This is a genomic window from Phytomonospora sp. NPDC050363 (genome assembly GCF_040655735.1).
Lineage (GTDB): Bacteria > Actinomycetota > Actinomycetes > Mycobacteriales > Micromonosporaceae > Phytomonospora.
Genome location: NZ_JBFAKK010000001.1, coordinates 115344 through 172247 on the forward strand (window position 1 = coordinate 115344; position 56904 = coordinate 172247).

The 56904-nt window shown below is 71.1% G+C and carries 52 protein-coding genes (2 of these 52 running past the window's edge); 29 read left to right on the plus strand and 23 right to left on the minus strand.

Translation table 11 applies throughout. From position 1 onward, the window contains the following. The 3 genes from AB0I28_RS00465 to AB0I28_RS00475 all read right to left on the minus strand — a co-directional run. Nucleotides 1–414, minus strand: the beginning of a protein-coding gene (locus AB0I28_RS00465; protein WP_357488510.1) for an ABC transporter permease. 453 nt of this gene lie to the left of the window's left edge; only the first 414 of its 867 coding nucleotides appear in the window; its start codon is at nt 412–414; its stop codon lies off the left edge, out of view. 76 nt (nt 415–490) lie between these two features. Next, complete coding sequence (locus tag AB0I28_RS00470) at nt 491–1591, minus strand: ABC transporter permease (protein ID WP_357488511.1); 1101 nt, start codon at nt 1589–1591, stop codon at nt 491–493. Nucleotides 1592–2066: 475 nt separating this feature from the next. After that, a complete protein-coding gene (locus AB0I28_RS00475) occupies nt 2067–2672 on the minus strand; it encodes a TetR family transcriptional regulator (protein WP_357488512.1) in 606 nt (201 codons plus the stop codon). 119 nt (nt 2673–2791) lie between these two features. On the opposite strand from AB0I28_RS00475, the gene AB0I28_RS00480 reads away from it, so the two are divergent. From AB0I28_RS00480 to AB0I28_RS00490, 3 genes are all read left to right on the plus strand, one after another. Next, complete coding sequence (locus AB0I28_RS00480) at nt 2792–2938, plus strand: hypothetical protein (protein WP_357488513.1); 147 nt, start codon at nt 2792–2794, stop codon at nt 2936–2938. 197 nt (nt 2939–3135) lie between these two features. Further along, the gene (locus AB0I28_RS00485) at nt 3136–3720 is read left to right on the plus strand and encodes a hypothetical protein (protein WP_357488514.1); all 585 of its coding nucleotides are present in this window, start codon (nt 3136–3138) and stop codon (nt 3718–3720) included. A 10-nt stretch (nt 3721–3730) separates the two neighbouring features. Next, nucleotides 3731–4699, plus strand: coding sequence for a hypothetical protein (locus tag AB0I28_RS00490; protein ID WP_357488515.1), 969 nt, complete (start codon nt 3731–3733; stop codon nt 4697–4699). Here AB0I28_RS00490 and AB0I28_RS00495 read toward each other — a convergent pair. Continuing rightward, nucleotides 4677–5501 carry an intradiol ring-cleavage dioxygenase gene (locus AB0I28_RS00495; protein ID WP_357488516.1) on the minus strand — a complete coding sequence of 275 codons (825 nt, stop codon included), beginning with the start codon at nt 5499–5501 and terminating at the stop codon, nt 4677–4679. The genes AB0I28_RS00490 and AB0I28_RS00495 overlap by 23 nt on opposite strands. Nucleotides 5502–5662: 161 nt before the next feature. On the opposite strand from AB0I28_RS00495, the gene AB0I28_RS00500 reads away from it, so the two are divergent. The 5 genes from AB0I28_RS00500 to AB0I28_RS00520 all read left to right on the plus strand — a co-directional run bounded on the left by AB0I28_RS00500 (nt 5663) and on the right by AB0I28_RS00520 (nt 12520). Then, on the plus strand, nt 5663–6028 hold the full coding sequence (locus AB0I28_RS00500; RefSeq protein WP_357488517.1) for an Imm51 family immunity protein: 366 nt from the start codon (nt 5663–5665) through the stop codon (nt 6026–6028). 123 nt (nt 6029–6151) lie between these two features. Further along, complete coding sequence (locus tag AB0I28_RS00505; RefSeq protein ID WP_357488518.1) at nt 6152–7498, plus strand: hypothetical protein; 1347 nt, start codon at nt 6152–6154, stop codon at nt 7496–7498. An 8-nt stretch (nt 7499–7506) separates the two neighbouring features. Next, nucleotides 7507–7719: a hypothetical protein gene (locus AB0I28_RS00510; RefSeq protein WP_357488519.1), complete on the plus strand. Its 213-nt coding sequence runs from the start codon at nt 7507–7509 to the stop codon at nt 7717–7719. 56 nt (nt 7720–7775) lie between these two features. Continuing rightward, entirely contained in the window at nt 7776–7991 is a 216-nt protein-coding gene (locus AB0I28_RS00515; RefSeq protein ID WP_357488520.1) for a dodecin, read from the plus strand. A gap of 293 nt (nt 7992–8284) precedes the next feature. Next, nucleotides 8285–12520, plus strand: coding sequence for a discoidin domain-containing protein (locus AB0I28_RS00520; RefSeq protein ID WP_357488521.1), 4236 nt, complete (start codon nt 8285–8287; stop codon nt 12518–12520). A gap of 46 nt (nt 12521–12566) precedes the next feature. Here AB0I28_RS00520 and AB0I28_RS00525 read toward each other — a convergent pair whose 3' ends face one another. From AB0I28_RS00525 to AB0I28_RS00535, 3 genes are read right to left on the minus strand one after another with little or no spacing between them, the layout of a single operon-like run. Next, nucleotides 12567–13580, minus strand: coding sequence for a GNAT family N-acetyltransferase (locus AB0I28_RS00525; RefSeq protein ID WP_357488522.1), 1014 nt, complete (start codon nt 13578–13580; stop codon nt 12567–12569). Next, entirely contained in the window at nt 13577–14059 is a 483-nt protein-coding gene (locus AB0I28_RS00530; RefSeq protein WP_357488523.1) for a GNAT family N-acetyltransferase, read from the minus strand. The genes AB0I28_RS00525 and AB0I28_RS00530 overlap by 4 nt, the downstream gene beginning before the upstream one ends. Before the next feature lie 53 nt (nt 14060–14112). Further along, a complete protein-coding gene (locus AB0I28_RS00535) occupies nt 14113–14631 on the minus strand; it encodes a MarR family winged helix-turn-helix transcriptional regulator (protein WP_357488524.1) in 519 nt (172 codons plus the stop codon). 58 nt (nt 14632–14689) lie between these two features. Here AB0I28_RS00535 and AB0I28_RS00540 point away from each other — a divergent pair, with 58 nt between their 5' ends. Both AB0I28_RS00540 and AB0I28_RS00545 read left to right on the plus strand, forming a co-directional pair. After that, complete coding sequence (locus AB0I28_RS00540; protein ID WP_357488525.1) at nt 14690–15541, plus strand: hypothetical protein; 852 nt, start codon at nt 14690–14692, stop codon at nt 15539–15541. Between the two features lie 64 nt (nt 15542–15605). Next, complete coding sequence (locus AB0I28_RS00545; protein WP_357488526.1) at nt 15606–16256, plus strand: class I SAM-dependent methyltransferase; 651 nt, start codon at nt 15606–15608, stop codon at nt 16254–16256. Between the two features lie 6 nt (nt 16257–16262). On the opposite strand, the gene AB0I28_RS00550 is transcribed toward AB0I28_RS00545, so the two are convergent. After that, nucleotides 16263–16982: a transporter substrate-binding domain-containing protein gene (locus AB0I28_RS00550; protein WP_357488527.1), complete on the minus strand. Its 720-nt coding sequence runs from the start codon at nt 16980–16982 to the stop codon at nt 16263–16265. Nucleotides 16983–17080: 98 nt separating this feature from the next. Between AB0I28_RS00550 and AB0I28_RS00555 the strand changes: the two genes are divergently transcribed. From AB0I28_RS00555 to AB0I28_RS00575, 5 genes are all read left to right on the plus strand, one after another. Continuing rightward, nucleotides 17081–17371, plus strand: coding sequence for a DUF427 domain-containing protein (locus AB0I28_RS00555; protein ID WP_357488528.1), 291 nt, complete (start codon nt 17081–17083; stop codon nt 17369–17371). Nucleotides 17372–17569: 198 nt separating this feature from the next. Continuing rightward, nucleotides 17570–18238 (plus strand): DUF3500 domain-containing protein, encoded by a 669-nt coding sequence (locus AB0I28_RS00560; protein ID WP_357488529.1) that lies wholly within the window; start codon nt 17570–17572, stop codon nt 18236–18238. A gap of 126 nt (nt 18239–18364) precedes the next feature. Continuing rightward, on the plus strand, nt 18365–19537 hold the full coding sequence (locus tag AB0I28_RS00565; RefSeq protein ID WP_357488530.1) for a DUF418 domain-containing protein: 1173 nt from the start codon (nt 18365–18367) through the stop codon (nt 19535–19537). A gap of 13 nt (nt 19538–19550) precedes the next feature. Then, entirely contained in the window at nt 19551–20786 is a 1236-nt protein-coding gene (locus AB0I28_RS00570) for a sensor histidine kinase (RefSeq protein WP_357488531.1), read from the plus strand. Then, nucleotides 20783–21439, plus strand: a complete 657-nt coding sequence (locus tag AB0I28_RS00575; RefSeq protein WP_357488532.1) for a response regulator transcription factor — start codon at nt 20783–20785, stop codon at nt 21437–21439. The genes AB0I28_RS00570 and AB0I28_RS00575 overlap by 4 nt, the downstream gene beginning before the upstream one ends. Here AB0I28_RS00575 and AB0I28_RS00580 read toward each other — a convergent pair. From AB0I28_RS00580 to AB0I28_RS00595, 4 genes are all read right to left on the minus strand, one after another. Then, the gene (locus tag AB0I28_RS00580) at nt 21427–22533 is read right to left on the minus strand and encodes a hypothetical protein (RefSeq protein ID WP_357488533.1); all 1107 of its coding nucleotides are present in this window, start codon (nt 22531–22533) and stop codon (nt 21427–21429) included. The genes AB0I28_RS00575 and AB0I28_RS00580 overlap by 13 nt on opposite strands. Continuing rightward, on the minus strand, nt 22530–23036 hold the full coding sequence (locus tag AB0I28_RS00585; protein ID WP_357488534.1) for a SigE family RNA polymerase sigma factor: 507 nt from the start codon (nt 23034–23036) through the stop codon (nt 22530–22532). The genes AB0I28_RS00580 and AB0I28_RS00585 overlap by 4 nt, the downstream gene beginning before the upstream one ends. Before the next feature lie 84 nt (nt 23037–23120). Continuing rightward, nucleotides 23121–24134, minus strand: a complete 1014-nt coding sequence (locus AB0I28_RS00590) for a glycerophosphodiester phosphodiesterase family protein (RefSeq protein WP_357488535.1) — start codon at nt 24132–24134, stop codon at nt 23121–23123. Between the two features lie 60 nt (nt 24135–24194). After that, a complete protein-coding gene (locus AB0I28_RS00595) occupies nt 24195–25169 on the minus strand; it encodes an ankyrin repeat domain-containing protein (protein ID WP_357488536.1) in 975 nt (324 codons plus the stop codon). Nucleotides 25170–25293: 124 nt separating this feature from the next. Here AB0I28_RS00595 and AB0I28_RS00600 point away from each other — a divergent pair, with 124 nt between their 5' ends. Next, entirely contained in the window at nt 25294–26421 is a 1128-nt protein-coding gene (locus tag AB0I28_RS00600) for a hypothetical protein (RefSeq protein ID WP_357488537.1), read from the plus strand. 194 nt (nt 26422–26615) lie between these two features. Further along, complete coding sequence (locus AB0I28_RS00605; protein ID WP_357488538.1) at nt 26616–27491, plus strand: zinc-ribbon domain containing protein; 876 nt, start codon at nt 26616–26618, stop codon at nt 27489–27491. 13 nt (nt 27492–27504) lie between these two features. On the opposite strand, the gene AB0I28_RS00610 is transcribed toward AB0I28_RS00605, so the two are convergent. From AB0I28_RS00610 to AB0I28_RS00620, 3 genes are all read right to left on the minus strand, one after another. Further along, nucleotides 27505–29493: a hypothetical protein gene (locus tag AB0I28_RS00610; RefSeq protein WP_357488539.1), complete on the minus strand. Its 1989-nt coding sequence runs from the start codon at nt 29491–29493 to the stop codon at nt 27505–27507. Continuing rightward, the gene (locus AB0I28_RS00615; protein ID WP_357488540.1) at nt 29490–30653 is read right to left on the minus strand and encodes a 5'-methylthioadenosine/S-adenosylhomocysteine nucleosidase; all 1164 of its coding nucleotides are present in this window, start codon (nt 30651–30653) and stop codon (nt 29490–29492) included. Before AB0I28_RS00615 ends, AB0I28_RS00610 begins: the two co-directional genes overlap by 4 nt. Before the next feature lie 317 nt (nt 30654–30970). Next, nucleotides 30971–31168: a hypothetical protein gene (locus tag AB0I28_RS00620; RefSeq protein WP_357488541.1), complete on the minus strand. Its 198-nt coding sequence runs from the start codon at nt 31166–31168 to the stop codon at nt 30971–30973. A gap of 768 nt (nt 31169–31936) precedes the next feature. Between AB0I28_RS00620 and AB0I28_RS00625 the strand changes: the two genes are divergently transcribed. Together AB0I28_RS00625 and AB0I28_RS00630 are read left to right on the plus strand one after the other, a co-directional pair. Beyond that, a complete protein-coding gene (locus AB0I28_RS00625) occupies nt 31937–32173 on the plus strand; it encodes a DUF397 domain-containing protein (RefSeq protein WP_357488542.1) in 237 nt (78 codons plus the stop codon). Nucleotides 32174–32315: 142 nt separating this feature from the next. Continuing rightward, complete coding sequence (locus tag AB0I28_RS00630; protein WP_357488543.1) at nt 32316–33200, plus strand: helix-turn-helix transcriptional regulator; 885 nt, start codon at nt 32316–32318, stop codon at nt 33198–33200. Nucleotides 33201–33281: 81 nt separating this feature from the next. On the opposite strand, the gene AB0I28_RS00635 is transcribed toward AB0I28_RS00630, so the two are convergent. Next, nucleotides 33282–34130: an SAM-dependent methyltransferase gene (locus AB0I28_RS00635; protein WP_357488544.1), complete on the minus strand. Its 849-nt coding sequence runs from the start codon at nt 34128–34130 to the stop codon at nt 33282–33284. A gap of 301 nt (nt 34131–34431) precedes the next feature. Between AB0I28_RS00635 and AB0I28_RS00640 the strand changes: the two genes are divergently transcribed. After that, nucleotides 34432–34848: a hypothetical protein gene (locus tag AB0I28_RS00640; RefSeq protein WP_357488545.1), complete on the plus strand. Its 417-nt coding sequence runs from the start codon at nt 34432–34434 to the stop codon at nt 34846–34848. Between the two features lie 55 nt (nt 34849–34903). Here the strand turns inward: AB0I28_RS00640 and AB0I28_RS00645 are convergent, their stop codons facing one another. The 3 genes from AB0I28_RS00645 to AB0I28_RS00655 form a co-directional block, all read right to left on the minus strand. Then, on the minus strand, nt 34904–35287 hold the full coding sequence (locus AB0I28_RS00645; protein WP_357488546.1) for a CPCC family cysteine-rich protein: 384 nt from the start codon (nt 35285–35287) through the stop codon (nt 34904–34906). Between the two features lie 87 nt (nt 35288–35374). After that, on the minus strand, nt 35375–36046 hold the full coding sequence (locus AB0I28_RS00650) for a response regulator transcription factor (RefSeq protein ID WP_357488547.1): 672 nt from the start codon (nt 36044–36046) through the stop codon (nt 35375–35377). Next, the gene (locus AB0I28_RS00655; RefSeq protein WP_357488548.1) at nt 36043–37416 is read right to left on the minus strand and encodes a histidine kinase; all 1374 of its coding nucleotides are present in this window, start codon (nt 37414–37416) and stop codon (nt 36043–36045) included. The genes AB0I28_RS00650 and AB0I28_RS00655 overlap by 4 nt, the downstream gene beginning before the upstream one ends. A gap of 202 nt (nt 37417–37618) precedes the next feature. Here AB0I28_RS00655 and AB0I28_RS00660 point away from each other — a divergent pair, with 202 nt between their 5' ends. The 3 genes from AB0I28_RS00660 to ileS all read left to right on the plus strand — a co-directional run bounded on the left by AB0I28_RS00660 (nt 37619) and on the right by ileS (nt 44098). Next, nucleotides 37619–38305, plus strand: coding sequence for an ABC transporter ATP-binding protein (locus AB0I28_RS00660; RefSeq protein ID WP_357488549.1), 687 nt, complete (start codon nt 37619–37621; stop codon nt 38303–38305). Then, nucleotides 38302–40641, plus strand: a complete 2340-nt coding sequence (locus AB0I28_RS00665) for an FtsX-like permease family protein (protein WP_357488550.1) — start codon at nt 38302–38304, stop codon at nt 40639–40641. The genes AB0I28_RS00660 and AB0I28_RS00665 overlap by 4 nt, the downstream gene beginning before the upstream one ends. A 334-nt stretch (nt 40642–40975) precedes the next feature. Beyond that, nucleotides 40976–44098 carry an isoleucine--tRNA ligase gene (ileS, locus tag AB0I28_RS00670; protein WP_357488551.1) on the plus strand — a complete coding sequence of 1041 codons (3123 nt, stop codon included), beginning with the start codon at nt 40976–40978 and terminating at the stop codon, nt 44096–44098. 42 nt (nt 44099–44140) lie between these two features. On the opposite strand, the gene AB0I28_RS00675 is transcribed toward ileS, so the two are convergent. From AB0I28_RS00675 to AB0I28_RS00690, 4 genes are all read right to left on the minus strand, one after another. Beyond that, nucleotides 44141–44845: a lytic polysaccharide monooxygenase gene (locus tag AB0I28_RS00675; protein WP_357488552.1), complete on the minus strand. Its 705-nt coding sequence runs from the start codon at nt 44843–44845 to the stop codon at nt 44141–44143. A 176-nt stretch (nt 44846–45021) separates the two neighbouring features. Further along, a complete protein-coding gene (locus AB0I28_RS00680) occupies nt 45022–46467 on the minus strand; it encodes a hypothetical protein (RefSeq protein WP_357488553.1) in 1446 nt (481 codons plus the stop codon). Nucleotides 46468–46707: 240 nt separating this feature from the next. Continuing rightward, nucleotides 46708–47856 carry an ROK family transcriptional regulator gene (locus AB0I28_RS00685; protein ID WP_357488554.1) on the minus strand — a complete coding sequence of 383 codons (1149 nt, stop codon included), beginning with the start codon at nt 47854–47856 and terminating at the stop codon, nt 46708–46710. Between the two features lie 40 nt (nt 47857–47896). Then, nucleotides 47897–48964: a glycoside hydrolase family 5 protein gene (locus tag AB0I28_RS00690; RefSeq protein ID WP_357488555.1), complete on the minus strand. Its 1068-nt coding sequence runs from the start codon at nt 48962–48964 to the stop codon at nt 47897–47899. 154 nt (nt 48965–49118) lie between these two features. Between AB0I28_RS00690 and AB0I28_RS00695 the strand changes: the two genes are divergently transcribed. The 6 genes from AB0I28_RS00695 to AB0I28_RS00720 form a co-directional block, all read left to right on the plus strand. After that, on the plus strand, nt 49119–50930 hold the full coding sequence (locus AB0I28_RS00695; protein ID WP_357488556.1) for a DUF2264 domain-containing protein: 1812 nt from the start codon (nt 49119–49121) through the stop codon (nt 50928–50930). A 232-nt stretch (nt 50931–51162) separates the two neighbouring features. Then, complete coding sequence (locus tag AB0I28_RS00700; RefSeq protein WP_357488557.1) at nt 51163–52437, plus strand: extracellular solute-binding protein; 1275 nt, start codon at nt 51163–51165, stop codon at nt 52435–52437. A 5-nt stretch (nt 52438–52442) separates the two neighbouring features. Then, nucleotides 52443–53402: a sugar ABC transporter permease gene (locus AB0I28_RS00705; RefSeq protein ID WP_357488558.1), complete on the plus strand. Its 960-nt coding sequence runs from the start codon at nt 52443–52445 to the stop codon at nt 53400–53402. 4 nt (nt 53403–53406) lie between these two features. Then, nucleotides 53407–54318 carry a carbohydrate ABC transporter permease gene (locus AB0I28_RS00710; RefSeq protein ID WP_357488559.1) on the plus strand — a complete coding sequence of 304 codons (912 nt, stop codon included), beginning with the start codon at nt 53407–53409 and terminating at the stop codon, nt 54316–54318. Between the two features lie 25 nt (nt 54319–54343). After that, nucleotides 54344–55579, plus strand: a complete 1236-nt coding sequence (locus AB0I28_RS00715; protein WP_357488560.1) for an ROK family protein — start codon at nt 54344–54346, stop codon at nt 55577–55579. A 26-nt stretch (nt 55580–55605) separates the two neighbouring features. Then, a protein-coding gene (locus AB0I28_RS00720) for a glycoside hydrolase family 2 TIM barrel-domain containing protein (protein ID WP_357488561.1) crosses the window boundary here: on the plus strand, nt 55606–56904 show its start. 1566 nt of this gene lie beyond the right edge of the window; the window shows 1299 of its 2865 coding nt (coding positions 1–1299); its start codon is at nt 55606–55608; its stop codon lies beyond the right edge, outside the window.

Below are 56904 nucleotides of genomic sequence, written 5' to 3' on the forward strand. Positions count from 1 at the left end.
GGAGGCGACGATGATCAGGATGGTGATGAACGGGATGGTCATCGTGATGTCGGTGAGCTGGAGGACGAGGTCGTCGAAGCGGCCGCGGAGGTAGCCGGCCAGTGCGCCGAGGACGACGGCGATGACGACGGTGACCACGGCCGCGAGCGCGCCGACCCACAGCGGTTCGGCGCCGCCGAGGACGAGTTTGGTGAAGGTGTCCTTGCCCTCGAAGTTGGTGCCGAGCCAGTGGGTGCCCGACATGGGCTGCCAGATGTTGTCGGCGTCGGTGGGGTTGTGGTGGTCGACGGTGAGGCGGCCGACGAACACGAAGGCGAGGATCGCCGCGACGATGCACATGCCGGTGAAGCCGCTGGGGCTGCGGGTGATGCCCTGCCACATCACCGAGAGGGTGCCGCCGGTTCCCTTGCTCATGCCCTGTCTCCCCGTGCGATTCGGTCGCCCGGTTTCGAGCCGGTCGTCGGTGCCGCTCCGTACCGCTCTTCCCGCATCACGCGGCGGCCTCCACATCGGACACGCGGACGCGCGGGTCGAGCCGTCCGTAGACGAGGTCGGCGATCCAGTTGGTCAGCACGACCACGGAGGTGCCGATGACCAGGACTCCCTGGAGGACGAAGTAGTCGCGGTTGTTGACCGACTCCAGTGACAGCAGGCCGAGGCCTTCGTAGGCGAGGACCTGTTCGACGAGGATGGCGCCGCCGATGACGGTCGCCAGGGCGATGGCGACCTGGGGGACGAGTGGCAGGACGGCGTTGCGGCCGACGTAGGTGAGCGCGATCCGTTTGTCGGTGAGGCCTCTGGCGCGGGCGACGGTGACGTAGTCGTCGCCGAGGACCTCGGTCGTGGCTGCCTTCATGACCAGCATCCAGGTGCCGACGGTGGCCAGTGTGTACGTCGTGATGGGCAGGATCCCGTGGTAGAGCGCGTCGCCGATGAACTCGGCGTTGAAGCCGGGCTGAACGCCCTGGCTGTACCGGCCGCGCATGTCGAGGAAGTCGATGACGCCGAAGACGGTGCTGCCGAGGGTGACCAGGGCGATGGCGATGAGGTAGTTGGGGATGGCGCCCATGATCGAGGCGACCAGGCTCAGGGCGTGGTCGACGCGGCTGTTGCGGCGGTAGGCCATGAGCATGCCGAGCAGGAGTCCGAGGGTGATGGCGATGGTGACGCCGGCGCCGACCGAGAACAGGGTCCAGGGCAGCACCTTCATGATCACTTCGCTGACCGGGACGCCGACCTGGGTGACGCTGGTGCCCATGTCGCCGGTGACCAGGCCGGAGAAGTACTCCCACCACTGCTCCCAGATGGGGGCGTCGGGGTCGAAGGCCAGCGACTGGATGGCCAGGGCGCGGGCCTCCACCGGGGACACTCCGCGCTGGCTGATCTGGCCGGCCAGGACGTCGACGGGGTCGCCGGGCATGGCCCGCATGAGGAAGAAGCCCGCGTTGGTCACGATGAACACGACCAGGACCGCGCGGCGCAAGCGCCGGAAGGCGTAGGCGCGCCAGACGCGGGCGAGGAGGGAGCCGGCTCGGCGCGGCCGGGACGGTGGGCTGGCCTTGACTATCAGGCCTGGGGCTAGAGCGGACAAGCGCGGACTCCTCGGGCACCAGGTGTGACGGAGATCCTCTTTTGAGTCTCTTTACAGAGGGAAGGTATCGGTGCGGGACTGGGTCAATCCAGGTTCGGAATCAAATCGTTACCTTTCTTGAATAAAAGAGTGTCCCAACGCCGGGAAGGTCGCTTTCGTACTGTCCGGTGACTCTCCGTCCGATCGCGACGGTCCGATGTGGACGCTCTGGGATCGGCTCGGCGCGGGTGATCCGGCCGCAACTCGCCGGCCGCAGGGCTCGGCGTGCTGATCCTGGCCGCGCGGCCGGTGTTCACCGCGATCACCCGGCTCGGCGTCGCCTACTTGGTCCACCTCGGCGTCCAGGCGCTGCGTTCGGCCCGGCGCGGCGCCCGTCCGGCGCCCGGCCCGGTGGCGCGACCTATGCGCGGGACGGCGATGGCGGGCCGGTGGCAGGGCTCCTGCCCGACATCACCGACCCGAAGGCGCTGGTGTTCTACGTCGCCGTGCTGCCGCCGTTGACGACCCCGCCGACGACCGCCGCCACGACCTTGGTGACCGCTTCGGGTCCGGGCGGCGGCGCCGTGCGGTCGGCGAACAGCAGGTGCCCCGCCCCGATCAGTGTGGGCGCGAGGACGGTGACGTCGGCATCGGCGCGGACGCGGCCGAGTTCGCGTTCGGCGGTCAGGTAGGCCGTGAGCGTTGCCGTCGCCTCGTTCAGGAGCGGGATGCCGGTGGGGGTCGCCTCGCGCAGTCGGGCGCGGAGTTCGTCGCGCGAGGTCACCAGCCCCACCATGGCCACCGCCACGGAGCCGAACAGCTCGGTGAGCGCGCCGGTGATGTTGCCGACGACCGAACCGGTGCCGGCGTTCTCGCGAAGGGTCGCACCACGCGCCTCGGTCCGGGCGATTCGGTCGCGCACGAGTTCGGCGAGGAACTCGTCGAAATCGGCGAAGTGCCGGTGGAGCACCCCTTTGGCGCACCCTGCCTCGGTGGTGACCGCCCTGCTGGTCAGGCCATTGGGGCCGCTGGTGAGCAGGACTCGCTCGGCGGCCTCGAACAGCTGCTCGCGAGCGTCGCGCATGGCCACTCCGGTGGGCAAGTCCGTCTCCTTCGGCCTCGTGCCACCCGTCGGCGCTCGACGAGTGGTCGATCGCTCATTTCAAGTGGGCGCATGCCCATAATATCCTCCGGGCCGGACCGTGCGAATGGCTCGACCAGATGCCCACCCACGGCACCCTCACCCGGCGCGTCCGGGCCGCTCGCCGAGCTCCTGGAAGGCATGGGGCCGCCATCGACGCGATGGGCGGCTCCCTCGCCGTGCACATGACGGTGGCCGTCACGGCGGTGCGCACCGGCCGGGCGTGATCACTCCGACCGTCGGCACAGGGCGGTACCCGCCCGACCGGCCGGCCCCGTCCACGTGCCGCCGCGAGGACAGCGCCCGCACGTCGCGCGGTCCTCGCAGGAGACCGCCCGGATCGTCAACCCCGCCTGGGGGAGCGGCGACTCACCATGGGTAGCCTGAGCACCACTTCTCTCGAGTTCGGTGGGGTTTTCCAACAGTGCGTTTCCTTCTCGCGGCGGCGGTGGCCGCGGCAGTGATCTTCAGCCAGCCTGCGGCGGCTTTCGCCCAGGACGCCCAGCCCCTCGACATCGCCATCGGGGACGGCGCCACCGAGACCATCGCCGGTGAGCGGGTCGAGTACGAACTGATCCTGCGCAACACCCAGGCCGAGCCTGTCGCTCCGCGCGTCGAGGTCGTCTTCCCCGACGGCCTCAGCGTGTCCAGTGTGGACGGAGGCGGCGAGCTCGCCGAGGATCGTGTGGTGTGGCGGCCGACGGTCGCACCGGGCGCCGAGTGGACCGTCGCGCTGCACGGAAAAGTCGCCGTCGACGTCCCCTTCGACAAGCGGATCGCGGTCACGGCCTGCGGATACTTCGACGAGGGAACCGTCGCCGCGATGTGCGCCACCGACATGAACACCGCCGTCGTCGCCCCCGTCGGCCGGGTCTGGGTCGCGTGGTTCGTCGTGCTCGGCCTGATCGCCATCGCCGTCGCCGCCGAGATCCTGCGGGTCAGGGCCGATCGTCGCGAGTCGGCGCGGCCGGTGGCCGACGAGTCCCCATTGGACACTGCCGCCCGTTAGCCTGCTGTTCATGGCCACCCGCTTACGGCGCCTGTTCTCTCTCGCGGTCGCACTCGTCGCGGCCGTCTGGTGGGGCGTGTGCCTCACCGTCGTCACGCCCGGCACCATCGCCGACCAAGAATGGGCGGGCAACAACGGCTACTGGGCTCGCGACGTCCGCCTGACGATGATCCTGCTCGTGGCGTCGGCGTTCGTGTGGGCGGTCGCCGGCGACGAGTTCCTCAGTGCCATGGGCGCGCTGGGAGCGTTGGTGTGGACGGCCGCCGACATCCTCCTCACCCGCGTCGGCGTCGACGGGCCCGTGGCCGCCGTGGCGGTGTCGGCGGTGGCCGTCGCGTGCGTCCTGGCCGCCTGGTGGGCGGCCGCCCGCAGAACCGTGCGCGCACGGCGCGGTGTCCTGCTCGTCGCCGGTTCCATCGCCGCGATCACGGCGGGGCTGATCGGCGGCCTCCAGTCGCCGACCGACGTCGAGGCCGCGCTGCGGGTCTCCGGTCTGCTCGCCGGCGTGCTCGGTTCGGCCGTCGCCCTCGGCTGCTCCACCCTGCTCGCTTCCGGTTCCCGCAGCACGCTCATCGCGGTGGGCGCCGCCGCGCTCGCGCTCACCGTGCTCATCCGGATCGCGTCGCCCGACCGGTCGGCGCTCGGCCTCGGCATGCTCCTCGCCGCGTTGTCGCTGACCGTGCTGACGGTCCGGGCGAGTGAGAGGAGCGGACCCCAAGCGTGGATCGCCTCGGCTCTCGCCTGTTTCCCGGTCGTCTTCTGCGCGGGGATGTTCGTCATCGCCGCGGGGTTCGGTCTCGCCCCGATCGGCGTCCTGCTGACCCGGTTGGAGGGGCACCCGCCGGTCAACACCGCCGACACCGACGTGCTCTACACGTCGGCCGCGATCGTCGGCGGCGTCCTCGCCGGGTCGCTCCTGCGGTGGGGAGTGTCCGCGCTCACCTCCGCATCCGCCCTCAGACCCCCACGTCGAGACTGACCCCGATCCCGGCCGGCACCCCGCCGGTCACGGTCGCCAGTTGGCTGTCGTGGCCGTCGGAGAACACCATGTCCCGGTCGAGGGAGACCCGTGCGAGGTTGCCGACACTGCGCTCGTACCCGGAGGTGGCGTACACCGTCTCGCATATCCCCCGCGGGATCGCCAGCTGCGAGGTGACGAGCTTCGTCCCCGCCCTCGTCGCCTCCGCCAGACTCTCGTAGACCTCGAAGTGCATGTGCGGCCAGCGCCCGGAGTAGCAGGCCGGGAAGATCGTGGTGAACACGACCGTGCCGCCGGCGTCGGTCTCCTGGACACCGCGCAGGTAGTTCTCGTTCTCGGCGCCCTGCGAGTACATCGAGTAGTTCCCGTCGCGGTCGCACTGCCACAGGTAGACCGCGGCCCCCTTGAGCGGCTCGGCCGTCCCGGCGTCGAGGACGTTGAGCGTCACGGTCGTGGCGATCCCCTCAGCGACGCCGGTGGCGGTACCGAAACTCGGCCGAATGTCGCCGCGGACGATCCCGCTCTCGGTCAGCGCGTTCGGCCCGTTCGAACCGTCCCCCGGGTACGGGCCGGCGGTCTCCTCGGGGATCTCGGCGACGTCGGCCCTCGCGGGCTCGCTCGCGCCGGTGCTCGCCGGAGCGCTCGGAGCCGCCGAGCCCCCCGCCGACGAGGGCGCGCAGGCCGCCACCAGGGCGAGTCCGGCCCCGCCGATCATGCCGAGGACCAGGCGCCGGTCGGCCAGGGTGCGGATGTCGACGTCGAGCCCCCGGTCGTGGTCCTCGATCTCGTGCTCGCGGGTCATGTCAGCCTCCAGGTACGCCGTCGGTGAGCGGCCCCGGCGGTCTCACCAGGTCCGATGAGCCGAGGCTAGGAGTCCTTGCTCAAGATCGGCTCGGAGTCGGGTCGGAACCGGCTGGACGTCATCGGCCGCCGCTGTCACACCCGGCCGTTAGTCTCGGTCGCATGCTTTCGGAGAGTGACTTCAGCGGCTTCACCGCCGCCAAGTTCGTCGGCGGGTCCACCGCCTCCTCGGTGATCTTCAGTCCCGGCGGGCCGGTCGACGCGCACCTGTCCGGCGTCTTCGGGGCGCGCGGACTCGAAGGCGGCGGCTACGACTGGCAGGGCGCGGTGCACGCCCTCGTGCTGGAACGCGATCCCGCCCTCGCCGAGCGCTTCCGCTTCGACTCCGAGGCCGGCATGTTCTGCGCCTACGGAGAGGACGTCGCCGCCCTGCACGCCGTCGCCGCCGTTCTTGAGGAACTCCTCGGCGACGCCGACCTGCTCGACCGCGCCCTCGCGGCCGCCGCCGAGGCCGACCTGCTCGACTGACGCGCGCAGACCGTGAATTCAGATGGCGGTCTCGCCCCGCGAGAACGCCCCCGCCGCGTCACACTTGAGCGGCGAGGCAAGGGCATCGGCACGGTTGGCCGCTCGGACGGGGTGATCGCGAACGTGGACCGGAGCGAGCGGGAGACCGCCTTCAGGCTCTTCTACCTGGCCGAGATGCCCGCCCTCGTGGCCTTCGTGTGCCGCCTCGACCTCGGCCGCTTCCCCGACGGGCTCTTCCACGCCCAGCGGGCCATGCTCGATCTCTACCACGACTGGGAGTCGGCCACCGGCGCCCGGGCGCGTCTGCGACACGCCGTCTACCGATCCTGGCCCTGGGACGGCGTCAAGTCCTCCGAGCAGGCCCTGTGGATGCTCGCGGAGAACACCGGCGGCGCATCGGCCGCCGAAGACCTCTGGGAAGCCGTGGAGACCCTCGGCGAGGCCCCTGCCGGGCTCGACGAGCTGGCCTCCTCGGTCCCCTGGGACGCCGGCGTCGAGCACTGGTCAACCGGTGACCAGCCCGCCTGGCAGCTCCTGTCCCAGCTCTCGCTCACCGAGAAGGCCGTCCTGGCACTGCCCATCGACGGGTTCACACCCACTGAGATCGCCGCCGTCCTCGACGACGACATGGACTGGACCGCGCGGGAGATCCGCGACAAGCAGCGCTCACTCGCCCGGCGGCTGGAGTCCCTGCTGCGCGACGGGGACCGCGAGGCGCCCGCCACGCCCGCCGACTTCGACCGGCTCCTCCTGGCCGAGCACCGCTCGCTCATGGCCCGCCTGGCCGGGACCCTCGATCTCGCTGCGGCTCTCGACGCCATGCTCGCCCCCGAGGCGCCGGACGGGCCGGAGCGGCGGGGAAGGCCGCTCGTGGCCGAGCTCGCCGAACTGCTCGCGGCCCTCCCGCCGATCGTGGTCCTCTCCCGCCGCCGCGAGCTGACGGATCTGCTCGGCCTCCTCGGACGCGTGCGCGAGATCTTCGCCGGCAGTGTCCCCGCGTCGGGCACCAGGCCCGTCACCGATGAGGGCGCCCTGCGCGCCACCGAGGTGGACGGGCGGCTCGGCGCGGTCAACGGCCTCCCGTGGAACCTGACCTGTCTGGAAGGCGATCACGCCCACCAGATCAAGTCGGAGCTGACCGAGGCCCGCATGTCCCTCTACCGGACCGCGACGAGCTACGACCTCCCGGTCGGCGCCGCACCGCCCGAGGCGGAGTGGGACGTGGTCCGCGCTCATCTGTCCAATGTGTACGGCGAGCTCGGCGACGACTCCCCGATGGTCCTGCTGGACGCGGCGGTCAACGACTTCTGCGGCGCCGACCTGAGCTCCGCCGACCTCGACGAGCACATTGTGCGAGGGCTCAAGGGCGTGCGGTGGTCGGGTGCCACCCGCTGGCCCGAAGGATGGGTCGGACGCTTGGCGGACCTGTCCACCATGGACGAGTCGGGCCGCCTCGAAGTGCGCCACTGAGCCTGCGTGTGAGCGTTGGAAACCACGAACTCGTGGTCGTCTGCGGCATGGGCGGCAACCGTCGGAGCGCCTGCCGCCTCACCTTCGCCGGACCCGGACTCGACGGCGTCGTGATCCACCGCGCTCGGCTCGCCGGTCCGCTCGCACCGGCCGGACGGATCTCGTGGCAGGGTCCCGGCCGGCGGTACCCGCCGGACGGATCCCCGGTTTCGGCGCCCTGAACCGCGCCGGCGTGCCAGTCTGGGAGAAGATCCGCTCGTCGAACGAGGTGATAGCCATGACCAACACCTACCGCGTGACCGAGATCGTCGGCTCGTCGACGGAGTCGGTCGACGACGCGATCCGCAGCGCCATCAGCCGCGCGTCGCAGACCCTGCGCAACCTCGACTGGTTCGAGGCGACGGAGGTCCGCGGCCACATCGAGAACGGCGAGGTGGCGCACTTCCAGGTGACCGTCAAGGTCGGATTCCGCCTTGAGGAGTCCGAGGACTGAAACGCCCGGCGGCAATGCCGCCCCAGTGATCCGCGCTCGGCACGGTCCCGTCTCCCCGGCGGGGCCGCCTTCGGCGTGCCCTTCACCGCCCCTGTGTCCACCAGCGACATCAGCGCGTAGCAGTTCGTTGACGCGACCGAAGTGCGTCTGTAACATCTGGCCAACGACATGCAATTTTCGAACAAGTCAGAGTCTGAATCCAGATGGTGTCGTGCAACTTTCGCATCATCGGAGTTTCTGGTGCTTCCTTCCGCCCCACGGGCCCATGCCGGTCCCCACAAGACAGGAATGCCATGAGATCCAAGCGCAACCGGCGGCTGCTGGCAGTCGCCGTCATAGCGAGCCTGCTGCTCCCCGTCGCACCGTTAGCGGCCGAGGCCGCCGGCGGCCCCAACGTCGCCTCCGGAAAGCCCGTCTCGGTCAGCAGCACCAACGCCCCTCACAGCGCGGGCAACCTCGTCGACGGAGACCAGGGCACCCTCTGGGAGAGCGCGCGGGGCGCCTTCCCCGCGTGGGCGACCGTCGACCTCGGCTCGGTGACGAGCATCGACCAGATCGTTCTGAGGCTCCCGGCCGGCTGGGGCACCCGCACCCAGACCCTCTCGGTGCAGGGCAGCCCGGACGGCACGGCCTACTCGACCATCCTCGCCTCCGCCGAGCACACCTTCAGCCCGTCGGCGACGATCGCCTTCCCGCCGTTCACGACCCGCTACATTCGCGTCGACGTCACCGCCAACTCCGTCTCGCCGGCCGCGCAGATCGCGGAGGTCGAGGTCAGGCGGACCTCGACGGCGAGCGCCAACCTCGCCCTCGGCAAGACCGTGACGGCCAAGAGCCACGCCGACGTCTATGTCGCCGGAAACGCCAACGACGGTCAGCAGGCCAGCTATTGGGAGAGTGCCAACAACGCGTTCCCGCAGTGGCTCCAGGTCGATCTCGGCTCCGCCGTGGCGGTCAACCAGCTCGTCTTGAAGATCCCCTCGGGCTGGGGAGCGCGCACGCAGACCCTCGCCGTGCGGGGAAGCACCAACGGGACGACCTTCACCGACATCGTCGCCTCCGCCGGCCACGTCTTCGGGCCGGCGGCCACGATCAACTTCAACGCGGCGACGGTCCGCCACGTGCGGCTGGAGATCACCGCCAACACCGGCTGGCCGGCCGGGCAGATCGCCGAGTTCGAGGTCTACGGCCCGGGTACCGGCGACACGCAGGCGCCCACGGCGCCGTCCAGCCTCGCCTACACGCAGCCGGGGAGCGGGCAGATCCGGCTGACCTGGAACGCCTCCAGCGACAACGTCGGTGTGACCGGCTACGACGTCTACGCCAACGGCACGCTGCGGACCACCGTCAACGGATCCACGCTGACCTACACCGACACGCAGCCCGCCACCGCGACGGTCGCGTACTACATTCAGGCCAAGGACGCCGCCGGGAACATCTCACCGAGCAGCAACACGGTGACCCGCAACGGAAGCGGCGGCGACACGCAGGCGCCCACGGCGCCGTCCAGCCTCGCCTACACGCAGCCGGGGAGCGGGCAGATCCGGCTGACCTGGAACGCCTCCAGCGACAACGTCGGCGTGACCGGCTATGACGTCTACGCCAACGGAAGCGTGCGGGGCAGTGTCAACGGTTCCACGCTGACCTACACCGACACGCAGCCCGCCACCGCGACGGTGGCGTACTACGTGCGGGCCAGGGACGCCGCGGGCAACGCCTCGACGAACAGCAACACGGTGACCCGTAACGGATCGGGCGGTACGGCCACCAACCTCGCGGTCGGCAGGCCGGTCACCGAGAGCGGTCACGCCCACACCTTCGTGGCGGCCAACGCCGTCGACGACAACACCGCGACCTACTGGGAGAGCGACGCCCTCCCCGGACAGCTCACCGTGCAGCTCGGCGCCAACGCGGTCCTCGACCGCGTCGTCGTCAAGCTCAGCCCGGACTCCGCCTGGGGCAGCCGGACGCAGAACATCACCGTCCTCGGCCGCGACCAGGGCTCCACGGCCTACACCACTCTCGTCGGCGCGGCGAACTACACGTTCAACCCCGCGACGGCCAACACCGTCACGATCCCGCTCACGGCGACCACCGCCGACCTGCGGCTGTCCATCTCCTCCAACACCGGTGCGCCCGGCGGCCAGGTCGCCGAACTCCAGGTCTTCGGTGTTCCCGCGCCGAACCCCGACCTGACCGTCACGGGCATCTCGGCCTCGCCGGCCTCCCCGGTGGAGAGCGACTCCATCACCCTCAGCGCCACCGTCGCCAACATCGGCGACCGGTCCTCGGGCGCCACCAACGTCAACTTCTACCTCGGCACGCAGCTCGCCGGCACCGCGAACGTCGCGGGACTCGCCGCCGGAGCCCAGACGACCGTCTCGGCCAGCATCGGCACCAAGACGGCCGGGAGTTACCAGCTGACGGCGAAGGTCGACGAGGCCGACACCGTCGTGGAGAAGAACCAGACCAACAACAACTACACCCGGCCTGCCGCACTGGTCGTCGCCCCCGTGCAGAGCTCCGACCTCGTCGCCTCGGTGGCCTGGTCGCCCGGCAACCCCACGGCCGGCAACGCGGTGGCCTTCACCGTGACCGTCCGCAACCAGGGCACGGTCAACTCGGCCGGTGGAGCGCACGGCATCACCCTCACCGTCCGCAACGAATCCGGCGCGACCGTGCGCACCCTGACCGGTTCGGTCAGCGGGGTCATCAACGCCGGCGCGAGCGCGAGCCCGGTGAACCTCGGTACCTGGACGGCCGCCAACGGCCGGTACACGATCCGGGTCGTGATCGCCGCCGACGCCAACGAGCTGCCCGTCAAGCAGGGCAACAACACTTCCGACACCTCGCTGTTCGTCGGGCGCGGCGCGAACCTGCCCTACGACATGTACGAGTCGGAGGACGGCGTCACCGGCGGCGGCGCGACCACGGTCGGCCCCAACCGGACGATCGGCGACCTCGCCGGCGAGGCCAGCGGCCGCAAGGCCGTCACCCTCAACGGCACCGGCTCCTACGTGCAGTGGACGACCAAGGCGCCGACCAACACCCTGGTCACGCGCTTCTCGATCCCCGACTCCGCAGGGGGAACGGGAACGACCAGCAACCTGAGCATCTACGTCAACGGCGTGTTCCACAAGAACATCTCCCTGACGTCGAAGTACGCCTGGCTCTACGGGGCCGAGGCCTCGCCGGGCAACTCTCCGGGCATGGGCGCTCCCCGTCACCTCTACGACGAGGCGAACATCCTGCTCGACTCGACGGTGCCGCAGGGCTCGACGATCCGCCTCCAGCGCGACAACGGGCAGAGCGTGGCCACCATCGACTTCGTCAACCTCGAACTGGTCGCACCGCGCGCCAACCCCGACCCGGCCCGGTACAAGGTCCCGGCCGGTTTCACCCACCAGGACGTCCAGAACGCCCTCGACGCCGCCCGCCAGGACACCGGTTCCCTCGGCGTCTACCTGCCGGCCGGCGTCTACAGCACCGCCACGAAGTTCACCGTGTACGGCCGGGCGATCAACGTCATCGGGGCCGGCTCCTGGTACACGCGCTTCGAGACGCCGCAGGGGCAGGAGAACACCAACGCCGGATTCGACGTGCCGACCTCGGCGAACGGTTCGAGGTTCGAGGATCTGGCCTTCTTCGGCAACTACACCTCGCGCATCGACGGCCCCGGAAAGGTGTGGGGCGAGATGATGAACAGCGAGGATCTCACCATCAACCGCGTCTGGGTCGAGCACACGATCGTCGGCTACTGGGGAGTGCACAACGACAACATCACCATCACCAACTCGCGTTTCCGGAACACCTTCGCCGACGGGATCAACTTCACCAACGACACGACGAACTCGCTGATATCCAACAACGAGGGCCGCGGCAACGGAGACGACGCCTTCGCGCTGTTCTCCGCGACCGACTCCGGCGGCTCGGTCGGCAACCACGGCAACGTCTTCGAGAACCTCTCGGCGACGGTGACCTGGCGCGCGGCGGGTCTGGCGGTGTACGGCGGTTACGACAACGTCTTCCGCAACCTCTACATCGCCGACATGCTGACCTACTCGGGCATCACCATCAGCTCACTGAACTTCGGCTATCCCTTCGTCGGCTTCGGAACGACTCCGACGCGTTTCGAGAACATCTCGCTGATCCGCGCCGGCGGGCACTTCTGGGGCAACCAGACCTTCGGCGCCATCTGGTGCTTCTCGGCGTCGAAGGAGTTCCGCGGCATCCGGATATCCGATGTGGACATCATCGACCCGACCTATTCGGGGATCATGTTCCAGACGAAGTACCCCGAGAAGATCCCGGTCACCGACACCTTGTTCACCAACGTCCGCATCTCGGGCGCGCACAAGAGCGGTGATGCCTTCGACGCCAAGTCCGGCTTCGGCATCTGGGTCAACGAGATGCCCGAGGAGGGCCAGGGGCCGGCGATCGGTTCGGCGACCTTCACCGGACTGGTGTTCTCCGACAACTTCCAGAACATCAAGAACACCACGACCACGTTCACGCTGAACATCAACTGATCCCGCCCGCCGGGTCCCTCCACCGGAGGGACCCGGCGCGCGGCCGTCAGGCGTCGGTGCGCTGCATCTCGTGCATCAACTCGACGGCACGGAACCCGAACGAGGCGTTCACGTGCCGCATCGGCGCGTTCGACCCCGCCGTCCAGGTATGGACACGGGAGCGTCCCGGATGGCCGGCCTGCAGGATCTCAAGGTTGCGGGCCTTCATGGCCGCGCCGAGCCGGTGCCCGCGATGCGCGTCGATGACCAGGGTGTCGTCCTGATAGACCTCGTCGGGGTTGTGCTCGGGCGCGTACATCAGGCTGTAGCCGGCGAAGGCGCCGTCGGCGGCCCTCGCCGCAGTGGTGATCGAGACCATTCCGGAGGCCGCCAGCCGCGACTCGCTCAGCCGCAGGCGCTCGACGTCCCACACGATCGGTTCGTGGTCGAGGGTGCCGGTGGGGACCTCGTCGCTCATGGTCGTGCGCATCAGGGCGAAGGCCTCGACGTGCTCGTCGGGGCAGGCTCTGGTCCAGCCCACGAAGGAGTAGCCGGAGTGGGAGCCGGCCGAGCGCTCCTTGATGGCGGCGAGTGCGTCGTCGGCGACCGGCAGCTCCAGGATCAGCCGGTCCTCCTGGTGCTCGGTGGTGAAGCCGAGCCGCCGCGCGAACAGCGATCCGGCGAAGCGCTCGGGGCCCTGGTCCTGCGGAATGTTGACCTCGGCGGAGTGGACCGTGCGGCCCTCCGCGGTGGCCAGGCGGTGCCCGAACTCGAAGAGAGCGGTGCCGACGCCCCGGCGCCGGTACTCGGGCGGGACGTTGACGTCCCACTCGGCGAGCCGGAGGTTCTCCTTGAGCGGCAGGGCGAGGTCGAGGGTGCCCAGGACGGTCCCGTCGGCGCCGTACGCGGCGTAGGCGGTGCGCCTCCTCGACGGGTTCGGGGTGCGCAGCGAGGTCGCGAACTCCTCGTAGGCCTGGATCAGGGGGTGGACCCGGTCGGCGGCCGCACCGGCCCGCATGGCCGTGTACCAGGCGCGCAGGGCGATCTCGTCGTGCGGATCGACTACGCGGACGTCGCTCAACCTCGCTCCTCGGCGGCGGTGCCGCGGGTGAGGCGGAAGTGCGCCATCTCCAGTCCCGGGACGGGGGAGGACGTTCCGGTGGGCGTGAAGCCCGCGCGGGTGTAGAGGGTGACGGCGGGAACGTTCGCCGCGCCCGTGGAGACCAGCACGTCGCCGTCGGTCTGCGTGGTGAGCAGGTGGTCGAGCAGTTCCCGGGCCAGGCCCTTGCGGAACCATCCCGGGTCGACGCAGAGCCGGTCGATGTCGACCTCGCCGGCATCGGTGCGCGCCCAGGCGATGAAGGCGACCGGCAGGCCGTCGGCATCGCTCGTCGCGATCCAGCGCAGCGGCTCGGCGCGCATCTCGGTCAGGGACTCCGACAGGGCGGGAATGCCGTCGAAGCCGATGATCGCGGCTTCCACCGCGTAGGAGCGCCGACCCACTTCGTGGACGGCTCGGGCGACGCGCTCGTCGCCGAGTTCGATCTCGCTGGGACGCATCGGGACACGCTAGCCCGTCACGGCGCCGAGGGCGAGCGAGTTCCGGTGCGCCCTCAGCTCTCCCGCCCGCCCCCACAGGCGGGCTCGGACTCCACGGCCGACACGAGCTTGCGCAACAGGTCGGCGAGGATCAGCCGCTCCTGCGGCGGCAGCGCCGACAGCAGCCTCAACTCGTCGTGCTCCTCGGCGCCGATGTGCTGCTCGAAGGCCCGGTGCCCGGCCTCGGTGAGCACCACACCGACCCGCCGCCGATCCCGGGTGTCGTGCGTCCGCACGATCAGCCCGGCCTCCTCCAGCGGCGCGAGCCGCGCCGAGAGGGCGCCCCTGGTGAGACCGACCAGGTCGGCGAGCTGTGAGGGACTGGTCGTGTACGGGGCGCCCAGACCGCGCAGCCGCAGCAGGATCTTGAACTGCCAGCGCAGCAGCCCGCCCTCCGCCAGCACCGCGCTGCGCGTCTGCGCGGTGTGCCGCGCGAGGATGGCAAGCCGCATGAAGATCGCCTCCTTGACCGGATCCATCCCCTCGATCTCGCGCGCCCACAAGGCGACGTGCCGGTCGACCGAGTCGGTCATCGCCGCCTCCGAAGTAGTTTTCTTGTGGATGGTTTTTGCCCTGACTACCTTCCCCAGCATGACCGAGACAGCCCTGAGAGCCCATACCGCCGTCGCCGTCGACGACCTGATCACCGCCGCCGCCGAACTTGCCAGGTCCGGCCGCTCCGAGACCGCGCTCGCCCTGCTCGACGCCGCCTCCACCGAGGCGCCCGAGCACCGGGCACGCCTCGCGCTGGCCGCGGCCGAGGCCGCGCTCGACGCGGGCTGGTTCAAGGGCTTCGACGCCGCCACCACCCGGCTCGGCGAGGCCGCCGCCGTCGCCGGCGACCTCACCGCCGACGCCCGCTGGGACCTCGACTTCCTGCGACTGCGGCACGACTACGCCCGAACGGTCCTCGGCGACGGCGGGTTCCGCCCCGGACCCGATGGCAAGGATCCCGAGGAGATGACCGGCCTGCGCGCCAGGGCCGGTGAACTGCGCGACCTCGCTCCCGACCTCCGCCGGCGCGGATGGGTTCACCACTACCTGGGCCTGATCTCCGACAACGTCTTCGGCGAGGCTGCGGCCGCCCCGGCGGACTACGAGGCGGCCCTCGCGGCGGGCGAGGAAAGCGCCGACGACCTCCTGACCAGGGAGGCCCTCCGCCACCTCGGCGACCACGCCCACACCCGGGGCGATCACGCCCTCGCCCTCGAACTGTGGCGCCGCGCGACCTTCCTCGGCGCCCGCGCCGGAAACGTCCCCGGCACCCTCTCGCAGCAGATGCTGCTCGCCGTGTCCGCGCGAGACACCGGCGACGAGGCGGGTGCGCGGGCGCTGGCCCGCGAGGTCGCGCGCTGGGCCGAAGCGCTGGGCGCGCGGCGCCTCGCCGACATGGCGAACGGGTTCCTCGGCGGGCAGGACCCGACGGCCGAACCCGAGTCCTGAGACGAGGTGCGGCGGGCCGGTGCGAGCGGCACCGGCCCGCCGCCGTCGCCTACTGTCCACGGTCATGTCCGAACCGTCGTTCCTCACCGCCACCCGCGCGTCGTACGACGCCACCGCATACGAGTACGTCGACATGATCGGCGACAGCCTCGACAGCATGCCCTTGGCCCGTGCCCTGTTCGGCGCCTTCGCCGAACTGGTGCGCACCGGGGGAGGGGGCATGGTCGCCGACGTCGGCTGCGGACCGGGTCACGTTACGGCTCTGCTGCACGGACTGGGCCTCGACGTGCTCGGTGTCGACCTGTCCCCGGAGATGATCGCCCTCGCCCGGCGCCTGCACCCGGGGCCGCGCTACGAGGTCGGCTCGATGCTCGCCCTCGACCTGCCCGACGCCTCACTGGGCGGCCTGCTCGCCTATTACTCGATCATCCACATTCCCCGGGAGCTGCGGGCCGAGGTCTTCGCCGAGTTCCGTCGTGTGCTCGCGCCGGGCGGGCAGCTCATGCTCGGTTTCCAGGTGGGGGACGACACGAACCACCGTGACGAGGTCTTCGGCAAGCCGGTGAACCTCGACTGGCACCGGCAGCGTCCCGAGGAGATCGCCGTTCTGTTGCGGGAGGCGGGATTCGAGGAACGGGCGACCGTCGTCAGCCCGCCGGAGGCCGTCGGCAAGCCGCCGCACTGCCATCTTCTGGCCTACCGGCCCGGTGCCTGACCCGTGTCAGGCCGTGGCCACCAGGCTTTCGGACTGCCCGGCCCGGCGAAGGGACTCGGCGACGAAACCGCCAGCCCGTAGCTCCTCGACGAGATCGCGCAGGAACGCCGTCGTCTCCGGGCGGCGCGTCCTGGTCGTCCCGACGGCCTGGCGGATCTCCATGAAGCGCTCGTCGATGAGCCGGAGCCCGGGACGCGCGGCGACGTAGGCGGCCATCGGCTGCCGGATGCCTGCGGCGACCTCCAGCCCGAGGTCCTCGAACACGTCGACGCCCTCCTCGTCCCGCACGATGCTCGCGTTCCGGAGGGTGCGGGTCAAGAAAAGGTCGTACGCCGAGCCCTCCTTGACGCCGACGCGCACGCCGGGACGGTCGACGTCCGCGGGAGTGGTCAGGCCGGAGTCGCGCGAGACGGCGTAGACGCCCTCGATGACCACATAGGGCGCGGTGAAGGCGACCTCGGCCTCCCGCGCGGGTTCGACGGCGAGGAAACAGATGTCGGCCAGTCCGGCGGCCATCGCCTCATAGGACTTGCGGGCGGCGTCGAAGCACAGTGTCTCCAGCGGCACCGCCAGCCGCGCGGCGATCTCGCCCGCGATGTCGACGGTGATCCCGCTCGGGTCCTGCGGGGTGCCGCCGGCCAGAACCGGGTTGCCCAGGTTGATCGAGGCGCGCAGGACTCCTGTCGGGGCAAGGTCGGCGGCGATGGCGGGAGTGGCTGTGATCATGGCGGTGAGGCTAGCCGAACCCGCATTCCCGTCGAGTCGGCGTCGGCCGCGTCGCCTCCGGCATAGGGTCGATGCGATACCCACGAAAGGCAGGACCGATGACCGTACGCGCGACCTGGAACGACGCCGTCCTCGCCGAGTCCGACGACACCGTCGTCGTGGAAGGCAACCATTACTTCCCGGCGAACGCGATCAAGCGGGAGCTGTTCAGCGAGACCTCCACGCACACCGAGTGCCCGTGGAAGGGAACCGCCTCGTACTACACGATCACGGTCGACGGCGAGGAGAACACCGACGCCGCCTGGTTCTACCCCGAACCCAAGGCCGAGGCAGGCAATATCAAGAACCACGTCGCCTTCTGGAAGGGCGTCGAGGTCACCGAGGGCTGACGGTCCGACGGTGCGTCCCGCGGTGAAAGACCCGCGGGCGCACCGTCCGTTCGGCGCGTGTTCACCGCCCGCCCGGTCCATGACCAAAGCCGCATCCACCAACGAAGCGGACCCGGCCCGGGCCGATCCGGGCCGGCTCCCAGCGATCGTTCATCCGGCACGCATCCGGGCTTAAGCCTGGTGGGTCACCGTATGGGCATGAAGGGCTATGTCGCACCCGCGCCGGACGACCACGTTACCGAGGCACTGACTGCCACGAGGGCGCTCCTGCGGACCGGCGTCGGCGCCGTCCAGCGCATGTCGCGCCGACGGCTCCGGCTGGCCGGCCCGGCCGTCGGCGGCGCCCTCACCGAAGGCTTCTACGGCTTCCACGCCACCGGCGTCTCGACCGCCGGCATCGTCGCGAGCGGCCGGGAACTGCTCTCCTCGCTCGAACCCGAGATGCGGGCGCGGACCCTGTCGGACGTACCGTGCGAGGCCTGGCCGCGCTGGAGCCGGGCGAGCGCGCACCACCGCACCGGGCTCGCCGTCCCCGACATCGGCCCGGCCGCCAGGCGCTCGGCCCTGGAGCTGATCGACACCGCCATGTCGCCCGCGGTCCTGGGCGAGACCTCCGAGATCGACCGCCTGTACCGACTGGCCACCTGGAGCCTCGACGACACCGGCCTCGACTACGGCCGGGTCATGGTCGTCGGCGCCCCTTCCCCGTCGAGTCCCTGGGGCTGGCAGGTACGCGGGCGGCAGCTGACGGTGAGCTGCTTCGTCCACGGAGACCAGCTGATCCTCATCCCCGTGTCCGCCCGTCTCGCCGCCTCGCACGAGGGCGGCCTCGCCACCACCGGGACGCTCAGCCGGCTCGCGGCCTGATCCGCATCAACCGGACGGTGGACGCGGGTCCACCGCCGGCGCCGTCTGCGGATCGACCGGCCGGTCGATGGAACCGCCGCACCGCGCCCAGAGGATGGGGGAAACCCCGATCCCCAGGAGCGCCACATGCCGCCGTCCACAAGCGACACCCTGCCCAGACCCATCGCCGACGCCGAACGCTCACTGGCGCCCGACCTCGGCCGGGGCCTGATGCTCGCGCTTGTTGCGCTGGCCAACTCGGTCATCTATCTCTACGACCGCCCCTACGGGCCCCGCCAGCACATCGTCGAGCACGACACGCTCGACCGCGTGGTCGCCTTCCTCAACACCGTGCTCGTCGAGATCCGCGGCTACCCCCTGTTCGCGGCCCTGTTCGCCTACGGCATCGTGCGCGCCCACATCCGCCACCGCTCACGCGGACTCGACGACCTCGCCGCCCGCCGGCTCCTGCGCCGGCGCGGCCGCTGGCTCATCGTCTTCGGCGCAGCCCACGCCGTGCTCCTCTTCTCCGGCGACGTCCTCGGCCTTTACGGGCTCCTCGGCATGGTCCTGCTGGCGATGCTCAAGGTCGGCGACCGCGCCCTCCTGATCACCGGTGCCGCCTGGCTCGCCGTGTGCGGACTGGTGCAGGGACTCGTCTACAGCGACTCCGGACCCAACACCGAACGGACCTTCTTCTGGTCCTTCGCCGTCGACGACGTCCCCCTCGCCATAGCACTGCGCGCCGTCGAGTGGATCTTCACACCCCTCGGCCTCGCGGGCGTGTTCAGCGCGGCCCTCGCCGGCATGTGGGCAGCCCGCCGCGACATCCTCGGCGCCCCGCGGGAGCACCGCGGACTCCTGCGCCGGGTCGCGTTCACCGGCATCACGGTCTCGACCGCCGGCGGCGTGCCCATGGGCCTGATGGTGGCCGGCGTGTGGACCGAGACGGGCTTCCTCACCGACTACCTCGCCTCCGCGCTGCACGTCATCACCGGCGTCGCCGGCGGCCTGGGCTACGCCGCCCTCATCGGCCTCGCCGCCATCCGCCTCGGAACCCGGCGCGGACCCGTCGCCACCGCGCTCGCCGCGTGCGGGCAGCGCTCGCTCACCTGCTACCTGCTCCAGTCGGTCGCCTTCGCGGCCCTGTTCGCCCCCTACACACTCGGTCTCGGCGCACGACTCGGCTCGGCGGCGACGGCGGGCGTGGCCATCGCGGTGTGGCTCCTGACCGTCGCCATCGCCGAGGCGATGCGCCGCACCGGCCATCGCGGTCCAGCCGAGACCCTGCTCCGCCGACTCAGCTACCCGAAGCCCTGAGAGACTTCCGACCGTGACGGTGACCGTTGAGCAGACCGGCCGGCGCGAGCACGCCTGGAACCGGGCCTGGGCCCTCATCGCCCTGGCCCTGCTCATCCCGACCGCGATCATCGGCCTGTTCCAGGCCGCCGGCCAGGCAGAACGCGGCACCGTCCTCGCGCTCGCGGCGGGCCTGGCGGCCTGGCACGGCTGGTGGATCCTGCGGCACCCGCAATGGTGGGAGCGGGCCGTGATGCCGATGCTCGCCTACTTCACCGGCGTGGTGGGCTTTCTGTGGATCCTGGTCGGCCACGACCCGATCTTCCTCATCGCCGTCCTCGGCTACTTCCCCATGGCATTCGTGGCCCTTCCCGGTGCCTGGTCGTACCCGGGCGTGGCCGCCCTCGCCCTGCTCACGGCCCACAGCGATCCCGCGAGCCTCCTTCGCGGCGAACTACCGGCCCAGGGCTGGACCACCGTCGCGGTCACCGCCCTGGCCGGTGGCGGCGTGGGCGCCATGATCCGCGCCGTCGAACGCGAGGCGATCCGCCGCCGCGAGGCCAACACCGCCCTCACCGCGGCCAACGCCGAGCTCGTCGCCCTCGCCGCCGAGAACGCCGAGCTCCAGGCCCGGCTCGTCGCGCAGGCCCGGCGTGCGGGCGTCGCCGCCGAGCGGGCCCGGATCGCCCGCGACATCCACGACACGGTGGCTCAGGGCCTCATCGGGATCGTCACCCAACTGGAGACCGCCGAGGCGCAGTCCGCCGCCGGCGACCCCGCGCGCCACCGGCTGGCGACGGCCCGGGACCTCGCCCGCGACAGCCTCGGCGAGGTGCGCCGCTGCGTCGAGGCCCTGCGGCCCGGCCCGCTCGACGGCGCCGACCTCACCGAGGCGATCGAGCGCGAAGTCGAGCTGTGGCGCCACCGGCACGACATCCCCGCGACCCTCACCGTCACCGGCACGCCCCGCCCGCTGCCGCCCGAGGTCGAGGAGGCGATCCTGCGCGCCTGCCAGGAAGCCCTGGCCAACGTCGCCCGCCATGCCCGGGCCGGTCTCGCCGGCGTCACACTGTCGTACATGGAGGACATGGTGGTCGCCGACGTCCGGGATGACGGGGACGGCTTCGATCCCGGCGGCACCGGCGGCTTCGGACTCGTGGCAATGCGCCAGCGGGTCGACGCCCTCGGCGGGAACGTCCACGTCGAATCCGCCCTGGGCACGGGCACCGCCGTCAGCGTCGACATCCCGCTGAAAGGCCCGGCCTCATGACTCCGCTGCGACTGCTCATCGTCGACGACCATCCCGTGGTCCGCGACGGCCTGCGCGGAATGCTCGCCACCCAGCCCGACTTCGACGTGATCGGCGAAGCCGGCTCGGGACGTGAGGCGCTCACCCTGCTGGCCGGCACGCGGGCCGACGTCGTCCTCACCGACCTGCGGATGCCCGAACCGTCCGGCGCCGCCTTCATCCGCGAACTCGCCGAGCACCATTCCCACCTGCGGATCCTCGTGCTGACCACCTACGACAGCGACGACGACGTGCTCCCCGCCATCGAGGCCGGAGCCGTCGGGTACCTGCTGAAGGACACCCCGCGCGAAGCCCTCTTCACGGCCGTCCGAGCCGCCGCGCGAGGGGAGAGCACCCTGTCACCGGCGGTCGCGACGAGGCTCCTGCACCGGCTGCGGACCCCGGCGGCGCCCTCCGTCCTCAGCGCCCGCGAGCTGGAGGTGCTGCGCCTGGTCGCCGGGGGCGGCTCGAACAAGGCCACCGCCGCGGCGCTGTTCATCAGCGAGGCGACCGTCAAGACCCACCTGCTGCACATCTACGCCAAACTCGGCGTCGGCGACCGGGCCGCGGCGGTATCGGCCGGCTACGCGCGCGGCCTGCTCACGATCCCGCCGGAGGCGCCTCAGGGCCCGTAATAGGTCAAGATGATCCCGCCGGGCAGATCCGCGCGGGCGACGGGCTCGGTGCCCTGGCCGTCGACGGTGCAGCGGACCAGCTCGTCACCGCCTAGCTCGACGACCACCGCCTCGGGAGCGACCCAGGTGACCGGATCGTCGTCGGCGCCGCAGCCCGCGCGCACGACCCAGGGCCGCGCCTGCGGAACATCGTCGACGCCGAGGAAGCCGCTGCCGCCCAGCGCGAGCCAGCGGCCGTCGGGCGACATCGGCCCGAACCCCCGCTCGTAGCTCCAGCAGGCGAGGCTCCCGGTCACATCGGGATCGGCGATCGGACTGCGCAGCGTCTGGCAGTCCTCGCCGGCCTCCCCGTCGGTGCCCACGCGCGTGGTCAGCAAAAGGTTCTCGGCGGTCACACCGAGCACCCTCCCCGGCTCGTCGACCCACGGCGACGAAGGCGTGCCCTCGGCGAACGGACTCCAGTTCGTCCAGACGTTGTGACCGGAGTCCGTGGCGGTCACGATCACGTCCTCGCCCGCCCAGACCAGCGGGCGCTCGCCGTCCTCGGTGACCTCGCGCGGGGTCTCCCACTCGATGCCGGCGGGGGTGAGCGTCACGACCTCGATGGTCTTCTGGTCCGGGGCGAGCCAGGCGATGTGCGACCCGTCGCGGGAGATCGCGTACTCCATCACCTCGCCCTCGGCGACGACGACGCTGGCGCCTCCGCTGTAGAGGACGCGGGAGTCGTTGTCGCCGTTGAGGAACCAGCCGGCCGGGATCTTCGCTCCCCGGCTCCAGTACCCGCCGGTGTCCGGCATCGGGTAGACGCGGCCGTCGGCGGTGTGGAGCGCGTCGCCGCCGAGCACGTCGGCGCCCAGGGAGGCGAAAGTGCCGGGTTCGGGAGGGGGAGCCTCGGCCACGGGCGCGGGGGAGGCCGTCTGGTGCAGGCCGACGTAGGTCACCGGCGCCAGCACGGCGAGCGCGGCGATGACCGGTACGACGGTCATGCGGAAGGCGCGGCGACGGCGGTCGGCGCCGCGGATGGCGGTGTCGGCGTCGAGGTAGAAGTGCGCCTCGGAGGCGGTGTCGGCGAGATCGTCTCGCAGTTCTCTCACAGCACCGGCTCCATCAGGTGGTCTGGGGTGGGCAGGGTTCTCCGCAGGCGTGCCAGGCCGTTCGAGGTGTGCCGCTTGACCGTTCCGGGGGTCACGCCGAGGGTAACCGCGATGTCCTTCTCGGACATGTCCTCGAAGTAGCGCAGGACGATGACGGCGCGCTGCTTCGGTGGCAGACCGGCCAGCGCCGCGCGTACGGCGAGGCGGTCGGTGACCGGCCCGGCGGTGTCCTCGACCGTCGCGGTGGGCGGCGGGGAGGCGACCGGGTATTCGTGGCGGCCGCGCCGTCGCCACCAGGACACGTGGTGGTTGACCATGATCTTGCGGACGTAGCCTTCGGGGTTGCCGTCCTTGATCCGGTGCCAATGCCGGGCGGCCTTGGTCAGCGCCTCCTGGGCGAGATCCTGCGCACCGGCGTGTTCGCCGCACAGCAGGAAGGCGGTACGCGAGAGGGCCGCTCCACGGGCGGCGACGAACTCGCGGAAGCCTTCGTACCGGTCCATCGGCGCACCTCCTCCACCTCTAAACCCGCCAGAGGCGTGTGAGGTTGACCGAATCGCCGGAAAAATCGCTGCGTCGTAGCGGCGTCACCCCGCGTCGACGAGCGGGGCGACGGTGTCGACGCGGTTGGTCCAGACCAGACCGGTGAAGCCCTCGGGGACGCGGTCGAGGTCGGCGGCGGTGTCGAAGCCCTCGGAGAAGCCACCGGAGCCCGCGACGAGCGCGATCGTGGTGCCCACCGAGCCCATCCGCTCGGCGAAACGCTCGGTCCAGCCCCACAGCCAGGGGGCATGGCCTTCGGGGATGTGCAGCTGGGTGTTGGCGCAGGTGTCGGGGACCACGCCGGTCCAGCTCATGGCCTCGTAGGCGAGCAGGCAGTCGGTGATGGTCTCCTTCGACATGACGCGCAGGTCGGGAAGCAGGCCGCGGATCGCCGCGATGGGGGCGTCGCCGCCGTAGACGGCGAGTTCGGCGCGGCGATCGGCGGCGAGCGTCGCGAGGTGGGCGGCGAGCGCCTGCCCTTCGGCCGCGTCGTCGCTCTTGATGTTGACCAGCAGGGACCTGCCGGGGAAGGTGTCGAGGACCTCCGTGAGCGTGGGCATGAGGCCGATTCCCTTGCCGCGGAAGGGGAAGGTGGCTCCGCCGTCGGCGGTGTAGCCGTGGCCGACGTCGAGGAGCCGCAGCTCGTCCATGGTGTGGTCGCGGGTGGTGCCGGTGCCGTCGGTCCGGCAGTCGAGTTCCCAGTCGTGGAAGACGGCGAACTGGCCGTCGGCGGTCCAGTGCACGTCGAACTCGACCTGGTCGGCGCCGGCGTCGAAGGCGGCGCGGATCCCGGCGACGGTGTTCTCCAGGTAACCGTGCACGGGCGGGTCGATCAGCTGCGCCGTGCAGTCCTGCGGGCCGACCGCCGACTCGTCGAAGGTCTGCGCCATCCCTCGATGGGCGAGTACGCCGGGGTCCTCGGTGGGCTCGCCGGCGAACAGGTTGGTGTTGTTGGCGAACATGAAGGCGGCCAGGACGACGACGATCAGCGCGGGGACGCGGTAGCGCCTCTTCCTCCAGCGCGGGCGGTGTCCGGCGGTCGCTGCGGGCTGCGGCATCGGGGCAGTCTGCCACGCCGACCGGGAGTCGCGATCATCCGTCCGTTGTGGCCCTGGTGCTCAGTCCGCGATGCTCCAGTAGTCTCGCGGCGGCATCCGCAGCCACAGGTCCGGCGCGACGAGCGCGCGGTCGTCGACGGGCCTGAGCCCGGCGTACGCGCAGGAGTACGCCAGGGCCTCCCCGGAGTAGAGGAAGGTCCGCAGGATCTCCTCGGCGGAGTCCTCGGCGTCCGACCAGCCTCCGCCGGGGTGGCCGTCCCATTCCACGACGGCACCGTTGTGGAATGAGCTGCCCTGGTTCCCGCTCTTGGGATTGGCGTAGAGGGAGTAGCAGACGGTGCCGGCCGACAGCAGCCGTGAGACGACCGGCATCGAGGCGCCGTAGGCCCAGCTCTGGCCCACCACGCAGCCGCCCGGTACGTCGGTGGCACCGACGACGAGCAGGGCGTCCTCGCCGTCGGAGGACCAGGCCTCCTCGACCATCCGCTCGGGATCGGCGGGCTCGAAGACCGTCGCGCCGAGTCGGCGCACCGCCTCGGCGGCGTCGATCCCCTTGACGCAGGCGACGCTGTATCCGTCGTAGTCGATGTCGTCGAAGGCCGCGATGACGATCCGCGAGGCGGCGGCCTCGTCGGCCTCCTGCGGTGACAGCCCCGGCGTCCCGGACGGCGGTGCGAACAGGCCGGGCGTGTCCCCGGCCAGGTTGAGGCGACCGGGGGACCAGCCCGCCATCATCGGGCGCCACGGGTCGGCGCCCGCCTCGGCGAGGAAGCGCGCGTTATCGGCCTTTCGCGCCTGCACGGCGATCCAGAGTGCCGTGCGGCCGTCGTACACCGCGTCGATGTCGGCGACGCGGGGAGCCAGCTCGGCGAGGACCTCGGGCGTCCCCCACTCGGCGGCCTGGTGCAACGGGCGGCCCCGGCCCGCGACGAGGACGTCGGGGTCCGCGCCCGCGGACAGGAGGGACCGCACCAGGGCGGGTTCGGACCAGCCCGTGCCAGCGATCGACGACCAGCCGTGTTCCTCGGAGTCCATGCCACTCCTCTGTCCGGCGTGAGACGCACAGCGTAGGGGAGCGGTGGGACATCGCCTCTGTCCACTGTGCACCGCAGCGTCCAATTCCTTCGACTCCGCCGGCGAAGGGGACCACAATCCGGGCATGACAGTTCCCCTTCCCGTCCTGTGGCTCACCGGGCCCGCGGGCGTCGGCAAGACCACGGCCGCCTGGCGGATCCACACCGAACTGGGGCGAGAGGGGGTCCCCGCCGCCTTCGTCGACATCGATCAGCTCGGTATGTGCTATCCCGCGAGGGACGAAGATCCCGACCGGCACCTTCTCAAGGCCGCCAACCTCGCCGCCGTTCTCCGCGGCCACCGCGCGGCGGGCGCGCGCTGCGTCGTCGTGTCGGGGGTCGTCGACTCGGCCGAGGGCGTCGACGAAGGCCTCCTGCCCGGTGCCGCCTTGACGATGTACCGGCTCCGGGCCGGCACCGAGGCTCTCGTCGAGCGGTTCACCGGCCGCGAGGGTGCCGCCGAGGAGGTCGTGGCGCAGGTGCTGCGCGAGGCCGCCGCACTCGACGCCTCGGGCATCGGGTACCACGTCCTCGACACCACCGGGCTGTCCGCCGACGAGGTCGTCCGCCGGGTCCGCGACGACATCGGCGACTGGCCGGGCGAACTCGGCGCGGCCGGGCCCGTGCCGCCGGCGCCCACTGCCGGCGCAGACGGGCCGATCCTGTGGGTGAGCGGCGTGACGGGCGTCGGGAAGTCGACCGTCGGCTTCGGCCTCTATCTCAAGGCGCTGGCGTGTGGGCCGGCGGCCTATGTGGACGTCGACCAGCTCGGCCTGTCCGGCACCGTCGCCGACGACGAGGACGCGCACCGGCTGAAGGCCGCCAACCTCGCCGCGGTGTGGCGCAACCATCGCGCGGCCGGCGCGCGATCCCTCACCGTCGTCGGGCAGATGGGCGACGAGAGCACCCGCGGGGTCTACCGGGAAGCCTTGCCGGAGGCCGATCTCACCGTCTGCCGCCTGCACGCCGACCGCACCCGCCTCACCGAACGGATCCTCGCGCGCGGCCGCGGCGAAGGCTGGCCGCAGCCGGGCGATCCCCTGGTCGGCAGGGAACCCGCTTACCTGCGCGAACTCGCGTCACGGGCCTCGGCCGAGGCCGAGGCGCTGGAACGCGCCGGCTTCGGCGACCTGAGCGCCGACACCTCCGGGCGCACCGCCGCCGAGGTCGCCGAGATCGTCGCGTCGGAGGCGGGCTGGCCGAGGTCCGAGTGAGCCCGGGCCCGCGCGGCCGGCTGGTGCCGCCAGTCGACGGCGTAGGACGGATCGCGGCCGTCGGCGACCCGGGCGTGGCGCGGCAGTTTGCGGATCACCGCCGTTGCCGATGTACGGAGGCGAGGGTTTCCTGGTCGTCCACCCGCTGTGCGGTCATGATCCGAGCTTCGCACTGGGGCCGTACCCTGCTCGGCATGGGCGAGGAGCGTTTCGAGCGCGGCTGGCGGGGGCGGCTGAGCGGACGGCACGTGCTGCTCGGCGCGGGACGGGTGGACGCCGTGGACTGGTTCTTCCGCGCCGACGGCGAGTCCTGGGGATGTCAGGTGGCCGGCCGCGACGCCGTTCGCGGAGTCGGCGGAACAGGGGCCGCGAGTTCTTTCGCCGAGGCGTGGCCGCTCATCGACGAGGCGTTGCGCGTCTTCCTCGCCGGTGAGATGCCGGTCCTCGGGCCACCGAACAAGGCGCCGCTGACGCGCCACCCCTACCCCGGCGAACCCGGCCCCACCCTGCCAAAGGGCGCGGTGCGCGCCGACCCCTCCCGCCAGAACAGCGGCATGTGGCCGCAACATCAATACTATGTGGACAGTCACCACACGTGTGTCCAGTGCGGCATCCCCTTTGTGCTGTCGGCGAAGGAGCAGCGCCACTGGTACGAGGACCTGGGGCTGTCCTTCGACATCCGCCCCGTCCGCTGCACCCGCTGCCGCCGTGAACAGCGAGCCGTCAAGCGCCTCCACGCCGCCGTCGGCACCACCCGCGCGGCCGTGCGCGAACGCGGCGCCGACGCCGTCGCCCACCTCGAACTGGCCGCCGCCGTCGTCCGCCTCCATGCAGACCAGGCCGAAGGCGACCTGGCCGAGGCCGTCGCCGAAGCCCGCAAGGCCATCGCCCTCAACCCCTCCCTCCACGTCGCCCACTACTGGAAGGGCCGAGCCCACGAACTCGCCGGCCGGCCCACCCGCGCCGCCGAGGACTACCGCGCCTTCGTGAGCGCGGTCAGCGGCCGCCCGGGATGGGGACGCAAGCTGATCGAGGACGCCTACCGGCGTCTCAAGGCCCTGGGGGAGTGAGCGCAGGCGAAGGTCAGCCGGGGAGGCTGCGGACGGAGTCGCGCAGGACGGTGAGCCGGTTGTCCCGGCGCCGGCTCTCGTGCACGATCCACCGCTTCCCCTCGGCGGCGATCCCCTCCAGAACGTGCAGAGTGTTGTCGACGCCGGTGGCGTCGCGCGTGGCGGCGGAGGCCTCGGGGGAGTCTCCGTCGGTGCCAGCGCTCGCTTCGGTGACGTGCACGCCGAGGGAGTTGCCGTCGACGAGGGTGAGCTCGAAGGTCCGCTCGTCGCCGGTCTCGGCGACCTGCACTGACGAGACCGCGTCGAAGCGGTAGTTCGTGCGCCGTCGACCGACGAACGCGCCTGCCGCGAAGTCGAGTTCGGTGGACACCTGACGAACGCCATCGGTGGTGAGCAGGAAGAGGAGCAGCCGATATCGGGAGTAGCGCCACGGTCCATTTCGGACCCGGGCGCGTTGGTAGTGCCCGGCCGGGGCTTCGAGCATGGCGTGGGCGATCACGTCGCTGGGGGCAAGCCGGTAGTGCCGGAGCGCGTCGTCAATCAGCAGCCGCCGGTCGCAGTCGAGCCAGGCGGCCATCTCCGCGTCCGTCGGCGTGTCGGCGAGTTTCGCCCGCCAGCGGTCGAAAGCGGCCCGGCGGTCGGCGAATTCCCCTTGAGCCTCCTCGCTTTCAGTGGCGGAACGGCGGCGTTCGACCGTGATGGTGAGCCATCCCGCCGCCGCTGCCCACGCGCCGCCCACGGCGAGGACCATAGCGGAGGCCCCTCCGAGAGGCGCGGCCGTCAAGGCGCCGAAGACCGCCCACAGGCCAGCGGCCGCCAGCGTGGTGACCGCGAGAAGGAACGTGGCCTTCACCGTCGGCGGAGTGGAGTACCGGCGGCGGTAGTCGAACAGCGTCCTGGCCGTCCAGCGCCGCTGCACATCGGTGATCAGGTAGCGGACGAGCCAGGCGATCGGCTTGGGGCCGGTCCGGGCTTCCCTGTACAGCTCGGTGACCTCCTCCCGCAGCGCGCGGCCGAACCCGGCGGTGTCGGCCAGCCACTCCTCGCGAGTGGCGCCGCGAGGCACGTATTTGGCGAAGTAGTGCCCGAACATCTTGTCGACGCCGTTGGTGAAGCCGCCAGCCGGACCACGCGGCCGGGGTACGGCAGGAGGGAGATACCGCATGTCCTTTAGCCTCAGCATCTCGTTGCGGAAGCACCACTCGCCACCGCTGTTCGCGCAAACGCAGGCAGCGAGCACCGCCGCCACGTAGGCACCGATCGCGGAGATCCGCGGCTGAAGCAGGAGCAGATACCCCAGATATCCGATGGCGGCGGCGAGACCCGCGGTACCGAAGTAAGCCCGCAGCCAATCCTTCGCCGCGATCGCCGGCGGCCGCACGCTCTTGAGGTGCGGCCCGCGAGGATTGGGCTGGAAGAACTTCCAGACCCGGTCGGCCCGCTTCCGCGCCATCCGGCCCGATCTCGCCTGCTCGGCGGCCCGTACCCACAGCATGTCCTGGAGTGGCCCGGCCAGGAACAGACTGAGATGCCGCAGGATCCTGTTCCGTTGGAGCCTCCCGAGGCCGTCGAACTCCTTGACGACGAGTTCGAGTTCGCCGTCGGGTGCGTCCAGCGAGTCGAGCACGCGTCCGAGGAGCCGCAGTCCGTCTGTCCACTCGTCGGGCTCCTGTACAAAGAACCAGGAAGCCGAGTCGCGCAGGCGTGCGATGTCGGCGTCGGAGAACTCACGCCGGGTTCTGCCGCTCAGATGTGCCAGAAACCAGTGGAAGCCCGCCTCACCGCTGCGGTGGCCGTCCATGACGGCGTCGACGATGAGCTCCTTGGCCTTGGTCGGCATTCCCCCTCCCAGGTACCTGACCCCGGCTCGGAACCGCTCCGCCGGTGAGGCGCCGGGGGAGACCTGGTAGACGGTCACGTCGCCGTGCACGGCCTCGGCCTGCACGGCGACGTTCGCCGAGTCCCGGGCGATGTTGGCGGAGGCGGGTTCGGTGATGGTCATGACATGCCTTGTGCCGTGACGATGGCGGCGGTGACCAGGGCGGCCGGCTCGGCGAGGTCGGCGATCAGGCCGCGGAGGCGTTTGAGGGCGAGGAGCAGGCCGCGCCCGGCGGCACCGGCCGCCGGGTCCAAGGCCGCGTCGACCTTGGCCAGCTCCTCCTCGGCGGCCGCGCAGGTGTCCTCGTCCAGCGTTCCTGCCCGCCGCGCCTCTGCGAGGGCTATGCGGAGGCCCGCGACCTGCCCGGGGAGTCCGACTGGGCGCTCGGCCTCGCGCTCGGGGGCGATCCGCACGCCGCCGTTGATCTGCCCCGCCTGCACGCCGACGCGAGCGTTGTCCCTGGCGATGTTCTGCCTGCTTCCGACCATCGCGGTCTCCTTCGCCTCTATGTTCACCTTGCTGATGCGTGTGGTGCGGGCGTCGGCCAGTTCCCGCGCCAGCGCGATGGCGAACGCCGCCGCGTTGGCGGCGGCCTTCGGCTGCCACCGCTTTCCGTCCGTCCTCGTCTTGGTGCCGTCGGCCCGGTCGCTGGCTCCCCGCACGACGACCATGGGAAGCGACTTGTTCAAGTGGGCGGCCTGCGCGATTCCGGCGGCCTCCATCTCGACGGCGAGGGCGTCGTTGTAGTGCTCGCGCAGCCAACGGGCCTCGGATGATGTCGCCGAGTCGAGGACGATCTCGCCGGCCGCGATCGGTCCGAAGTGGACCACGGGAGACTTTCCGCGAGCGGTCAGGCTGTCGCTCCAGGCGCCGACGCGGGCGACGCGGCGGGCGAGCTGATCGGCGCCGTGGGCGGTCTCCCAGGACCGGGGGCGCGACTTGAGACCGTCGTCCTGGCTCGTTCCGCCGTGGTAGCCGTAGACATGGGTGGCCACGACCACGTCCCCGAGCGCGACGGACGATCGCAGCGCTCCGGCCACTCCGGTGAAGATCATGGCCGTCGGCCTGAAGGTCTCCGCGGCTCGCTCGGCCAGGACGGCGGCGTGGTGGTTTCCTTTGCCGACAAGGGCGAGAGCCACCCGCGTCCGGCTGCCGCGGACTCTTCCGACCTCGAAGATCGTATCGGCGTCGTGCGTTCGGTCCGTGAGTTCTTCTAAATGCTCGCGAACGGCGAGGTATTCAAGATCCAGCGCCGTCAGGATCACGATGAGTTCGTCCTTCATGACACGCAGCCTAGCTTAATGTCAATCTGACAGGAAGTCTGCGGCAAAAAACATGGCCGATCGCCCCGTGTGCGGCCCTCTTGGCTCCCCCCGTCGCAACCCGCACCTTGCCGCCGTCCACGAACGGGTGACCCCCGTTCGCTGAAGCCCACCGTCACGAACCACGCCATCACCACCCGGTCCGGGCACTCGTCGCCGCCCACGGCACGAAAAAGGCCCCGCCGAAGGCGAGGCCACCACTTTCCTCTCACTCCACCATGGACGCGCGGCGCGTCCCGCCCGCTACCGTCCCGCCACGCGAACCGAGCCCGCCACCATCAGGCCGGAATCGTCGCCTCGCCGCGCCGGACCGCGTAGGGATCCACGCCGATCTGCCGGAGGCCGGTGTCGGCGTCCCGGCGCGCGGAGCAGGGCCATTCCTCGCGGCAGCCTTCGCGGCAGACGCGATAGGGGGAGATCACCTGCTCGTGAGCGTCCCACGCGGCCCACATGGCTCTGATGTCCTCGTTGCTCACGATGCCACCCTTTCGGCCCGGCGTCGCGCCTTGTCGCGAAGTGTCTGAGCCGCCATTTGATATGGCCCGCAAGGGAATGCGCGGCCGCAGTCGGCACAAATTCCGGTGCCCACGGGCTCCCCGTGCTCTTCGGAGTAGGCCGTCCTCTCGCTGTGCGCGTCATGGATGGCCTGCCAGGAGATCTCCAGAGCGGCCATGTCACGCCTCTTTCCGGTACGCGGGAACGACACCGTCGCCGGCGTTCGCCTCGAACTCCTGGAAAAGATGACCACCCCGGGAGAGTGGGGCGGCACCCCCTGTCCGCGACTCCACCGTCGCGGACCGACTCGAGTCCCACCAGACTCGCCGCCCCACTCCAATGGGGACACCACCCCGACGCATCCCGACTCCCCACTCTCGACAGTCGATCTGGAGGGACGGCCCCCGTGCGGTCCGGGGGAGGGTCAGCGAACGAAGACCGTCCCTATGCCTGGCCACATCAGGCCCCGAAAGGCCTGGCGCGTACGCGATCGGGAACGTCCGGATGCCCCGCCGCGCTGTCTCCACCTACGGTGCCGGTGCATGTGTACGTTATCACATTCATTGTCGGATGCATTGGCTCGTCGCATCTGCACGTGCATTTGGTCGTGCAAACGGGAGTGCATGCGCGTAGGGTGTCTTGGCGAGGCCGCCCGACGGCCGGCGACGGTAACCGATCTACCCCGCCGGACATGGAGACGGCCGCCGGAAATCTCGTCCTCAATGGACGGGTGGGAAGGGAGATCCCCCATGAACGAGTCACGCAACGGAATCCCCGCGGGAGAACTGCCCGGCACGGTCGTCTGGCAGAAGAGCCGCCGCTCCAACTCGCAGGGCAACTGCGTCGAGCTGGCCGCGCTACCCGACGGAGCCGTCGCGGTCCGCAACTCCCGTGACCCCGAGGGTCCCGCGCTCGTTTACACGCGTGACGAGATCGTCGCCTTCATCGGCGGTGCGCGCGACGGCGACTTCGATAACCTGATCTAGTAGCCAGGCGCGCAACCGGAGCGGCCGAACACCGTCGCATTTCTCACCAACCGGGTCGCTCCGGTTACGCTGTTACCAAGCCTGGGGGTGCGTCCCCACGCGCAGTGCCAAGTCGTAGCGAAGGTTCGGAGGTGGAGGACGGATGACGGCGCCTTCATCCGGCTCCGGAGCCACCAGCGGTCCCACCGCACTGCGGATGCTGCTGGGCGGACACCTGCGCAGACTCCGTGAAGCCGAAGGGATCTCGCGCGCCGACGCCGGCTGGGAGATCCGCTCGTCGGAATCGAAGATCAGCCGCCTCGAACTCGGCCGGGTGAGCTTCAAGGAACGCGACGTCGACGACCTGCTGACCCTCTACGGGGTCGACGACGCCGAAGAGCGCGCCCGCCTGCTCGCGCTCGCCAGGGAGGCCAACGCTCCCGGCTGGTGGCACCGCTTCGGCGACGTGCTGCCCAGTTGGTTCCAGTCCTACATGGGACTGGAGGCCACCGCCTCGCTGATCCGCGCCTACGAGGTCCAGTTCATTCCCGGTCTGCTCCAGACCAGGTCCTACGCCGAGGCCGTGGTGAAGCTCGGCCACGACGTCGGCGGCCAGCGCGAGGTGGAGCGCCGGGTCGACCTGCGCATGGACCGGCACAACATCCTGCGGCGCCCGAACGCCCCTCGACTGTGGACGGTGCTCGACGAGTCGGCGCTGCGGCGGCCGATCGGCGGCAAGGAGGTCATGCGGGAGCAGCTTGAGGCGCTCATCAAGTACAGCGAGCACCCGAACGTGATCCTGCAGATCATCCGCTTCGACTCCGGCGGGCACGCCGCCGAGGGCGGAGCCTTCACGATGCTCCGCTTCGCCGACCCCGAACTGCCCGACGTCGTCTACCTCGAACAGCTCACCAGCGCGCTGTACCTGGACAAGCGCGAGGACGTCGACCAGTACGCCGCGGCGATGGAGCGCCTGTGCGTGCAGGCCGACACGCCCGCGGCGACGCCGCGCATCCTCGACGAGATCATCGACGAGCTGTACTCCTGACCACTGTGGACACCGTCCACGCCCGTGGAGACGAAGACCGGCGCGCGACCTTCGGGTCGCGCGCCGGTGTCGTGTCGTGGGTCAGGCGTCCTTGCGCGCGATGCCCGCCATCAGGATCCGCTGGTACGGCTCGAGATCCTCGGCCGCGGGCACGGGGCCCTCGGGGTCCTCGGGGAACCAGCGCGCCAGGAAGTCGATGCCCGGGGGGAGGATCTCCATGCCCAGGAAGTGTTCCTTGATCCGTTCCGGCGTACGGATCCATCCGTTGTTCAGGCTGTCGAGCCCGGCCTGCTCCATGGCCTTCTGCAGGGGTTCGCCGGTGTCGACGAAGTCGGTGATGAAGAGGTAGCTGCCCGGGACCATGGCGTCCATGAGCGTGCGCACCCACTCGTCGGGGCGCTCGTCGTCGTGGAAGTGCATGTGCAGGCCGACGACCATCAGCGCGATGGGACGATCGAAGTCCAGTACCCGCCGGACTTCGGCGTCGGCGAGGATGCTCTCGGGCTCGCGGAGGTCCGCGGTGATCACGCTCGTCGAGTCGTTGGTGGCCAGCAGGGCGCGGCCGTGCGCGAGGACGATGGGGTCGTTGTCGACGTAGACGACCTTGGCGCTCGGATTGATGTCCTGCGCGGCCTCGTGGGTGTTCTTCGCGGTGGGCAGGCCGCTGCCGACGTCGAGGAACTGGTCGATCCCGGCTTTGCGGACGAGGTAGCTGACGCCTTTGACGAGCGCGTCTCGGTTGTCCCGGGCGCAGCGGCCGGCGTCGGGAACGTACTTGAGGTAGATATCGGCGCCCGCGCGGTCCGCCTCGAAGTTGTCCTTGCCACCGAGTAGGGCGTCGTACACGCGCGCGATGGTCGGCTTCGAGATGTCGAAGGCCGGCTTGGACTCGGGACCTGCGCTGGAGGTCGCCCCATCGGTTGTGGTCATGGCGAGTCCTTTGCGTCTTGGGAGCGGTTGACTGTGCTTATCGTACGACTCCTCATGTCCGGGGAAGCAACCCTATCTACGGGGTTGTCCGTAGGGTCGGAGTTGATCTAGATGATGCCCGGGAATCCGACCTGGTCACCACCGAGATCGCGGTGCGTGCGCGCGGCCCGACGAAGGGTGTGCGCGGCATCCTTGGGGGACAGGGAATCCAGCATCGTCCACAATGGAAGAACTTCGTCCCGGCAACCGCCTGGCAACCCGGGCTCGACGACGGCGACGCCCTCCTGGTGTCCGATGTGGAATGGTCGCGCTGCGTCGTGATGGCGGCTTCGACCACGTCGTGATCGGTTCGGGCTTCTGCGCCCTCGCGTTCGCCGAGCGGTTGCTGACGGCCCGGCCGCACGCGCGGATCCGCATCCTCGAACGAGGCCAATCCCTTCTCCCCGACCACTTCCAGAACCTGCCGCGCCCCGATGCGGGGACGCCCGGCGGGCTCGCCGAGATCTTCCTCTGGAGGCCGGACCGGGCGCCGGGGGCGGTGATCGGCCGGCAGAGCGGGACCCCTGCCCGTCCTCGGCGGCCGGTCGGTCATGTGGAGCGCCTGGTGCCCGCGCCCGATCGTCGAGGAGATGCGCGACTGTGTCACAGCCCGTCCGGCGGCGAAGCTCCGACGCCTATGGCGTCGACGTGTCTTCAGTGCCATCGAGGAGGGCGGTGATTTCGGTGTGCGGTCGCACCCTCGCAGCACCTTCGGATACTCGGCGCCCCGCAGGTCAGACGCTTTCCCACCAACCCTGGCCGTCCGGGTACCGCCACCAGTAGAAGACCGTCGCGTCCGGCTGCGATGGCGCCAGTCTGACCCCATCCGGCTCGAACCGGTCCCGAACGAGATCAATCGGCCGCCACGCCGGCTCCAGGGGCTCATCCGCGCGCGGCGGACGCACCTTGACCACGAAGTGCTCTTCCATCGCCCCGAACCTCGCGACGTTCTTCTGGGACTCGATCAATGGCGGCATGTTGGCGCCACCGGGATAGCCGGGCCAACGCAGCTGAACTCCATCGTCCTCCCAGAAACACACCTCGCAGATGGCGTGCGAGCCCGGAGGCGAGTCCATCGTCAGGTGGCCACAGCACACACACGGGAACTTCACCGGCATGCCAACGATCTTCCCGCAAGCTCCCACCAGTGCCTAGCGCGACCGCCTCGCCGCCGACTACCCGAACGCCGCCCCCGCCGGTCCGCGTCATTCCCTCGCGCCGCCGGACCCGGCGAACCCGGTCTCGTAGGCCATCACCACGGCCTGCACCCGGTCGCGCAACCCGAGCTTGCCCAGGATGCGCGCCACGTGGGTCTTCACCGTCGCCTCCGACAGGTGCAGCGCGGCGGCCAGTTCGGCGTTGCTCATGCCCTTGGCCAGCAGCCGCAGCACCTCCAGCTCGCGAGGAGTGAGCGTGGACAGGTCCCGGTGGACCGCCGAGGCCTCGGCGTCGCGGCGCGCGAAGCGCTCCACCAGCCGGCGTGTGATCGTCGGCGCGAGCAGCGCGTCCCCCGCGCGGACCAGGCGTACGGCCGCCACCAGCTGCTCCGGTGTGACGTCCTTGAGGAGGAACCCGCTGGCTCCCGCCGCGAGCGCCGCGTACACGTAGTGGTCGAGGTCGAAGGTGGTCAGCATGATCACGCGCGGCTCGTGGCCGCCGCCGAGGATCCGGCGGGTCGCCTCCAGCCCGTCCATCTCGGGCATCCGGATGTCCATCAGGACCACGTCGGGCAGGGTGCGGCGGACGGCCTCGACGGCCTGGGCGCCGTCGGCGGCCTCGGCGACGACGTCGATCCCGTCGGCCGACAGGATCATCTTGAACCCGGTGCGGACGAGGGCCTGGTCGTCGGCGACGACGACCCTCAGGGTTTCGGTCACAGCGACTCCAGTGGAATGCGTGCGGCGACCCGGTAGCCGCCGCTCGGGAGGGGCCCGGTCTCGAGCGTCCCACCGTAGAGGGTGAGCCGTTCGCGCAGCCCGATAAGGCCGCGGCCGTTGCCGGTGGCGGCAGCCTCCGACGGAGTCCCGCCGGTGTCGGTGATCTCCACGGCGATCTCGGCCGGGCGGTAGGAGACGGAGACCCGGATCGGGGCGCCGCCGGAGTGCTTGACGGAGTTGGTGAGCGCCTCCTGCACGACGCGGTAGGCCGCCAGGTCGACGCCGGAGGGCAGTTCCCGGGCCTCGCCGTCGACGGTGACCGAGACGCTCACGCCGGTGTCGCGGACGCCGTCGACGAGTTCACCGAGGCGTCCCAGCCCCGGCTGCGGGCTCAGCTCGCCGTCGGGGTCGGAGTCGGTGGTCAGCAGCCCCATGACGTGCCGCAGCTCGGTCATCGCCGCGCGTCCGCCCGCCTCGACGGCGAGGAGCGCCTCACGGGCCTGGTCGGGGGAGGCGTCCATGACCTTGCGGGCCGCACCGGCCTGGATCACCATCATGCTGACGTTGTGCGTGACCACGTCGTGGAGTTCACGGGCGATGCGCGAGCGCTCGTGTTCGGTGGCACGGCGGACCGCCTCACCGCGTTCTCGTTCGAGGGCGACCACCCGGGCGTTGCCGTCCTGGGTGCGCTGCTTCCAGGTGCGCAGGCCGTTGGCGGCGACGGTGATCGGGACCAGGACGAGGATCGGGACGTACTCCGACGGCACGGTCGGCAGCGTGGAGCCGGTGAGCGATCCGGCGGCCAGGAACATCACCGGCATGCTCAGGATCGTCGCGAGCCGGTAAGGGCTGTAGGCGGCGGCGCTGTACGCGGCGATCACGCATGCGTAGAAGGTCAGGCGGGGCGCCGTCTCGGGGGTCAGCGCGGCCGCGACGATGACGACCCACAGCACCGCGAGCGGGTAGCGCCGGCGCAGCACGAGCGGGAGCGAGGCGAGCAGCGTGAGGACCGCCGCGACGAAGATGCCGAAGTCGCCGGCCGGGGCGGGATCGAAGTGCGGCGGCCAGCTCGCGAACGGGTCGCCGGGCTCGGGCGGTTCGAACGGTTCGGGCGGCAGCGGTCCCTCGGGCCCATCGGGGCCGGAGGGCTCATAGGGGGCCTGCCCGGCCGGTTCGTACGGGTCGATCGGTCCGTGTCGCCCGTCGATGTTGCCTTCGAGCGCGTAGATCATCACCATGACCAGCACGACTGCCGCGAGCAGCGTGTCGAAGGCCCAGTTGAGCACGGACGGGCGTGGCAGCGGGCCCGAGGTGCGGCCCAGGGGGCGCGCCCACCTCGGCCAGCGCTCCACGGGCGGAAGCCTTTTCACCTGGATCATCCTCACCGACGGGCGGCCCGGACGCATCGGCCGGGTGGGCGACCGGCCGCGCGCCCGGCGACTACACCGAAAGGATGACGCCCGGCCGTTTCACTCCCGCGAGCTAGGGAAGATGCCTCGCCGTGCCGACGCGCGGAGCACGCGCACGGCCATAACTTCACCGGGTCAGCACGGAGACGACGAAGGAGAACCCATGACCAGCCCGGTGATCGAACTGCGCGACGTCGGCCGCGCCTACGACGAAGGGCCCCCGGCCCTTCAGGCGGCATCGGTGACCGTGCGGGCGGGCGAGGCGGTGGCGATCCTCGGCCCCTCGGGCAGCGGGAAGTCGACGCTGCTGAACCTGATCGCCGGCCTCGACCGCCCCGACTCGGGAACCGTCACGGTCAACGGCGTCCGCGTCGACCGGCTCGGTGAGGCCGGCGCCGCGCGCTACCGGCGCGAGTCGATCGGGATGGTGTTCCAGTTCTTCAACCTCCTCGACGACCTCACCGTCGCCGACAACGTCATGCTCCCGGCCCAGCTCGCCGGGATGCCGCGAGCGGCTGCCCGCCGCCGCGCCGGCGACCTGCTCGAGACGCTCGGCATCGCCCGCCACGCCCGTGCCTACCCCGGGCGCCTGTCCGGTGGGCAGCGCCAGCGCGTCGCGGTCGCGCGGGCCCTGATGAACCGCCCGCCGCTGCTCCTCGCCGACGAGCCCACCGGCGCCCTCGACCAGGCCGCCGGCGAGGACGTGGCACGCCTGCTGCGCGACCTCAACGACGAGGGCCAGACCGTCGTCGTGGTCACCCACGACCTCCGGCTCGCCGAGTCGTGCACCTCGCGGACGATCGAGCTCGTCGACGGGCGCGTCGTCGCCGACGTGGCGGCCGCCCGATGAGCGCCGTCGGACGCGTGATGCGCGTGGGAGTCTCCCGGCGCCGCACGCAGACGATCGTGATCGGTCTCGCCACGCTCATGGCCGTGACCGCCTCCGTCCTCGGCGGCGGACTCATCGTGGTCTCCGGCGCGCCCTTCGACGACGCCTTCACCGCCCAGAACGGCGCCCACCTCGCCGCCGCCTTCGACCCCGCCGTCGTCGCACCCGACGACCTGGCCGCCTCCGCGCGAGCCGAGGGCGTCACCGCGACCGCCGGGCCGTTTCCCGTGGTCACCGTCGTGTCCGAGGAGAACGGCAGGCCCAACCCGCCCCTCACCTTCGCCGGTCGCGACGACCCCGACTCGGCCGTCGACGCCGTCACCCTCATCGAGGGCGAATGGCCCGACGCGCCCGGCGAACTCGCGCTCGCCGCCGGTGACGTATTCCTCCCGCTGGGCGAGCGCCTCGACTTCCCCGCCCTGCCCGGAAGCCCGACGCTCACCGTCGTCGGCCACGCCCGCTCGTCGACCGACACCGCCGAGGGCTGGGTCACCGAGGACCAGGCGAACACGCTGAAAGGCACCGGAGCTCCCGACGGCCAGCAGATGTTCTACCGCTTCGCCTCCGCGGGCACCGCGACCGCCATGGAGACCGCCACCGCGTCCGTCGCGGCGACCCTGCCCGCCGACGCGATGACCGGTTCCCGCTCATGGCTCGACGTGCGGCGGCTCGTCGAGCGCGAGACGGCCGTCTACGTCCCCTTCCTCATGGCCTTCGGCGTCCTCGGCCTGGTCATGTCCGTGCTGATCGTCGGCAACGTCGTCGCCGGCGCGGTCGGCTCGGGGACCCGGCGCATCGGAGTCCTCAAGGCCATCGGATTCACCCCGGCGCAGGTCGTGCGAGCCCACGTCGGCCAGGCCCTCATTCCCGCGGCCGCCGGAACCGTCCTCGGCGTGCTCACCGGCCACCTCCTCGCCGTCCCGATCCTCGCCGAGACCAGCGACGCCTACGGAGCCGGCGCACTCACCGTCCCCCTCTGGATCGACGCCGTGGTCGTGGCGGGCGTGCTCGGCCTCGTCGCCGCGACGGCCCTGGCCGCCGCGTGGCGGGCCGGACGACTCCGCACCGTCGACGCGCTCGCCGTCGGGCGCACGCCGTCTGCCGAACGGGGTCGCGCCGCCGCCCGGATCGCCGGCGGGCTGCCGTTGCCGCGGGCGCTCACACTCGGCCTGGCCCGGCCCTTCGCCCGCCCGGTGCGCACCCTCGCGATGGTCGCCGCGATCGTCTTCGGCGCCACCGCCGTCTCCTTCGCCGTCGGCCTGTCGTCCTCGCTCGACGTCATCCTCAGCGCCCGCGACCACGACGTCGCCGACGTGACCGTTCGGCCGGAGCCTCCGTCGACGGGGCCCGGCGGCCGGCCCGACGGCCCGCCGCCCGACCTGCCCGACGACACCTCGGCGATCACCGCCGCGATCGACGCCCAACCGGGTACGAAGGCCTTTTACGTCGTCCGGGAGGCTCCCGCGGTGGTCGCCGGGACCACCGAGGACACCGAGCTGATCGCCTTCGCCGGTGACGCGAGCTGGGGCGGGTACACGATGATCGACGGCGACTGGATCGGCGGACCCGGCGAGGCCGTCGTGCCCACCGGCTTCCTGCGGACCACAGGTGCCGAGATCGGCGACATGATCACCGTCACCGTTGAGGGCGGGCGGACGACGCTGCGCATCGTCGGCGAGATCTTCGACCTCAAGAACGACGGCATGAAGGTCTACACGGACGGCGCAGGGCTCACACTGCCCATGAAGAACGCGAGCGTCGCCGTCGCCGTCGAGCCCGGCACCGACCTGGCCGCCTACACCGCGGAGCTCGGCCGGGCGCTGAAGCCGCTCGGTGCCGGCGCCGAGGAGTTCCAGGAGGGCGGCAGCGAGATGATCACCATCCTCAACTCGCTCACCGCCGCCCTCACCCTCCTGCTCGTCGCCGTCGCCGGTCTCGGCGTCCTCAACGGCGTCCTCCTCGACACCCGCGAACGCGTCCGTGACATGGGCGTCCAGAAAGCCCTCGGCATGACGCCCGGTCAGACGATCAGCGGAGTGCTCACCTCGGTGACCCTCGTCGGGATCGTCGGCGGCCTCCTCGGGGTGCCCGCCGGCATGGCCCTCCACAACGCGGTCGTGCCCGCCATGGGCGACTCCACCGGTATCCGCCTCCCGCAGGCCGCACTGGAGGTCTTCACCCCGTCGGCCGTCGCCGCGCTCGGTCTGGGCGGACTGGCGATCGCCCTCGCCGGAGCCATGCTGCCCGCCCTGTGGGCCGCGCGGACCCGCACCACCACGGCCCTGCGCACCGAGTGACCACGCGCGGCGGCGCGGTCCACGGGGCCGCGCCGCCGCCCGCCGCACCGCCCTCCGGACGCCGCCGATAAACTCGCCACCGCAAGGCGCCGACGGGGACACGCACCGCCGCACGCAGTCACGAGAGACCCGGGGACGGTGGAAGCCCGGGGACGTGCGCGACGGGTGCATCACCCCTGAGCCGCCGGAGGAAGGGCCCTGCCGGGCCTGGTAGAACCGGCCGCGAAGACATTGAGAGGGCCGCGCCGAGCGCGGCCAAGAAGGGTGGTACCGCGGGGCGCGAGCCTCGTCCCTTCGCCGCGACCGAACGATCGTGTGTGCGACGGAGGAGACCATGTACCGCCCCATCAACGCCCGAGTGGACCTGCCCGGACTCGAACACGAGATCCTGGACTTCTGGCGCGAGAACGAGACCTTCGACCGCAGTCTTGAGCGCTCGGCGGGCAACCCCGAATGGGTCTTCTACGAAGGCCCGCCGACCGCCAACGGCATGCCCGGCGCCCACCACATCGAGGCCCGCGTCTTCAAGGACGTCTTCCCCCGCTACAAGACCATGAAGGGCTTCCACGTAGCCCGCAAGGCAGGCTGGGACTGTCACGGCCTCCCCGTCGAACTCGCCGTCGAGAAGGAACTCGGCTTCACCGGCAAGCAGGACATCGAGCGCTACGGCATCGCCGAGTTCAACGCCAGGTGCCGCGAGTCGGTCACCCGCCACACCGACGCCTTCACGCGCCTCACCGAGCGCATGGGCTACTGGGTCGACATGGACAGCGCCTACCGCACCATGGACAGCACCTACATCGAGTCGGTGTGGTGGTCGCTGAAGCAGATCTTCGACAAGGGCCTGCTCGTCCAGGACTTCCGCGTCGCCCCCTGGTGCCCCCGTGACGAGACCGGCCTCTCCGACCACGAACTCGCCCAGGGCTACGAGACGGTCGTCGACCCCTCGGTCTACGTGCGCTTCCCCCTCACCTCCGGGCCGCTCGCCGGCCGCGCGGCCCTCCTGGTCTGGACGACGACCCCCTGGACGCTCGTCTCCAACGTCGCCGTCGCCGCCCACCCCGACGTCACCTACGTCGCCGCCACGAACGGCGAAGAGGTCCTGGTCGTCGCCGAGCCCCTGCTCGCCAAGGCCCTCGGTGAGGAGTGGACCGCCACCGGCGAGTCCTTCACCGGCAAGGAGATGGAGCGCTGGTCCTACCGGCGCCCCCTCGACCTCGTCGAGGTCGAAGACGCCCACTTCGTCGTCAACGCCGACTACGTCACCACCGAGGACGGCACCGGCCTCGTCCACCAGGCACCCGCCTTCGGCGCCGACGACCTCGCGACCTGCCGCGCCTACGGCCTTCCCATGGTCAACCCCGTCCGCCCCGACGGCACCTTCGAGCCCGACGTGCCGCTCGTCGGCGGGGTGTTCTTCAAAGACGCCGACGCGACGCTCGTCGCCGAGCTCGAGACCCGCGGCCTGATGTTCCGCCACACCCCCTACGAGCACTCCTACCCGCACTGCTGGCGCTGCCACACCGCGCTGATCTACTACGCCCAGCCCTCCTGGTACATCCGCACCACCGCCGTCAAGGACGCCCTCCTCCGCGAGAACGAGGCGACCAACTGGCACCCGGAGACCGTCAAGCACGGCCGCTACGGCGACTGGCTCAACAACAACATCGACTGGGCCCTGTCCCGCAGCCGCTACTGGGGCACGCCCCTGCCGATCTGGCGCTGCGAGCAGGACCACCTCACCTGCGTCGGCTCGCTGGCCGAACTCGGCGAACACACCGGCACCGACCTCTCCGGGCTCGACCCGCACCGCCCCTTCATCGACGAGGTCGTCTTCGCCTGTCACTGCGGCGAGACCGCCACGCGCGTCCCCGAGGTCATCGACGCCTGGTACGACTCCGGCTCGATGCCCTTCGCCCAGTACGGCTACCCGCACCAGAACGCCGAGCTGTTCGCCCAGCGCTACCCGGCCCAGTTCATCTCCGAGGCCATCGACCAGACGCGCGGCTGGTTCTACACGCTCATGGCGATCGGCACGCTCGTCTTCGACAAGTCCTCCTACGAGAACGTCGTCTGCCTCGGCCACATCCTGGCCGAGGACGGCCGCAAGATGTCCAAGCACCTGGGCAACATCATCGAGCCGATGGGGCTGATGGAGCAGCACGGCGCCGACGCCGTCCGCTGGTTCATGGCCGCCGTGGGCTCTCCGTGGTCGGCGCGGCGCGTCGGGCACACCGCGATCCAGGAGGTCGTGCGCAAGAACCTGCTGACCTACTGGAACACCGTCGCCTTCCAGTCGCTCTACGCCCGCACGGCAGGCTGGTCGCCCTCGGCGGCCGATCCCGCCCCCGCCGAGCGGCCCGTCCTCGACCGCTGGCTGCTCTCCGAGCTCAACATCCTGGTCGCCGACGTCGACGCGGCCATGGACGCCTTCGACACGCAGCGCGCCGGGAAGCTGCTCGCCGACTTCATCGACGACCTGTCCAACTGGTACGTCCGCCGCGGACGCCGGCGCTTCTGGCGCGGCGACGCCGCCGCGCTGGCCACGCTGCACGAGACGATCACGACCGTGACGCTGCTGATGGCCCCGCTGACGCCCTTCGTCACCGAGCGCGTCTGGCAGGACCTGGTCACCCCGGTGACGCCGGAGGCGGCGGGGTCGGTGCACCTCACCGACTACCCCGAGTCCGACGCCGCGCTCGTCGACCGCTCGCTGAGCACGCGGATGGCGCTGGTGCGGCGCCTGGTCGAGCTGGGCCGCGCGGCACGCGCCGACGCGGTCGTCAAGACCCGCCAGCCGCTGTCGCGGGTGCTCGTCTCGGCCCCCGGGGCCGCCGAGCTGGACGCCGAGATGCTGGAGCTGCTCGCCGAGGAGCTCAACGTCGTGACGGTCGAGTCGCTCCAGGCGGCGGGGGACTCGCTGGTCGACACGACCGCGAAGGCGAACTTCCGCACCCTGGGCCGGCGCTTCGGCAAGGCGGTACAGCAGGTCGCCGCGGCGATCGCCGCCGCCGACGCCGCCGCGCTCAGCGCCGCGCTGAAGGAGTCGGGCGAGGCGACGGTCCTCGTCGACGGCGAACCGGTGACCGTCGGCGTCGAGGACGTCTTCATCACCGAGACGCCGCAGGAGGGCTGGGCGGTGGCCGGGGACTCCGGCGCGACCGTCGCGCTCGACCTGCACATCACGCCCGAGTTGCGGCGCGCCGGCATCGCGCGCGAGGTCATCCGGCAGGTGCAGGAGGCCCGCAAGTCGAGCGGTCTCGAGGTCGTCGACCGGATCACGCTGCGCTACGTCTCGGCCGACGCCGAGACCGGCGCGGCGGTCGCCGAGCACGCGGCGCTGATCGCCGACGAGGTCCTGGCCACCGACCTCGCGGCCGGTGAACCCGGCTGGGCGGAGGCCTCCGCGCACGAAGACGAGGCGCTCGGGCTCACGTTCTGGCTGACCAAGGCCTGACGGCGGGGGAGGGCGCGGCGGACCGCCGCGCCCTCCTTCGGCTCAGCCGAGGCCGGTGACCTCGCCGTTCCCGCCGTCGAAGACGACGTCGGAGCAGGAGTAGAAGTTCTCGGTGCTGTCCGAGCGCACCCAGTGGACGAAGATGACGTGGTTTCCGGTCTTGCCCGCCGGAAGCGCGGCGTCCCAGTAGTAGTAGCCCATTCCGCCCGGGCCGCTCGACTGCGGCGGGTCGGTGACGCTCCCGAAGGCCTCCAGGTCGTCCCAGGCGAGCGGCTGCTCGGGGTCCCAGCCGTTCTTGGTGATGTACATGTGGAAGGCCCCGGGATGGGCGGCCCAGTTGGAGTGCCGCCACTCGATGGTCGCGCCGCTGGTCAGGTGCGTGGTCGGCCAGTCGGTGCGGGCCATGTTGTAGGCGGCGTACTTGGTGGTTCCGCCGGCGCAGATCTCACCGTCGGGGATGAAGCCGACGGTCCGGCCCGCACCGTCGGAGCGAAGGACGCCGAACCAGTCGTAGAGCGGCTGGGTGCCGCCCTGGTCGACGGCGTCGGCGCAGGCGGGGTTGGTCGGAATGATCTGACCGGTGTCGGTCAGGCCGTCGAGGTAGCAGAGGTAGGTTCGCGCGCCCGGGAACACGGTCGAGCCGTGCGTCTCGGCGCGGGGCGGGGCGACCAGGATCGCCGCCGCCGCGATCAGCGCGCCCAGCAGGACGAGCGCCGTTCGGGTACGGGTGATGGTCTGTCTTGCCATGAGCAGCTCCAGTGCCGGGTGCGGCCGGCCGGCCGCACGATGCGGAGCGCTCCCACTGGGGCGAATCGTACCGAGAGTCCACTTAGGACGTCAAGAGCCGCGAATGGGGCGATCACGGTGGCGCCGGACGTGGCAGGGCCGCCGCCCCTCGCGGAAGGCGGCGGCCCCGTGTTCGGTCAGGCCTCGTAGACCTCGATCGTCTCGCCGGCACCGTAGAAGATGTTCTCCCACGGGACCGCGATGATCCGGCCGGCGGTGGGCGCGGCGATGTAGAGCCGGCTCCCGTCGCCGTTGAGGTGACCCGTGCCGAGCGTCTCTCCGCCGGCGATGCCGTACCGGCCGGGCCGGACCCAGGCCGCACCGGTGAGCTGGAGGCTGAACACGTGGATCGCGTCCGAGGAGCCGATCTGGCCGTCGGTGACCTCGCCGTCGCTGCCCACGGTGTGCACGACGGTGCCGTACACATTGGTTACCGCGTCGACCGAGGAACCGAAGCGGTCACCGGTCTCGGCGACGCCCGGCACGCCGGCGGAGTTCTGGTTCACCGACATGTTCTGCAGCAGGTTCGGGTGAAGGTCCCCGTAGGGGTCTTCCAGGTGGAAGGCGTGCATGCCCCCGGCACGGGCGACCGAGCCGATGGACTCGTCGGGGACGCCGACGGTGACGCTGTAGTCGGAGCTCTCGCCGCCTTCTCCGGAGGCGAGCGCGACCGACATCCCGAAGTGGTCGCCGGTCTCGGGCACGCCGCTGACGCCGGCCTTGCCCTGGTCGAGGTCGGCGACCTTCTGCGGTTTCGGCCAGTCGGTGTTGGGCGTGTCCTCGCGGCGGACGGTCATGATCTGGACCAGACCGGCGCCGGCGACCGAGCCGATGGACTCGTAGGGGACGCCGACGACCAGGACGTCGCGCAGGATCGCCACCGACCAGCCGAAGCGGTCGCCGTTCTCCTGCTTCCCGGGGATGCCCGGGCTGTCCTGGTGGACGACGCGCACGCGCTCGTTGCCGATCAGGGTGACCGACCCGGAGTTCGTGGCGTTGTGGTCCTCACCGGGGGACCCGATGGCAAGGGTCCCGTAGCGGAATCCGCCGCCGGGCTCGCCGCCGGACAGCGACCAGCCGAACTGGTCGCCGGCCTCGGCCGTGCCCGGAACGCCGCCGGAGTCCTGGTTGTAGGTGTAGCCGCCGAGGACGAGGCCGTCGGGTCCGCCCTGGAAGACGAAGACCTGGCCGGCCGCGGCGGCGGTGCCGACCGATTCGCCGGGCGCGCCGACGACGAGGTTCGGATAGTTGTCGTAGGGGGAGTACCAGACGGTCACGGCCTTGCCGAACAGGTCGCCGGCCTCCGCCTCGTCGGGTACGTCCGTGCTGTCCTGGGTGATGACGACGCTGCCCGCGCCACCGCCGTAGATCACCTGGACGGCGCCGGCCTTGGCTCGGCCGTTGACGGCGGTGTCCGGCAGGCCGGTGACTACGTCGGCATAGCCGTCCTGGTTGAAGTCCGCACCCGCGGCGATGGGCGGCTGGTCGGCCGCTGCCGCGGGTCTGTGCGCTGAGGCCGCCGGAGTCGCCACCAGGGTGGTGGCGATGAGACCGGCGGCGGTGAGTGTGGTGAGACCACGCATGACGTCTCCCCGTGTCGTGGCGGTGTTTTGTCAACCTGATCACGTCCGGAGGGGTACCCGGGTTGCATTCGACATGTACGGGGAGTGTCGTCGAGGTTTCTCGCGGTGTCCGTCCATGCGGGACTGAGGCGAAGGCGATGGGACCGTTGCGGGTGCGACACGGCGGCGAGTCCCTCATGGACGTCGCCCACCGCGCGGGCGTCCCATGTGTCCGTGTCCGCGGGCGCGGCGGTCCTGCGCTCAGCCGCGCGTCGGAGCCGCGAGCACCACTTCGCGCAGGTTGCCCATCGCCGCCGCGTGCGCCCCGAGCAGGACCGGGTCGCCGGTGACGGCGGTGGTCTCGACGCGGGTGCGGTATGTGGTGCGGTGGAGGGCCACGGCGACGGCGTCGCGCAGCGCGGGGCCACCGGCGCGCCCGGCCTCGCCCGCGAGGACGACCAGGGCCGGGTCGACCACGGCGATCGCGGCGGTGAGCGCCACGATGATCCGACCGGCGAGCTCGGCGAGGAACGCGCCGTCACCGGTGGCGCCGGAGACGGCCCCGGCGGCGTCGTCGGCGTGGTGCCCGAACTCGGCGGCCAGGGCGGTGATGGCGGGCCCGCCGATGAGGTCCTGGAGGTCGCCGGTGCTCGCGTTCGGCGGGCCGATCGGCAGGTAGCCGATCTCGCCGGCGGCCCCGGTGGCGCCGTGCAGGAGCGTGCCCCCGAGTTCGATGCCGAGCCCGACGCCCCGATTGCCCAGCCACAGCAGTGCGAAGCCCTCGTCGCCGGTCTCGCCGTGCTCGCGTTCGGCGAGGGCGGCGAGGTTGACGTCGTTGCCGACCGCGACGGGCGCGCCGAGCAGCGACGACAGGCCGGCGGCCAGGCCGGGGCGGCCGAAGCCGGGGACGTCGATGTTGCCGACGGTGTCGGTGTGCCGGTCGTAGGCGCCCGGCACGGCGAGCTGGACGCAGTTCAGGGCCCCGGTGGCGAGCCCGGCCTCGGCGCAGGCGGCGGACACGGCGCCGGCCAGCGGCGCGGTCACGTCTTCGTCGGTGAAGGCGACGGTGTTGCTCGTGCGGGCGCGGGTGAGTCCGGTGAGGTCGACGATCTCGATGTCGAGCCGGTCGGGCTCCCCGACGGCGACGGCCGCGGCGTAGGCGGCGTCCGGGTTGACCGCGTAGCGGTCGGCGCGGGGACCGAGGCCGCCGTGCGTGCGCCCGGCGACGCCGACCAGGCCGGCGTCCTCCAGGCGGCGGATGACCTCCGAGGCGGTCGGCTTCGACAGTCCGGTGAGGGTGACCAGGTCGCCGCGGGTGAGCGTGCCGCGTTCGAGCAGGTGCCCGAGCGCGGCACGCTCGTTGAGCGTGCGCAGCAGGCGCGACGAGCCGGCCGGGCGGGGTGCGGTCATCGCGCGCCGCCGCCCGGGTGTCGCTCCGCTGTGGACGGTGTCATCGGCCGGAGCGTATCCGGTCGCGGATCCAGACGCCGGCCGGCTTCAGCGGTGAGGTGCCCGCGTAGGGCCCGCCCGGGCAGGTGCCGGTCTTGAAGGCGGCGCCGGAGCGGAAGTCGTCGGAGAAGTTCCAGCTCACCCAGCTGATCTTCTTGGCGGCCATCATGTCGATGTAGCGCTGCGCCATGGTGAAGTCGTTGGCGCCGTCGCCGGTGTACTCCTGGGTGCCGAACTCGGTCACGAACATCGGGATCCGGTCGGCGGCGCGCGAGAGGGTGTTGAGGTACTCGTCGCGGTGGGACTTGGCGTAGAAGTGGAAGGTGTACATGATGTTGCTCGCGTTGACCGGGTTGTTGATCACCTCGGTCTCACTGGCGCCGTCGGAGACTCCGAGCGAGGACCAGGCACGGGTGCCGAGCAGGACGACGGCGTTGGGGTCCTGCGCGCGGATCACCGGGATGATCTGCTCGTGGTAGCTCTTGATCCGCGACCAGGTGACGCCGCTCGGCTCGTTGGCGACCTCGTAGAGGAGGTTCGTCTTGGCCTTGTGGCGCTGGGCGATCTCGGTGAAGAAGGTCTTGGCGCGGGCGAGGTTGTAGTGCGGGTCGCCGGGGTCGAGCATGTGCCAGTCGACGACGATGTAGAGGCCGCGCGCGGTCGCCTGCTCGATGAGCGAATGGACCAGGTCGGTGTAGTACCGGGGGTTCGTCTCGTAGCCGTCCTCCTGGATGTACATCGACAGGCGGACGACGTCGGCCGTCCAGTCGTAGGCCAGCGCGTCGAGGGATCCGCCGTTGACGCACTGTTTGTACCACTGGAGTCCGTGCGTGCTCATACCGCGAAGCTGCACCTGCTGGCCCGAGGAGCCGCAGAGGCGGACACCGCAGACTTTCAGCCGGCCCCACTTGGCGGCGGGGGTGATCTCCCGCGCGTCGACGCCGGATGCGGGCGCGCCGGCCGGTTCGGGCGCCGCGGCGGCGCCGGGCGCGCCGGTCAGTAAGAGCGCTGCGGAGATGAGGGCGACGAGCGCGTGCCGAACGCGCGAGGCCCTGCGGGAACGGTCCATGGCTGCTCCTTCCACTGTGGGCGGTCGCGCCCACAATAGACAGTTAATCTAACTAACTTCGGTCAGGCTACTGATGGTCACAGGCCGGGTCAAGAGGGTCGAGGAAGGTCATTTCGGTCGAGGCGGCGCCGGCGTTCGCCTTACACTCGTCGCCATGCCGTCGCCGTCCCAGCTCCATGGACCCGCGCCCACCGACCGTGCGGGCTGGCAGCGGTCGGCGCTCGCGCTCATCGCCCCGGCGACGGCGACGGCCGCGCTCGGCCCGGCGTACACGCCGGTCACCATGTCCAATCACGACGCCGGGGCGAACTGGTTCGAGCTGGTCACCCGGCCGCTGTGGGGACTGGCGCCCCTGACCGCCGGAGGCGGTGCCGCCGACCGGCAGTGGGACGAGGTCAACGGCGCCCTCTCCCGTGCCTTCGACCCGCGAGACCCGTCCTACCTCGGCGAACCCGTCGCGCGCGACCAGCGGCTCGTCGAGGCCGGTGCTCTCGGCTACGCCCTCGCCCTGGCGCCCGAGAAGCTCTGGGACCCCCTCGACGGCGCCGGGCGCGACCGGCTCGCGGCCTGGCTGCGGGCGGCCTACGCCGGCGAGGTCGTCGACTCGAACTGGCGCTTCTTCCCGGTCCTGGTCGGCCTCGGCATGGACCGCCTCGGCCTCGACCGCGACCGTGCGGTGCAGGAGCGCCATCTGGCGCGGCTGGCCTCCTTCTCCCTGCCCGGCGGCTGGTACGAGGACGGGCCCGGCGGCCGGGTCGACTTCTACAACCCCTTCGCCTTCCACTGGTACGGCCTGACGCTGCACGCCCTGACCGGCGACGACCGCTTCACCGGCGCGGCGGCCGGCTTCGCGGAGGACTTCGAGCACTGGTTCGCCGACGACGGCGCGGCCGTCCCCTATGGACGAAGCCTCGGCTACCGCTTCGCGCAGGGCGCCTTCTGGAGCGCCCTCGCCGCGGCGGGTGTACCGACCGCGCTGGGCTGGGACAGGGTGCGGCACCTCGCCCAGCAGCACCTCGACTGGTGGTGGCGGCGGCCGATCCTGGCCGCCGACGGCGCCCTTACCATCGGTTACGCCTACCCCAACGGGGCGGTCGTCGAGCAGTACGTCGCGGCCGGATCGCCGTACTGGGGCCTGAAGCACATGGCCGCGCTGTCCACCGGACCCGGTCATCCCTTCTGGACGGCCGAGCCGCGCCCGCGCGACGAGAACGCGATCCGGATCAGCGAGCAGCCCTCGGCGCGCGCCGTCCTGACCCGCGACGGCGACGGCGACGTCGTGCGGCTCAACGCCCAGCACTGGCACGACTGGACCCGCAACGGCGCGGCCACCTACGCCAAGTTCGCCTACTCCTCGCTGGCCGCCTTCAGCGTCTCCACGCCCGGACGGGGGCTGGACTTCGCCGCCGCCGACGGAATGCTCGCCCTCAGCGACGACGGGCGGCGCTGGCGAGTGCGTGAGGACGTCGACGAGTGGTCCACCGCCGAGGGGACCGTCTTCGCCCGCTGGTCGCCGTGGCCAGACGTCACCGTCGACACCTGGCTGCTCGCCGCCGCGCCATGGCACCTGCGGATCCATCGGGTCCGCACCGCGCGGGCGCTCCACACCGCCGAAGGCGGCTTCTGCGCGCCCTGGCCCGAAGCGGGCGACCCGCCAGGCGCCACCGGACCGGGCCGCGCCTCGGCCACCGCCGGGGGAGTCCACAGCGAACTCCTCGACCTGGCCGCCGGTTCCGCACACGTTCGAACATCCCTGATCGTCCACCCGATGGCCGGAACCCACCTGCTCTGGCCGCGCACGGTCCTGCCCACGCTGACCTGCGACATCGAGCCGGGCGCGCATCACCTCGCCTGCGCCGTGCGCGTGGCCCGCTCGGCGGGCACCGCCGCATCCTCCGACGGCGAGCTCGAAACGCTCCGCGTCCGCGCGCTGGAGATCATCGCCGGCACGTCGGCCGAGGACTGAGATCTCACCGTCCGCAGTGGATCGGCCACGAGCAACGGGGTTTTGTCGAAAACTTATTCTTAGGCCTTGACGAAGCCCGTCACCGGGGTTAACACTCTCTTCACCTCATGAGGCACCACAAGCGAACACGCGTGGAACGACCTCGACGCGACGGACCCCGGCCCGCGTGCGCCGAGACCCGCGCACCCCCGATCCCCCCAGCCTTCGCATTCCCTAGAGGAGTTGAGAAGCAATGAGGCTCTCACATCAACGCTTAAACCGCCGCCGCCTGCTCGCGCTCGGCGGACTGGCCGCCGTCGGCGCCGCCACCACCGCCTGCGGAAGCAACACCGGCCGCGACGGCGGCGACCCGAACAAGGTCGACCTCTCCCAGTGGTACCACCAGTACGGCGAGGCGGGCACCCAGGACGCCGCCACCCGCTACGCCACCGAGTATCCCGACGCCAACGTGAGCATCCAGTGGATCCCCGGCGACTACGACGCCAAACTCGCCAGCGGCCTGCTCTCCGAAGACGGGCCCGACGTCTTCGAGTCCCACTTCAACTCGCAGATGGCCACCTCCGGCCAGGTCGTCCCGCTCGACGACATCATGGCCGACTTCAAGAGCGACTTCAGCGAGATCGACCTCTTCGAGAACACCTGGGACGGCAAGGTCTACGGCGTCAAGATGATCGACGACCCGCAGCTGTTCTACTACCGCAAGAGCATGCTCACCGAGGCCGGGCTCGCCGTGCCCACCACCTTCGACGAACTCATCGCCGCCGCCGACGCCCTCACCGGCAAGACCGTCAAGGGCCTCTACCTCGGCAACACCGCCGGCGCCGGCGTCCTCAACCGCCCACTGCTGTGGAGCGCCGGACAGGACCTCCTCACCGCCGACAACAAGATCGGCTTCGGCGGCGAGACCACCATCGCCGCGCTCGCCAAGTTCCGCACCCTCCACGAGAACGGCTCGCTGCTGCTCGGCGCGCCCACCGACTGGTGGGACTCGGCCGCCTTCACGCAGGGCCTGTGCGCCATGCAGTGGTGCGGCATGTGGCACATGCCCCTCATCCAGGAGGCCCTGGGCGACGACTTCGGCGTCTTCCCCATGCCCCCGGTGTTCGCCCCCGCCGACGGCGGCCGTCCCTCGATCGTCAACGGCGGCTGGTCGACCTTCGTCAGCGCCAAGTCCAAGAACGTCGAGGCGGCCAAGGCCTTCGTGAAGTGGCTCTGGCTGGAGCAGGTCGCCCACCAGGAGGACTGGGCCCTGTCCTACGGCTTCCACATCCCGCCCCGCAAGTCCCTGGCAGCCAAGGCCACCAAGCTCCAGAGCGGCACCGCCGCCGAAACCGTGGCGCTGTCGCAGCAGTACGGCATCGGTGCCAACCCCGCCTGGACCACCACCATGAACACCGCCCTGAACGACCTGGTCACCAAGGTCGTCCGCGAAGGCGCCGACGCGACGGCCGAGCTGGCCACCGCGACCGGGAAGATCGACGACGAACTGGCCAAGGCGGGCGGGTAGCGGCCATGGTCTCCACCGCGCTCAAGGCCGAGGCCGGGCGCCCGGGAACGCCGGATCGGCCGCGGCCGATCCGGCGCCGGCCCGTCCGCGGCCGCACCCTCGCGTTCTGGCTCTTCGTCGGCCCTTTCCTGGCGGGCCTGGTCTTCTTCACCTTCGTCCCGATCGGCTGGAGCCTGTGGCTGAGCTTCTTCGAGGCGCAGAACACCGTCACGCCGACCGAGTTCGTCGGGCTGCGCAACTACACCGAGATGCTCGCCGACCCCGAGTTCCGGCGCAGCATGCTCACCTTCACCGTCTTCGCCGCGTTCATCATCCCGGTGACCACGGCGCTGTCCCTGGCGCTGGCGCTGCTGGTCAACCGCGTCCGCTTCATGCAGGCGTTCTTCCGCTCGGCGTTCTTCATCCCGGCGGCCTGCTCCTACGTGGTCGCGTGCATGATCTGGCGACTGTCGATCTTCAACGGTGTGCGCTTCGGTCTGGCCAACACCCTCCTGCTGCACTTCGACCTCGACACGGTCGCCTGGCTCCAGACCACCGACCCGCCGCTCTACTGGCTGGTGCTCATCACCGTCCGGCTGTGGCTCCAGCTCGGCTTCTACATGATCCTGTTCCTGGCCGCCAGGCAGCGGATCCCCGGCCAGCTCTATGAGGCCGCCTACCTCGACGGCGCCTCCCCGGGCTGGCAGACCTTCCGCCACGTCACGCTGCCCGCGCTGCGGGCCACGACGGTCGCCGTCGTCCTGCTCAACCTCATCGCGGCCTACCAGGCATTCGACGAGTTCTACAACCTCATGGGCAACACCGCCATCGTGCGCCCGCCGCTGATCTACCTCTACAACACCGCCCTGGGCGCCGAGCAGGACTTCGGCCGGGGCAGCGCCGGGGCGCTGATCCTCTCCGGCCTCATCGTCATCGTCACGCTGCTCCAGGGGAAGTTCCTGCGGCTCGGGAAGAGAGAGGACTAGCGCCATGGCAGGTGCAGTGATGCCGACCGGCGCCAGGCGGCCGCGTCGGCGGCCGGCCGAGAGCGGGCCGGTGGGCCACCGGCACGGAGTGCGCGCACGGGTCGTCACCGTCGCCGTATACGGCGTCCTCGGCGTTTCGGCGATCCTCTTCCTGATCCCCTACTACCTGCTGATCCGCAACGGCCTGTCGACCGACGCCGAGATCACCTCGCCGGAGTGGACCTTCTTCCCGACCGACCTGCGCTGGGAGAACGTCACCGAGTTGTTCGCCGACACCGAGACGCACTTCGCCTCCAGTCTGCTCAACTCGGTGCTGGTCGCCGTCCTCCAGACGACCGGGGTGCTGCTCATCTGCTCGCTGGCCGGCTACGGGCTGGCGAGGATCCCCTACCGGCACGCCAACAAGATCTTCTACGCCGTCGTGGTCAGTCTGATGATCCCCGGCGCGGTCACCTTCGTGCCGAGCTTCCTCATGGTGTCGACCATGGGCTGGGTCTCCGACCTGCGCGGCCTGATCATCCCCGGCCTGTTCAGCGGCTTCACGACCTTCCTGTTCCGGCAGTACTTCCTGGACTTCCCCCGGGAACTGGAGGAGGCCGCGCGCGTCGACGGGCTGGGCTACTGGGGCGCTTACTGGCGGATCGTGTTCCCGAACTCGCTGAACTTCTTCGCCGCGATCGCCGCGATCACCTTCCTGCACGGCTGGAACGCCTTCCTGTGGCCCCTGGTGATCGGGCAGAGCAACGAGTCGTGGACCGTGCAGGTGGCGCTGTCGAGCCTGCTGACCGCGCAGACCATCCGCATCCACGAGCTGTTCATCGGCGCGGCGATCTCGATCCTGCCGCTGGTCCTGGTCTTCCTGTTCCTGCAGCGCTACCTCGTGCAGGGCGTCACCCAGAGCGGGATCAAGGGCTGAGGCCGACGGCGGACAGGGAGGACACATGGCGCGCACGACCACGATGGACATCCGCAGCTCCAGCCGCTTCGAGGTGCTGCGGGCGGTCTACGCCGGCCGGGCCGCGACTCGCCAGGCCGTCGCCGCGGCCGGCCAGGTCAGTTTCGCCACCGTCTCCAACGTCGTCGCCGAACTGCTCGCCGCGGGCGTCCTGGTCGAGGAGTCCTACGACTCGGCGACCGGCGGGCGCCCGCGGGCCCGCCTCGCCGTCAACGCCCGACGCGGCCTGCTCGCCGGCGTCGACCTGTCCGAGACGCACGTCGACGTCGAGGTCTTCGACCTGGCACTGCGGCCGGTCGGGCACCGTCGAAGACCGCTCGACCTCGGCACGGCGGGGACCGGGGAGCTGGTCGCCGAGATCGCCCGCGCGCTGGACGGTCTCGGCGACCGGCCGCCGCTCGGTGTCGGCGTCAGCCTGGCCGCACACGTGAGCACCGGCAGGGGAACGGCGCTGTTCGAGGGCGTCGGTCCCGTGGCCGTCGCCGACCTGCGCGACGGCCTCGTCGAGGCCCTGGAGGTGCCGGTCCTCACCGACAACCCCCTTAAGGCCGCGGCGATCGCCGAACTGTGGTTCGGTGGCGGCGACGGCTCCCACACTCTTGCGGCGGTCACCCTCGGCACCGGCGTGGGCGCGGGGATCACCGTCCGGGGCACGCTGATCCGCGGCGCCACCGACAGCGCCGGGGAGTGGGGCCACACGACCCTGATCCTCGACGGCGAGCGGTGCCGCTGCGGTGCGCGCGGTTGCGTCGAGGCCTACCTGGGCGCGCCGGCGATCCTCCGCGACTGGCTCGCCCGCGAAGGCCCACCGGAAACGTCGGCGCCGGAACTCACCGCCGGGATCGACGCCCTGGCGGCCGCCCGCGTGGCCGGCGAGCCCGCCGCGGTGCGGGCCGTCGCGCGTGCCGGACGCCACCTCGGAGCGGGACTGGCCAATCTCGTCAACATGATCAACCCCGATACGATCATGCTCGGCGGATGGGTGCTCGACCGGCTCGGCGCGTGGTTGCTCCCCGCCGCCGAAGCCGAGGCCGCCCGCCGCGCCCTGCGCCGGCCCTTCGAGGCCGTGCGCATCCGGCGCAGCTCGATCGGCGCGCGTCGCACCCGCCTCGGCATGGCGACCTTCGCCCTGGAGGCCTTCCTCAGCCAGGCCGGGCTGCCCAGCCGCCAGCGTCTGACGAACCCCGCCGATCACAGCGCCGTGACCCGGCCACGACCCTGACCTCATCGTCAAAGGAGCGACTCGCCTTGTCGTACCACCAGGAGATCTCCTCCGGCACCGGCGGTCTCCCGCCGCGTGCCCACCTCACCTCCGACGCACCGGTCCTCGACCTCTCGGGAACCTGGCGGTTCCGGCTGTCGGGGACCGCCGCCGCGCCCGAGGACTTCGCCGAACCCGCCTTCGACGACTCCGCCTGGGAAGCGCTGCCGGTGCCGTCCCACTGGCCGCTGCACGGGCACGGCGCCCCGATTTACACCAACACGCGCTTCCCGATCCCCGTCGACCCTCCCCACGTCCCCACCGACAACCCCACCGGTGACCATCGTCGCTCCTTCGACCTGCCGGCCGACTGGCCCGGCGGCCCGGCCGTGCTGCGCTTCGAGGGCATCGAGTCCTGCGGCCGGATCTGGCTCAACGGCACCGAACTCGGCATCACCTTCGGCAGCCGCCTGCCGGTCGAATTCCCCGTCGGCGAACTCCTCCGCGAGAGCGGCAACGTCCTCGCCGTGCGCGTCCACCAGTGGTCGGCGGCGACCTACGTCGAAGACCAGGACATGTGGTGGCTGCCGGGGATCTTCCGCGAGGTGACCCTGCGCTCGCGCCCCACCGGGGGACTCGACGACGTCCGGGTCCGCGCGGACTTCGACCACGCCACGGGTCTGGGCACGCTGCTCGTCGAGACGGACGTGCCGGCCACCGTCGACTGCCCCGAGCTCGGGCTGGCCGGCGCGCCGACCGGCGAACCGGTGACCGTTTCGGTCGAGCCGTGGACGGCGGAGACGCCGCGTCTCTACCAGGTCGCCGTGTCCACCGCGAGCGAGCGCGTCGAGCTCAAGGCCGGGTTCCGGACGGTCGCGATCACCGGCGGCGTCCTGACCGTCAACGGCCGCCGGATCCTGCTGCGCGGAGTGAACCGGCACGAGTTCGACCCCGACCGGGGCCGCGCGCTCACCGAGGAGACGATGCGCCTCGACCTCGACCTGATGAAGCGGCACAACGTCAACGCCGTCCGTACCAGCCACTACCCGCCGCACCCGCGCTTCCTGGAACTCTGCGACGAGTACGGGTTCTGGGTCGTCGACGAGTGCGACTTCGAGACGCACGGCTTCGAGGAGAACGGCTGGCGACGCAATCCCACCGACGACCCCGCCTGGCGCGAACCGCTCGTCGACCGTGCCCGGCGCATGGTCGCCCGCGACCGCAACCACCCGTCGGTGATCATGTGGAGCCTCGGCAACGAGTGCGGCGTCGGCGACAACATCGGTCACATGGCCGAGGCCGTCCGGGCCCTCGACGGGTCCCGGCCGCTGCACTACGAAGGCGAC

Coding starts and splice junctions, on each gene's coding strand:
- AB0I28_RS00480 (WP_357488513.1), top strand. CDS start 2,792: ATGCCCACCCACGGCACCCTCACCCGGCGCGTCCGGGCCGCTCGCCGA.
- AB0I28_RS00490 (WP_357488515.1), top strand. CDS start 3,731: ATGGCCACCCGCTTACGGCGCCTGTTCTCTCTCGCGGTCGCACTCGTC.
- AB0I28_RS00495 (WP_357488516.1), bottom strand. CDS start 5,501: ATGACCCGCGAGCACGAGATCGAGGACCACGACCGGGGGCTCGACGTC.
- AB0I28_RS00500 (WP_357488517.1), top strand. CDS start 5,663: ATGCTTTCGGAGAGTGACTTCAGCGGCTTCACCGCCGCCAAGTTCGTC.
- AB0I28_RS00515 (WP_357488520.1), top strand. CDS start 7,776: ATGACCAACACCTACCGCGTGACCGAGATCGTCGGCTCGTCGACGGAG.
- AB0I28_RS00520 (WP_357488521.1), top strand. CDS start 8,285: ATGAGATCCAAGCGCAACCGGCGGCTGCTGGCAGTCGCCGTCATAGCG.
- AB0I28_RS00530 (WP_357488523.1), bottom strand. CDS start 14,059: ATGCGTCCCAGCGAGATCGAACTCGGCGACGAGCGCGTCGCCCGAGCC.
- AB0I28_RS00535 (WP_357488524.1), bottom strand. CDS start 14,631: ATGACCGACTCGGTCGACCGGCACGTCGCCTTGTGGGCGCGCGAGATC.
- AB0I28_RS00540 (WP_357488525.1), top strand. CDS start 14,690: ATGACCGAGACAGCCCTGAGAGCCCATACCGCCGTCGCCGTCGACGAC.
- AB0I28_RS00545 (WP_357488526.1), top strand. CDS start 15,606: ATGTCCGAACCGTCGTTCCTCACCGCCACCCGCGCGTCGTACGACGCC.
- AB0I28_RS00550 (WP_357488527.1), bottom strand. CDS start 16,982: ATGATCACAGCCACTCCCGCCATCGCCGCCGACCTTGCCCCGACAGGA.
- AB0I28_RS00555 (WP_357488528.1), top strand. CDS start 17,081: ATGACCGTACGCGCGACCTGGAACGACGCCGTCCTCGCCGAGTCCGAC.
- AB0I28_RS00560 (WP_357488529.1), top strand. CDS start 17,570: ATGAAGGGCTATGTCGCACCCGCGCCGGACGACCACGTTACCGAGGCA.
- AB0I28_RS00565 (WP_357488530.1), top strand. CDS start 18,365: ATGCCGCCGTCCACAAGCGACACCCTGCCCAGACCCATCGCCGACGCC.
- AB0I28_RS00575 (WP_357488532.1), top strand. CDS start 20,783: ATGACTCCGCTGCGACTGCTCATCGTCGACGACCATCCCGTGGTCCGC.
- AB0I28_RS00585 (WP_357488534.1), bottom strand. CDS start 23,036: ATGGACCGGTACGAAGGCTTCCGCGAGTTCGTCGCCGCCCGTGGAGCG.
- AB0I28_RS00590 (WP_357488535.1), bottom strand. CDS start 24,134: ATGCCGCAGCCCGCAGCGACCGCCGGACACCGCCCGCGCTGGAGGAAG.
- AB0I28_RS00595 (WP_357488536.1), bottom strand. CDS start 25,169: ATGGACTCCGAGGAACACGGCTGGTCGTCGATCGCTGGCACGGGCTGG.
- AB0I28_RS00600 (WP_357488537.1), top strand. CDS start 25,294: ATGACAGTTCCCCTTCCCGTCCTGTGGCTCACCGGGCCCGCGGGCGTC.
- AB0I28_RS00605 (WP_357488538.1), top strand. CDS start 26,616: ATGGGCGAGGAGCGTTTCGAGCGCGGCTGGCGGGGGCGGCTGAGCGGA.
- AB0I28_RS00610 (WP_357488539.1), bottom strand. CDS start 29,493: ATGACCATCACCGAACCCGCCTCCGCCAACATCGCCCGGGACTCGGCG.
- AB0I28_RS00615 (WP_357488540.1), bottom strand. CDS start 30,653: ATGAAGGACGAACTCATCGTGATCCTGACGGCGCTGGATCTTGAATAC.
- AB0I28_RS00625 (WP_357488542.1), top strand. CDS start 31,937: ATGAACGAGTCACGCAACGGAATCCCCGCGGGAGAACTGCCCGGCACG.
- AB0I28_RS00630 (WP_357488543.1), top strand. CDS start 32,316: ATGACGGCGCCTTCATCCGGCTCCGGAGCCACCAGCGGTCCCACCGCA.
- AB0I28_RS00635 (WP_357488544.1), bottom strand. CDS start 34,130: ATGACCACAACCGATGGGGCGACCTCCAGCGCAGGTCCCGAGTCCAAG.
- AB0I28_RS00640 (WP_357488545.1), top strand. CDS start 34,432: ATGGTCGCGCTGCGTCGTGATGGCGGCTTCGACCACGTCGTGATCGGT.
- AB0I28_RS00645 (WP_357488546.1), bottom strand. CDS start 35,287: ATGCCGGTGAAGTTCCCGTGTGTGTGCTGTGGCCACCTGACGATGGAC.
- AB0I28_RS00660 (WP_357488549.1), top strand. CDS start 37,619: ATGACCAGCCCGGTGATCGAACTGCGCGACGTCGGCCGCGCCTACGAC.
- AB0I28_RS00665 (WP_357488550.1), top strand. CDS start 38,302: ATGAGCGCCGTCGGACGCGTGATGCGCGTGGGAGTCTCCCGGCGCCGC.
- ileS (WP_357488551.1), top strand. CDS start 40,976: ATGTACCGCCCCATCAACGCCCGAGTGGACCTGCCCGGACTCGAACAC.
- AB0I28_RS00675 (WP_357488552.1), bottom strand. CDS start 44,845: ATGGCAAGACAGACCATCACCCGTACCCGAACGGCGCTCGTCCTGCTG.
- AB0I28_RS00680 (WP_357488553.1), bottom strand. CDS start 46,467: ATGCGTGGTCTCACCACACTCACCGCCGCCGGTCTCATCGCCACCACC.
- AB0I28_RS00685 (WP_357488554.1), bottom strand. CDS start 47,856: ATGACCGCACCCCGCCCGGCCGGCTCGTCGCGCCTGCTGCGCACGCTC.
- AB0I28_RS00690 (WP_357488555.1), bottom strand. CDS start 48,964: ATGGACCGTTCCCGCAGGGCCTCGCGCGTTCGGCACGCGCTCGTCGCC.
- AB0I28_RS00695 (WP_357488556.1), top strand. CDS start 49,119: ATGCCGTCGCCGTCCCAGCTCCATGGACCCGCGCCCACCGACCGTGCG.
- AB0I28_RS00700 (WP_357488557.1), top strand. CDS start 51,163: ATGAGGCTCTCACATCAACGCTTAAACCGCCGCCGCCTGCTCGCGCTC.
- AB0I28_RS00705 (WP_357488558.1), top strand. CDS start 52,443: ATGGTCTCCACCGCGCTCAAGGCCGAGGCCGGGCGCCCGGGAACGCCG.
- AB0I28_RS00710 (WP_357488559.1), top strand. CDS start 53,407: ATGGCAGGTGCAGTGATGCCGACCGGCGCCAGGCGGCCGCGTCGGCGG.
- AB0I28_RS00715 (WP_357488560.1), top strand. CDS start 54,344: ATGGCGCGCACGACCACGATGGACATCCGCAGCTCCAGCCGCTTCGAG.